This is a genomic window from Agaribacter flavus (genome assembly GCF_042646125.1).
Lineage (GTDB): Bacteria > Pseudomonadota > Gammaproteobacteria > Enterobacterales > Alteromonadaceae > Glaciecola > Glaciecola flavus.
The window spans coordinates 278,920-336,590 of the sequence record NZ_JBHRSW010000014.1 but is presented as its reverse complement, the minus strand read 5'-3'; the positions used below and the strand labels follow the sequence as shown (position 1 = coordinate 336,590).

The 57,671-nt window shown below is 41.9% G+C and carries 58 protein-coding genes (2 of these 58 only partly in view); 24 read left to right on the top strand and 34 right to left on the bottom strand.

All coding sequences use genetic code 11. The annotated features are described in order from the left end of the window. Positions 1–1,144, top strand: partial view of a bifunctional diguanylate cyclase/phosphodiesterase gene (locus ACFOHL_RS09335; protein WP_376919953.1) — the 3' portion only. It extends 689 nt beyond the left edge of the window; the window shows 1,144 of its 1,833 coding nt (coding positions 690–1,833); its start codon lies off the left edge, out of view; it ends in the stop codon at positions 1,142–1,144. Positions 1,145–1,178: 34 nt separating this feature from the next. Here the strand turns inward: ACFOHL_RS09335 and ACFOHL_RS09330 are convergent, their stop codons facing one another. After that, the gene (locus ACFOHL_RS09330) at positions 1,179–2,786 is read right to left on the bottom strand and encodes a sulfatase-like hydrolase/transferase (protein WP_376919952.1); all 1,608 of its coding nucleotides are present in this window, start codon (positions 2,784–2,786) and stop codon (positions 1,179–1,181) included. Further along, positions 2,783–4,183: a sulfatase gene (locus ACFOHL_RS09325; protein WP_376919951.1), complete on the bottom strand. Its 1,401-nt coding sequence runs from the start codon at positions 4,181–4,183 to the stop codon at positions 2,783–2,785. Before ACFOHL_RS09325 ends, ACFOHL_RS09330 begins: the two co-directional genes overlap by 4 nt. Positions 4,184–4,413: 230 nt before the next feature. Between ACFOHL_RS09325 and ACFOHL_RS09320 the strand changes: the two genes are divergently transcribed. Continuing rightward, positions 4,414–5,145 carry an SIMPL domain-containing protein gene (locus ACFOHL_RS09320; protein WP_376919950.1) on the top strand — a complete coding sequence of 244 codons (732 nt, stop codon included), beginning with the start codon at positions 4,414–4,416 and terminating at the stop codon, positions 5,143–5,145. A 25-nt stretch (positions 5,146–5,170) separates the two neighbouring features. On the opposite strand, the gene ACFOHL_RS09315 is transcribed toward ACFOHL_RS09320, so the two are convergent. From ACFOHL_RS09315 to ACFOHL_RS09285, 7 genes are all read right to left on the bottom strand, one after another. Then, on the bottom strand, positions 5,171–5,665 hold the full coding sequence (locus tag ACFOHL_RS09315; protein ID WP_376919949.1) for a hypothetical protein: 495 nt from the start codon (positions 5,663–5,665) through the stop codon (positions 5,171–5,173). A gap of 16 nt (positions 5,666–5,681) precedes the next feature. After that, a complete protein-coding gene (locus ACFOHL_RS09310; protein ID WP_376919948.1) occupies positions 5,682–6,005 on the bottom strand; it encodes a DUF3392 family protein in 324 nt (107 codons plus the stop codon). A gap of 170 nt (positions 6,006–6,175) precedes the next feature. Continuing rightward, positions 6,176–6,808, bottom strand: a complete 633-nt coding sequence (locus ACFOHL_RS09305) for a protein-methionine-sulfoxide reductase heme-binding subunit MsrQ (protein WP_376919978.1) — start codon at positions 6,806–6,808, stop codon at positions 6,176–6,178. Continuing rightward, positions 6,808–7,809, bottom strand: coding sequence for a protein-methionine-sulfoxide reductase catalytic subunit MsrP (gene msrP, locus ACFOHL_RS09300; protein WP_376919947.1), 1,002 nt, complete (start codon positions 7,807–7,809; stop codon positions 6,808–6,810). The genes ACFOHL_RS09305 and msrP overlap by 1 nt, the downstream gene beginning before the upstream one ends. Before the next feature lie 82 nt (positions 7,810–7,891). Further along, complete coding sequence (locus ACFOHL_RS09295; protein ID WP_376919946.1) at positions 7,892–9,208, bottom strand: anti-phage deoxyguanosine triphosphatase; 1,317 nt, start codon at positions 9,206–9,208, stop codon at positions 7,892–7,894. A 77-nt stretch (positions 9,209–9,285) separates the two neighbouring features. Further along, the gene (gene yfbR / locus ACFOHL_RS09290; protein ID WP_376919945.1) at positions 9,286–9,885 is read right to left on the bottom strand and encodes a 5'-deoxynucleotidase; all 600 of its coding nucleotides are present in this window, start codon (positions 9,883–9,885) and stop codon (positions 9,286–9,288) included. Between the two features lie 49 nt (positions 9,886–9,934). Further along, positions 9,935–11,167, bottom strand: a complete 1,233-nt coding sequence (locus ACFOHL_RS09285; RefSeq protein ID WP_376919944.1) for a pyridoxal phosphate-dependent aminotransferase — start codon at positions 11,165–11,167, stop codon at positions 9,935–9,937. A 153-nt stretch (positions 11,168–11,320) separates the two neighbouring features. Between ACFOHL_RS09285 and ACFOHL_RS09280 the strand changes: the two genes are divergently transcribed. Next, the gene (locus tag ACFOHL_RS09280; RefSeq protein ID WP_376919943.1) at positions 11,321–11,848 is read left to right on the top strand and encodes a hypothetical protein; all 528 of its coding nucleotides are present in this window, start codon (positions 11,321–11,323) and stop codon (positions 11,846–11,848) included. Here ACFOHL_RS09280 and ACFOHL_RS09275 read toward each other — a convergent pair. Beyond that, positions 11,834–11,983 carry a ribbon-helix-helix domain-containing protein gene (locus ACFOHL_RS09275; RefSeq protein ID WP_376919942.1) on the bottom strand — a complete coding sequence of 50 codons (150 nt, stop codon included), beginning with the start codon at positions 11,981–11,983 and terminating at the stop codon, positions 11,834–11,836. The genes ACFOHL_RS09280 and ACFOHL_RS09275 overlap by 15 nt on opposite strands. 133 nt (positions 11,984–12,116) lie before the next feature. Between ACFOHL_RS09275 and ACFOHL_RS09270 the strand changes: the two genes are divergently transcribed. Then, positions 12,117–12,287, top strand: coding sequence for a hypothetical protein (locus ACFOHL_RS09270; RefSeq protein ID WP_376919941.1), 171 nt, complete (start codon positions 12,117–12,119; stop codon positions 12,285–12,287). Positions 12,288–12,502: 215 nt separating this feature from the next. Here ACFOHL_RS09270 and ACFOHL_RS09265 read toward each other — a convergent pair whose 3' ends face one another. The 3 genes from ACFOHL_RS09265 to ACFOHL_RS09255 form a co-directional block, all read right to left on the bottom strand. Beyond that, positions 12,503–12,982, bottom strand: a complete 480-nt coding sequence (locus tag ACFOHL_RS09265) for a YceI family protein (protein WP_376919940.1) — start codon at positions 12,980–12,982, stop codon at positions 12,503–12,505. Positions 12,983–13,071: 89 nt separating this feature from the next. After that, a complete protein-coding gene (locus tag ACFOHL_RS09260; RefSeq protein WP_376919939.1) occupies positions 13,072–13,629 on the bottom strand; it encodes a cytochrome b in 558 nt (185 codons plus the stop codon). 6 nt (positions 13,630–13,635) lie between these two features. Beyond that, a complete protein-coding gene (locus tag ACFOHL_RS09255; RefSeq protein ID WP_376919938.1) occupies positions 13,636–14,181 on the bottom strand; it encodes a YceI family protein in 546 nt (181 codons plus the stop codon). Between the two features lie 260 nt (positions 14,182–14,441). Between ACFOHL_RS09255 and ACFOHL_RS09250 the strand changes: the two genes are divergently transcribed. From ACFOHL_RS09250 to ACFOHL_RS09225, 6 genes are all read left to right on the top strand, one after another. After that, positions 14,442–15,128: a tellurite resistance TerB family protein gene (locus ACFOHL_RS09250; RefSeq protein ID WP_376919937.1), complete on the top strand. Its 687-nt coding sequence runs from the start codon at positions 14,442–14,444 to the stop codon at positions 15,126–15,128. A 382-nt stretch (positions 15,129–15,510) separates the two neighbouring features. Continuing rightward, positions 15,511–15,837 (top strand): hypothetical protein, encoded by a 327-nt coding sequence (locus ACFOHL_RS09245; protein ID WP_376919936.1) that lies wholly within the window; start codon positions 15,511–15,513, stop codon positions 15,835–15,837. 18 nt (positions 15,838–15,855) lie between these two features. Continuing rightward, positions 15,856–16,140, top strand: a complete 285-nt coding sequence (locus ACFOHL_RS09240) for a hypothetical protein (RefSeq protein ID WP_376919935.1) — start codon at positions 15,856–15,858, stop codon at positions 16,138–16,140. 561 nt (positions 16,141–16,701) lie between these two features. Further along, positions 16,702–17,514, top strand: coding sequence for an AraC family transcriptional regulator (locus ACFOHL_RS09235; RefSeq protein WP_376919934.1), 813 nt, complete (start codon positions 16,702–16,704; stop codon positions 17,512–17,514). A gap of 40 nt (positions 17,515–17,554) precedes the next feature. Next, entirely contained in the window at positions 17,555–18,064 is a 510-nt protein-coding gene (gene fabA, locus ACFOHL_RS09230; protein ID WP_449188909.1) for a bifunctional 3-hydroxydecanoyl-ACP dehydratase/trans-2-decenoyl-ACP isomerase, read from the top strand. 150 nt (positions 18,065–18,214) lie between these two features. Next, complete coding sequence (locus tag ACFOHL_RS09225) at positions 18,215–19,009, top strand: DUF2189 domain-containing protein (RefSeq protein WP_376919932.1); 795 nt, start codon at positions 18,215–18,217, stop codon at positions 19,007–19,009. A 46-nt stretch (positions 19,010–19,055) separates the two neighbouring features. Here the strand turns inward: ACFOHL_RS09225 and ACFOHL_RS09220 are convergent, their stop codons facing one another. The 6 genes from ACFOHL_RS09220 to cmoA form a co-directional block, all read right to left on the bottom strand. Next, complete coding sequence (locus ACFOHL_RS09220) at positions 19,056–20,840, bottom strand: sugar phosphorylase (RefSeq protein ID WP_376919931.1); 1,785 nt, start codon at positions 20,838–20,840, stop codon at positions 19,056–19,058. Between the two features lie 5 nt (positions 20,841–20,845). Further along, positions 20,846–22,072 (bottom strand): glycosyl transferase, encoded by a 1,227-nt coding sequence (locus tag ACFOHL_RS09215; RefSeq protein ID WP_376919930.1) that lies wholly within the window; start codon positions 22,070–22,072, stop codon positions 20,846–20,848. Next, complete coding sequence (locus ACFOHL_RS09210; protein WP_376919929.1) at positions 22,073–22,924, bottom strand: HAD-IIB family hydrolase; 852 nt, start codon at positions 22,922–22,924, stop codon at positions 22,073–22,075. Further along, positions 22,921–23,850 (bottom strand): kinase, encoded by a 930-nt coding sequence (locus ACFOHL_RS09205; RefSeq protein WP_376919928.1) that lies wholly within the window; start codon positions 23,848–23,850, stop codon positions 22,921–22,923. The genes ACFOHL_RS09210 and ACFOHL_RS09205 overlap by 4 nt, the downstream gene beginning before the upstream one ends. Before the next feature lie 98 nt (positions 23,851–23,948). Further along, positions 23,949–24,923, bottom strand: a complete 975-nt coding sequence (gene cmoB / locus ACFOHL_RS09200; protein ID WP_376919927.1) for a tRNA 5-methoxyuridine(34)/uridine 5-oxyacetic acid(34) synthase CmoB — start codon at positions 24,921–24,923, stop codon at positions 23,949–23,951. A gap of 10 nt (positions 24,924–24,933) precedes the next feature. Then, the gene (gene cmoA / locus ACFOHL_RS09195) at positions 24,934–25,680 is read right to left on the bottom strand and encodes a carboxy-S-adenosyl-L-methionine synthase CmoA (RefSeq protein ID WP_376919926.1); all 747 of its coding nucleotides are present in this window, start codon (positions 25,678–25,680) and stop codon (positions 24,934–24,936) included. Between the two features lie 260 nt (positions 25,681–25,940). Here cmoA and ACFOHL_RS09190 point away from each other — a divergent pair, with 260 nt between their 5' ends. Both ACFOHL_RS09190 and add read left to right on the top strand, forming a co-directional pair. After that, positions 25,941–26,576 carry a LuxR C-terminal-related transcriptional regulator gene (locus ACFOHL_RS09190; protein ID WP_376919925.1) on the top strand — a complete coding sequence of 212 codons (636 nt, stop codon included), beginning with the start codon at positions 25,941–25,943 and terminating at the stop codon, positions 26,574–26,576. A 4-nt stretch (positions 26,577–26,580) separates the two neighbouring features. Then, complete coding sequence (gene add / locus ACFOHL_RS09185; protein WP_376919924.1) at positions 26,581–27,561, top strand: adenosine deaminase; 981 nt, start codon at positions 26,581–26,583, stop codon at positions 27,559–27,561. A 20-nt stretch (positions 27,562–27,581) separates the two neighbouring features. On the opposite strand, the gene fadE is transcribed toward add, so the two are convergent. From fadE to purM, 5 genes are all read right to left on the bottom strand, one after another. Next, entirely contained in the window at positions 27,582–30,038 is a 2,457-nt protein-coding gene (gene fadE / locus ACFOHL_RS09180; RefSeq protein WP_376919923.1) for an acyl-CoA dehydrogenase FadE, read from the bottom strand. A 144-nt stretch (positions 30,039–30,182) separates the two neighbouring features. Next, positions 30,183–30,608, bottom strand: a complete 426-nt coding sequence (locus ACFOHL_RS09175) for a DUF2177 family protein (RefSeq protein WP_376919922.1) — start codon at positions 30,606–30,608, stop codon at positions 30,183–30,185. A gap of 26 nt (positions 30,609–30,634) precedes the next feature. Beyond that, complete coding sequence (locus ACFOHL_RS09170) at positions 30,635–31,348, bottom strand: DUF3108 domain-containing protein (protein WP_376919921.1); 714 nt, start codon at positions 31,346–31,348, stop codon at positions 30,635–30,637. Next, the gene (gene purN, locus ACFOHL_RS09165; protein ID WP_376919920.1) at positions 31,332–31,988 is read right to left on the bottom strand and encodes a phosphoribosylglycinamide formyltransferase; all 657 of its coding nucleotides are present in this window, start codon (positions 31,986–31,988) and stop codon (positions 31,332–31,334) included. The genes ACFOHL_RS09170 and purN overlap by 17 nt, the downstream gene beginning before the upstream one ends. Beyond that, positions 31,988–33,025 (bottom strand): phosphoribosylformylglycinamidine cyclo-ligase, encoded by a 1,038-nt coding sequence (gene purM / locus ACFOHL_RS09160; RefSeq protein ID WP_376919919.1) that lies wholly within the window; start codon positions 33,023–33,025, stop codon positions 31,988–31,990. The genes purN and purM overlap by 1 nt, the downstream gene beginning before the upstream one ends. A 108-nt stretch (positions 33,026–33,133) precedes the next feature. On the opposite strand from purM, the gene ACFOHL_RS09155 reads away from it, so the two are divergent. Together ACFOHL_RS09155 and hda are read left to right on the top strand one after the other, a co-directional pair. After that, positions 33,134–34,441, top strand: a complete 1,308-nt coding sequence (locus ACFOHL_RS09155) for a DUF2066 domain-containing protein (RefSeq protein ID WP_376919918.1) — start codon at positions 33,134–33,136, stop codon at positions 34,439–34,441. Beyond that, the gene (hda, locus tag ACFOHL_RS09150; RefSeq protein WP_376919917.1) at positions 34,441–35,142 is read left to right on the top strand and encodes a DnaA regulatory inactivator Hda; all 702 of its coding nucleotides are present in this window, start codon (positions 34,441–34,443) and stop codon (positions 35,140–35,142) included. Before ACFOHL_RS09155 ends, hda begins: the two co-directional genes overlap by 1 nt. A 36-nt stretch (positions 35,143–35,178) precedes the next feature. Here hda and ACFOHL_RS09145 read toward each other — a convergent pair whose 3' ends face one another. The 4 genes from ACFOHL_RS09145 to arsC are packed head-to-tail and all read right to left on the bottom strand — an operon-like array spanning position 35,179 to position 38,498. Beyond that, positions 35,179–37,104 (bottom strand): hypothetical protein, encoded by a 1,926-nt coding sequence (locus tag ACFOHL_RS09145; RefSeq protein WP_376919916.1) that lies wholly within the window; start codon positions 37,102–37,104, stop codon positions 35,179–35,181. 1 nt (position 37,105) lies between these two features. Next, the gene (locus ACFOHL_RS09140; protein WP_376919915.1) at positions 37,106–37,528 is read right to left on the bottom strand and encodes a DUF2069 domain-containing protein; all 423 of its coding nucleotides are present in this window, start codon (positions 37,526–37,528) and stop codon (positions 37,106–37,108) included. Between the two features lie 5 nt (positions 37,529–37,533). Then, positions 37,534–38,148: an NAD(P)H:quinone oxidoreductase gene (gene wrbA, locus ACFOHL_RS09135; RefSeq protein ID WP_376919914.1), complete on the bottom strand. Its 615-nt coding sequence runs from the start codon at positions 38,146–38,148 to the stop codon at positions 37,534–37,536. Further along, a complete protein-coding gene (arsC, locus tag ACFOHL_RS09130) occupies positions 38,145–38,498 on the bottom strand; it encodes an arsenate reductase (glutaredoxin) (protein ID WP_376919913.1) in 354 nt (117 codons plus the stop codon). Before arsC ends, wrbA begins: the two co-directional genes overlap by 4 nt. Before the next feature lie 135 nt (positions 38,499–38,633). Here arsC and ACFOHL_RS09125 point away from each other — a divergent pair, with 135 nt between their 5' ends. Beyond that, positions 38,634–39,116 (top strand): TlpA family protein disulfide reductase, encoded by a 483-nt coding sequence (locus ACFOHL_RS09125; RefSeq protein ID WP_376919912.1) that lies wholly within the window; start codon positions 38,634–38,636, stop codon positions 39,114–39,116. 15 nt (positions 39,117–39,131) lie between these two features. Here ACFOHL_RS09125 and bepA read toward each other — a convergent pair whose 3' ends face one another. Further along, complete coding sequence (gene bepA, locus ACFOHL_RS09120) at positions 39,132–40,586, bottom strand: beta-barrel assembly-enhancing protease (RefSeq protein WP_376919911.1); 1,455 nt, start codon at positions 40,584–40,586, stop codon at positions 39,132–39,134. Positions 40,587–40,996: 410 nt separating this feature from the next. Here bepA and ACFOHL_RS09115 point away from each other — a divergent pair, with 410 nt between their 5' ends. Then, positions 40,997–42,067 carry an AI-2E family transporter gene (locus ACFOHL_RS09115; RefSeq protein WP_376919910.1) on the top strand — a complete coding sequence of 357 codons (1,071 nt, stop codon included), beginning with the start codon at positions 40,997–40,999 and terminating at the stop codon, positions 42,065–42,067. A 120-nt stretch (positions 42,068–42,187) separates the two neighbouring features. Here the strand turns inward: ACFOHL_RS09115 and bcp are convergent, their stop codons facing one another. Continuing rightward, on the bottom strand, positions 42,188–42,646 hold the full coding sequence (gene bcp, locus ACFOHL_RS09110; protein WP_376919909.1) for a thioredoxin-dependent thiol peroxidase: 459 nt from the start codon (positions 42,644–42,646) through the stop codon (positions 42,188–42,190). A 310-nt stretch (positions 42,647–42,956) separates the two neighbouring features. On the opposite strand from bcp, the gene dapA reads away from it, so the two are divergent. Genes dapA through purC form a run of 3 tightly spaced genes read left to right on the top strand, consistent with a single transcriptional unit; the run spans position 42,957 to position 45,679 of the window. Continuing rightward, a complete protein-coding gene (gene dapA / locus ACFOHL_RS09105) occupies positions 42,957–43,835 on the top strand; it encodes a 4-hydroxy-tetrahydrodipicolinate synthase (protein WP_376919908.1) in 879 nt (292 codons plus the stop codon). A 4-nt stretch (positions 43,836–43,839) separates the two neighbouring features. After that, positions 43,840–44,940, top strand: a complete 1,101-nt coding sequence (bamC, locus tag ACFOHL_RS09100; RefSeq protein WP_376919907.1) for an outer membrane protein assembly factor BamC — start codon at positions 43,840–43,842, stop codon at positions 44,938–44,940. Between the two features lie 25 nt (positions 44,941–44,965). Next, positions 44,966–45,679 carry a phosphoribosylaminoimidazolesuccinocarboxamide synthase gene (gene purC / locus ACFOHL_RS09095; protein ID WP_376919977.1) on the top strand — a complete coding sequence of 238 codons (714 nt, stop codon included), beginning with the start codon at positions 44,966–44,968 and terminating at the stop codon, positions 45,677–45,679. A 62-nt stretch (positions 45,680–45,741) separates the two neighbouring features. Here the strand turns inward: purC and yfaE are convergent, their stop codons facing one another. The 4 genes from yfaE to ubiG form a co-directional block, all read right to left on the bottom strand. Next, positions 45,742–46,011 (bottom strand): class I ribonucleotide reductase maintenance protein YfaE, encoded by a 270-nt coding sequence (gene yfaE / locus ACFOHL_RS09090; protein WP_376919906.1) that lies wholly within the window; start codon positions 46,009–46,011, stop codon positions 45,742–45,744. Positions 46,012–46,031: 20 nt separating this feature from the next. Next, entirely contained in the window at positions 46,032–47,162 is a 1,131-nt protein-coding gene (nrdB, locus tag ACFOHL_RS09085) for a class Ia ribonucleoside-diphosphate reductase subunit beta (protein WP_376919905.1), read from the bottom strand. A 21-nt stretch (positions 47,163–47,183) separates the two neighbouring features. Continuing rightward, entirely contained in the window at positions 47,184–49,505 is a 2,322-nt protein-coding gene (gene nrdA / locus ACFOHL_RS09080) for a class 1a ribonucleoside-diphosphate reductase subunit alpha (RefSeq protein WP_376919904.1), read from the bottom strand. 318 nt (positions 49,506–49,823) lie between these two features. Further along, positions 49,824–50,582 (bottom strand): bifunctional 2-polyprenyl-6-hydroxyphenol methylase/3-demethylubiquinol 3-O-methyltransferase UbiG, encoded by a 759-nt coding sequence (gene ubiG, locus ACFOHL_RS09075; protein WP_376919903.1) that lies wholly within the window; start codon positions 50,580–50,582, stop codon positions 49,824–49,826. A 304-nt stretch (positions 50,583–50,886) separates the two neighbouring features. Between ubiG and gyrA the strand changes: the two genes are divergently transcribed. The 5 genes from gyrA to rpsA all read left to right on the top strand — a co-directional run. Continuing rightward, the gene (gyrA, locus tag ACFOHL_RS09070; protein WP_376919902.1) at positions 50,887–53,517 is read left to right on the top strand and encodes a DNA topoisomerase (ATP-hydrolyzing) subunit A; all 2,631 of its coding nucleotides are present in this window, start codon (positions 50,887–50,889) and stop codon (positions 53,515–53,517) included. 180 nt (positions 53,518–53,697) lie between these two features. Further along, a complete protein-coding gene (gene serC / locus ACFOHL_RS09065) occupies positions 53,698–54,783 on the top strand; it encodes a 3-phosphoserine/phosphohydroxythreonine transaminase (protein WP_376919901.1) in 1,086 nt (361 codons plus the stop codon). Further along, a complete protein-coding gene (aroA, locus tag ACFOHL_RS09060; RefSeq protein ID WP_376919900.1) occupies positions 54,783–56,066 on the top strand; it encodes a 3-phosphoshikimate 1-carboxyvinyltransferase in 1,284 nt (427 codons plus the stop codon). The genes serC and aroA overlap by 1 nt, the downstream gene beginning before the upstream one ends. A gap of 129 nt (positions 56,067–56,195) precedes the next feature. Continuing rightward, positions 56,196–56,873 (top strand): (d)CMP kinase, encoded by a 678-nt coding sequence (gene cmk, locus ACFOHL_RS09055; RefSeq protein ID WP_376919899.1) that lies wholly within the window; start codon positions 56,196–56,198, stop codon positions 56,871–56,873. A 105-nt stretch (positions 56,874–56,978) separates the two neighbouring features. Next, positions 56,979–57,671 carry the start of a 30S ribosomal protein S1 gene (rpsA, locus tag ACFOHL_RS09050; RefSeq protein WP_376919898.1) on the top strand. The gene runs 975 nt beyond the window's last position, so the window shows 693 of its 1,668 coding nt (coding positions 1–693); the start codon lies at positions 56,979–56,981; its stop codon lies beyond the right edge, outside the window.

The following is a 57,671-nucleotide window of genomic DNA, read 5'->3' as shown; positions in this document are numbered from 1 at the left end:
AATTAACAATTACGACGACATTGTGGCTACGCAAGGCGAGACAGTCGCGGTTGAGTTTATTCTTAAACTATCTAAAGAAATACAAACGCATACCGAGTATTGCGCTTTTCACACGTCGAAAAAAGAGCTTACGGTTGTTGTCACACTGACTGAAAGTGAAATCCTAGAAGCCGAATTACTTGCGATTAAACGCATTATTTCTCAGACCTTTGAAATGCATTCTGGGCAAATTTCACTAAAATTTCAAGCGGGTGTATCCCAATATCCCTTTGATGGCGGCACTTACAAGGAAATCAGGAAAAAAGCAGTGATTGCTATGAACACCGAAGAAGCGCGTCAAAATTTTGCGAGCTTTCGAGCGGATATGGAAGCAAAGCTTGTTGATACTATTCGTATTAGTGAAGCCTTAAAACAAGCCATTAGCAAGGTCGCGTTTGAGCTGTATTATCAACCTAAAGTGGATCTGCAGAGCGAGCAAATTGTCGGATACGAAGCGCTTATCCGCTGGCAGCATGAAGGTAATTTTGTATCACCTGAATATTTTATTGGGGTTGCCGAAGCGAATGGATTGATCAGCGATATCGGTGCATGGGTTATTGAGCAAGCGTGCGAAGATTGTCAACGTTGGAACAAAACCCTTTCTAAGGCGCTACCCGTAGCGGTTAATGTGTCACCGCAACAGTTTAAACAAGGCGATTTGGCAAGGATTATCTCTAGCAGTTTACATAAAAACCGTTTGTCCCCAAGTTTACTAGAGCTTGAGTTAACGGAGTCTATTGAATTTGATGACAAATACAATGTTGAGCAACAAATTGATGTTATTAAGAGTTTGGGAGTTATCTTATCCATTGATGACTTTGGTTCAGGGTACTCAAACCTCGCTTACATCAGTCGTTTTCAAGCCGAGACACTTAAAATAGACAAGTCGTTTATATTCGATATCACCACCAATCGACAAAATTTGCACATCGTGGAAGCGATCATACAAATTGCGAAAGCTTTTGGTATCAAAGTGGTAGCTGAGGGCGTAGAGGATGCGCAAACAGCCACATTGCTCATTAATTCTGGTGTTGACATGGGGCAGGGCTACTATTGGGCAAAACCCATGCCTATGTCTCAACTATTAGATCTAAGCCTTCCTTAAGCCGGAGCACTTCGCGGGAGTACTCGCCCTGAACTCATAAACAAGCAAGACTCGGCAATAAGACTGTATCATCTTTGAGGGGGTACAGAGCATTCATACTGTCTAATTCGGCCTGCATAGCACGCATCATCTGTTTTAGTTCTTTGTGATGTGATTTACTCAAATCATATTTTTCGTAGGGGTCGTCTTTAAGATTAAACAACCTGCATTCACTATGCCCATGGTGTCGAAGAGGATCTAAGACCTTAAATGTTTCTTTCAACGGATAAAAATAAACAAGCTTCCAATCACCGTTCACATAGCTCGTAAAATAGCTGCTGCGGTGTACATGAGGAAAATGGTTTAAGAAGGTTTGGCGGCGTGAGTGGTTGAATTGACCGGCGAACTGTTTGCTTAACACGTCTCCGTCCACAGTTGTTTGAATAGAAAAATCTGGAGCGCTTATCGTTTGCAAGGTGGGAAGAATATCGAGAATACTGCCAATTTGCGTGATAGTTTTGCCTTGAGCAATAGGTAGTCTTTGCTGGTTTTTATTATCTGGAACCGGCTTTGCCCAACTTGCGATGAACGGCACTCGCATGCCTCCTTCATAGCTGGTGCCTTTCATGCCACGAAGCGGGGCGGAGCTAGCATGAGTATAGGGCTCAAATCGCAAGTCTTTATTTTCAGAAAGAGGGGCTGTACTGCCGTTGTCACCCAAAAAAATAACGAGGGTATCTTCTGCAATGTTTAATTGCTCTAGTTGCTCAAGCAATTGTCCCATGGAGTGATCAATCCCTTCCACCATTGAAGCGTAGGTCTTCGCAATCTCTGATTTGTGTGTATTGTCGTAATTGCTTATGAAGCGCGGATCAGAATAAAACGGTGTGTGCACCGCGTAATGAGACATGTACAAAAAAAATGGCGTATTTTTTTCAGCAGCGCGTGCAATGGCTTTATTTGCCTCTAATGTCAGCGCTTCTGTCAGGAAGGTATCTGTATTGTGATAAGCCTCTAAATGCGGCACGATGTTTTTGTTTTTCTTTTTACCATAAGCTTCTTCACCATAATAACTGCCGGGTGCACCATGGGCTGCCCCGCCGATGTTCTCATCAAAGCCTATATTTATAGGATTGGCACCCTCTGCTTGCGCCGGTGCAAAATGTCCTTTCCCTACGTGGATGGTTTGATACCCCGCTTCATTAAGCATAGTGAGGAGTGTGGCATTTTCTTTTGTTAAACCATTCCAATTCCAGTCTTTGGGTCCATAGTTCCCACTGTTATTGTGTAGTGGGTGGATCCATTGCGTTGTTTTATGTCGAGCTGAATTTTGACCGGTAAAAATGGACACGCGCGTAGGTGAGCAAACTGAATGCGCGTAAAACTGAGTAAAGCGAACACCGTTGTCAGCCAGCTTCTCTAAATTTGGCGTACGGTAAAAACTATTCAGTGGATGCGGTTTTGCCTCTCCATTTTTATCCACTAACATTGGCACGGACATATCCATCAGCCCCATATCATCAACTAAAAATAAAATGATATTCGGTCTAGTAAACTCGGGGGAAGATGCAGATAGGTCATTTGTTTGCGACCTTGGTTGCATATTTGGGTGTTGGCACGCGACAAATAAAATGATGCTTGCGACTACGGTAAGTACTCTCATTTGTCTAAGCCCGAATATGCTTCTACACCCATTTCTTTCTCCCAAACTTTTGCTTTTTTGACTAAGTTTTCGACAATGTCAGGGTATTTGCTGGCAAGGTTAATGGATTCTTGAATATCATTCGCAAGGTTGAACAGGCGTTTTTCACCACTTCTATAGGCGAGCAATTTCCAGTTGCCTTCTCTTACTGATAAGTAAAGGTCTTCATATGCGCGATAGCCGAACAATGGCGTTTTTCTGACGAGTTGACGGTTTTCTTTTAACACATCAATCAGGCTTACTCCATCAAGGGTATTGTTTGCTGCCTTAGGTTCACCTACGATATCCAAAATTGTCGGAAACAAATCAAGAGATTGTACTGGACTATCGTTTTTTACCCCCTTTTTCATGTGCTCAGGCCAATAGACGATAAACGGCACCCTTCCACCGCCTTCATAGAGCGTGTCGTATTTTTTGCCGCCGTGAAAGGGCTTATTTACAAATGCACCACCTTGGTCAGATAAAAAGATGATGATGGTATTTTTATCCATATTTTGTGCTTGCAGTGCATGCCTGACTCGACCAACAGAGTCGTCCATGGATTTTACCATTGCCGCATAATTGGCGTACGGGGGATCTAGGCCTTTGTCGAGATAGTGTTGTAGGTATGCCTGTTTACCGACAAAGGGGCCATGTACTGTGTAATACCAGAGATTTAATAAGAATGGCTGCTTGTCTTTGTACTGCTCAATAAACTCAACAGCATTGTCGGTTAATACCTCAGTAAGATAGTGGTCTTTTTTGTCTGCGAGTACTTCAGAGTGTTTAAAAAACGGTGAATAGTACGATTTTGGATGCCCCCAATTACTTGTGCCGTATTGAGAGTGAAAGCCTTGCTTTACTGGATGATAGCGCTCGTCACCGAGGTGCCATTTGCCAATAAAATGGTTGTAGTAACCATGTTTTTGCAACACTTCAGCGTAGGTTAAATAGTCGAGTTTTAACCAATTGACACTCGGGAATTTTGCTGGATCTGTTGGCCATAAATGGCTGGGTTCATCGCTTCGACCATAAATATCAAACCCAAACTTTGGGGAGTTGGGGATGTGTCGCGTCATTTTTAAACGCGCGGGGTGTTTCCCTGTCAGTAGTGCACTCCTGCTGGGACTGCATGTCGGCGTGGGTATGTAGGCGGAGGTAAAATCCATACCCTGTTGCGCGAGTTTATCAATATTTGGCGTGTCGAATGTGTTATTGCGGTATCCTAAATCCGACCAACCTAAATCATCGACAAAAAACAAGACAATATTTGGCTTGGTTTGGTAAGTCGATAGTGATGTTTGATTGGCCTCGCTTAAAGAAATAAATAAGGCATTGATAATGAGGTTTAAAACAACTACGCTTGATTTGATTTTCATGTTCAAAAGGACTGCCAGAGTCAGTAAATGTTTGTTCAACACTACGTGTATGAGATATTGGCGTTAGCCTCATACTCCGATGTCGGTCATACACAAAGTAGCGAATATTTCTGTGAAGTGACGCTAGCATTTAGTCTATTTTTGCGCAATGTAAATAGGAATTAACGTAAATGTGTTATCTGTTAACATTAGGGACAGCCCAATCACACAGGTAGATAGTGAGAGTTTTTATGTGCATTCGATATTTAGTCTTAACCACCGCTTTATTTTTACCTTTAGTCGCAGCCGCAGAGTCACCCTTGCCAGATAATCGTCATATTTCCGTAGTTGGGTCAGCACAATTAGAAGCTAAACCTGATATCGCACTGGTATCGTTTTCTGTGAAAAGTGAGCGGAGTACCAGTCTCGCGGCAAAAAATGATGTTGATCAGCGGGTGAATAGTTTTTTAGATGGCCTTGCGGCCTTTGAGGTGAGTAAAGACGACGTTTCCGCCTCAAGTCTATCGACGCAAGCAATTTATACTTATTCTAAAGGCAGTAAACGGGAAATTGATGGCTATTCCGCGATTCGTCAATTAAAGGTAACGCTAAAAGATTTAACTTACTTAAATGATTTATTGGACTTTGCCTTACGCGTCAAAATAAATTCAATTGGTAACATAAATCTCAAATCCTCCGAAGAAGATACCTTGATTGATGAGGTCAATGCTCTAGCAGTCGAAAATGCAAAATCCAAAGCGCAATCTTATGCGAAGGCATTTAACGCCAAATTGGGCAACATATACAGCATTAGCTTAACCAGCAATAATAACTTTGGACGTTTTGGCCGCAATGACGGCATTGAATCTATTGCATTGAGCAAAGCGGCTTTAAATGAACCAAGCACTGAAGGCCGTTATTTACAAGAGAATATTGTTTTTAGTGCCTCAATCAGTGCGGTGTTTGACCTAGAATTAGATTAGAGGCTCATTTACGCTTTCGACTACATTAATCAATAAATTCGACGTTTGGTAAGTGTTTCTTCACGTAGTTGTGCAAAGACAGGTAAAAACCATGATCAAAATAAAAAGTAGGGGGCTTGCCTCCTACGTGATTGTAAGGTAGAGAAAAAATCGTCACTTTAGGTAGCTTGGTAATGACGACTTTGTTTATTTTTTGCAACGGTATCGCATCTTTTCCAATGTAGAGGGTCTCTTCATCTAGTTTTAGATAGTCATATGGATCAGGACTGTATGGATGATCGAAATAAGGACTAACTCGGTAAAAAGTCACAAAGATAAACATAAACAACGCTGCGGTATGCAATGCCGCATAAATAGGATCTGGAATACTAACGATACCCAACAATTTGTTAGCCGTTAATGCTAAAAGCAGCGCTAGGCTAATTGTAATCAATGAATATTTTAGACGCTTATTATTGTCTAAGGCGCGTCGATAACGCTCATCCATCTCTTTGGTTTTTTCAATTATTGTTCGTAACATTTTTACTGCGACCCTTTTAAATATATCTTCGCCTTTCGGCGAGTATTCCCATAAACAGGAAAGCCAAAATATAAGCAAGTCCTTGGTATTGCCATGGCAAGAGCAAGAATAGCTGAGCAATAATTGGCGCACCATGCAAAGTCAACAAGCCATAGCCAAATGCACACAATGCCACAAACAAAGAAATTCTAATAATAAAATGGCAGGGTGCGAGCACACGTTTTATATGTTTGTTGATAAGGTCACCGTAAATGACCAACAAAGTCGCGGCCAGCATTAAGCTCATTTCTGAATAATAGGGGGCAAGCAAGCGGCTTATTTCAGCTGCATATTTGGGCATGTTGATTTTACTACTACCACTACAAATCTAGCTATTATACGGTGTTCATTCGCTTAAAAACACCTGAACTTTAGGTCTGTAGGATTACCTTTAAAACCAAAGCATAGAACTTTACTCAGGCAAACTGCCAATTTTGGCCTCGCACAGGAGGTGTTGTACATCACCTCCAATCACACATTGCCAGTTTTTCGCCTAGCAGGTATCAACTTTTTGTAACGTAGCGCCAGTAATAGCAATAAGCAAATTAAATAGACCAATGGCTCTGACCACTCAGATTTGAGTGACCACCAAAAATGAACGATCGCTAAAATACTGGCAGGATAAACCCAATTGTGCAGTTGTTGCCAGTGTTTCCCCATTTTACGTTTAACTGTTGATGGACTGGTGACGGCTAAAGCCAACAGTATGCTTAAGGTGATAAAGCCGACAGTAATGTAAGGGCGTTCTATAATTTCACTGAACACTAAGCCCCATTCAAATTGCAGTTCGTAGCTAATAAAAATATATAGGTGGAAAACTGCGTAGAGGGCGGCATACACGCCCGTTGTTCTTCTAAACTTTATCAGTTGAGCAAACTTAAATTGCTTTGCTAATGGGCTAATCACTAAACAAATAAGGAGTAAGTTGATAGCCCCTTTACCACTAAATTCAATCAAATATTGAACGGGGTCGCCGGGTAAATTTCCGTTTAATCCATCTAGGTAGACCAGCCCTAACCACAGTAAAGCAGTGAGATGAATCAATACTCTAAAAACAGTAATTACGTGCTTGTTTACGCGAATTGGCTTATTTAGTACTAACATCAATAATAAGTCGTTAAATCCATATTTTTGTATAAATGGGCTACTTCGGTGTAGCCATTAAAGGGCAGAGTGTCGATTCTTTCTTGCTCACGTAAGCCGGTACCAATGATTCGACGTTCCCTCGCTTGAGACCAACGCGGGTGATCAACGTTTGGGTTCACGTTTGCATAAAAGCCGTATTCACTGGGAGCGAGTATATTCCAAGTTGTTGGGGGTTGTTTATCGGTAAGTCGGATACGCACAATGGATTTAATACTCTTAAATCCGTATTTCCATGGTAAGGCCAAGCGAATAGGGGCACCATTTTGCGGTGGTAAAGTTTTCCCGTACATGCCCACTGTCATAAAGCTCAAATCATGCATGGCTTCGTCCATGCGTAAACCTTCCACGTAGGGGTAATCAATACCGCCTCCAACAAATCGACTGCGTTGTCCGGGCATTTGATTGGGGTCGTGTAAGGTCTCAAATGCCAAATATTTTGCACTTGATAAGGGCTTTGCCAGCTTGATTAAACTCGCTAAGGGAAAGCCTATCCATGGAATGACCATTGACCAAGCCTCTACACATCGGAGGCGATAAATACGTTCTTCGAGTGCAAATTTGTTGAACAAGTCGTCGTAATCTAGTGTTATTGGGTTCTCAACTAAACCATCAATTTGTAATGTCCATGGCTCAACACTGAAGCTTTGTGCATTTTTCGCAGGGTCTTCTTTACTTGTGCCAAATTCATAAAAATTGTTATAACGGGTAGCGACTGACTCTTTTGTCATTGTGGCACTTTGTTCTGTAGCGGGACGAGCATTAAGCTTTTTTTGGACAAACTGGCTTTCTTCGTCGTCGGAAAACCAATTTAAAGGGTTAGCTTTAGCAGAAGTTGATAGTATGGACATGGTACCGGCGTAGCCCAGCGCTTTGAGCACTGTTCTTCGGTTTTGCCAGACGCTTTCGTCGGTTATGTCGTGCTCTTTAATCGCCTGATACTTATTAAACTTCAATCGCATGAAAATCGCTCATCTTTGTATAGCTAGTCTCAAATCAGACCCTTGTATTCAGTGCTTAATTTCATTACAAATGTATCACAGCTCAGCGATCTGTAATTCGGTGTGATTTTGGTAAAAACAAATTGGCATAAACGCGATTGGCGTATTCATCTGTCATGCCTGATATATAATCAGCAATAATACGCATTTCCATGGCTGTGGAGGGGGCATCATGCCAGCGTCGGGCAGTATTTTCTGGCAATAGGCGCTGAGGTTCGTTAGCAAAAACTTCGAACATAGCCATGATCATTTGCTGGCCTTTATATTCCAAAATTTGAATTTCGGGTTTTCGGATAACATGCCTAAAAACAAATTGTTTTAAAGTATTTAGGGCGATAGCGTACTGGCTAGGTAAATAGGCGTTGATATCTAATAGCAATTCATCAAATTTGTTTAAGGCGTGCATGTCAATGGCAGTTATGAAGGCGTTGACTAAACCGCCTATCGCATTTTTTCTTGGGAAGGTTTTGCCACAAAAAAGCTGCTCCTCAATGCGCAGCGCGTTGTCTGATAGCCACGGAATGGCTAATTCACGCAATGGCATCGTCACTTCTTTGTGATAGGCCATTTGGTCAATGAGTGACATCACTACGGCGTCTTCTAAATCATGCACCGCGTAGGCAATATCATCGGCCAGTTCCATAATCGAACAATCCACAGATTTGTATTGTGTTTTTAACCGGTCACAATCGTGCGCAAGCACTGATGTGAACTTCTCCTTATCTTGTGCAGACAGTGGTGATAAAACCCAGTCAAACGTTGTTTTGTCACAATAAAACAAACCTTTTGGGGGGATCCAATGTGCTGTATTTACTGTGCTAAATTTTGTTTTTTTCTCTGGGTATTGGCGCTTTCTGTCGAGTACATCAATAAAATTTGGATATTTCAATATGCCCAAAAGTGATCGTCGAGCGAGATTCATACCATCAGATGCAGAATAAGACTCTAAGTTTGTAAGAATTCTGAATGTTTGACCGTTGCCCTCAAATCCGCCGAAGTCAGACATCATGTAATGCAGTGCAACCTCGCCACCATGACCAAAGGGAGGATGGCCAATATCATGGCCTAAACAGATAGTTTCAATCAGGTACTCGTCCAGACCCAGTTGAGCGGATAATTGTGCTTTGACAGACTTGAGATGGGCGACGATACCGGTGCCTATTTGCGCTGCTTCCAATGAATGAGTGAGTCTTGTGCGATAAAAATCACTGATACCCACGCCAACAACCTGTGTTTTTGCCTGTAGGCGCCTGAAAGACGCAGCATGCATAATACGCGCCTTGTCTCGCTGATAGGGAGTTCTAATATCTCCGTCGTGAAGCGATACGCGTTCTGATTTGCGTATATGCCATGGCGTCATTATTTATCCTTAGGCTCATAAAAGCAGTATTGCTTTTGTTTTTGGGTCGAACGCCACTTGTGTGGCGCATAAACAATTTATGGCTCTGCTGACAATTGATCAACATTAACAAGGCACTTGTCAGCAAACATACGCATAAAAATATCAATTTCTGGCATGTCTTGCTGATAGGTATTTATCATCTTTTCGAGTCGAGGTTTAACTTGCTCAAACTCTTTGTTCTGAAAATGCAGTTCATCACACGCTTTTAAATAGGCAGAAATAAGATCGGCGGCTTTCACAATCTTTTTGTATTCTGGATCGACATTTTTTTGCACCAATAAACCAGCAAATTGCGCTTGTAACTCTGGCGCTAAGGTCTCCAAACACTCTTTTTCTGCCATTTCTTCAATTTTTTTAAATTCGCGCGTCAGGTCGGGGTTGTGGTATTTGGTAACGTGGTTAATGTCCTGAAGCTTTGTTTCAGACACTTCGTGATATAGGGCAACCGTTGCGGCGCGCTCTGGGTTGAGGCTTCCGCCACAATAGGTATTTCTGATACACGCCAGTAGGTGAGCAATAACAGCGACTTGATGGCTGTGTTCTGCCACATTTTCACGTTTAACTGCGTGCATTAGCGCCCAGCGCTTGATCAATGGCATTCGCAGTATCCAAGCTAAAAAGGGACTGGATTTCATAACACTACTTCCTTTTTATACACACGCTGATAGTGAATATTGGCAAACGCTAAACAACAAGATCATGCTTAGCGGCATTGTGAAGAAAGAAGTCTTCTATTCTATCAAGCGCAGGCGCAAGGACATCCTTATGCGGAAGAAACACCAATCTAAAATAGCATCCTTCTCGCAAGTTAAATGCGCTACCATGGACAAGCAGTATTTTTTTATCCCTTAATATATCGAGTATGAGCTTTTCGTCACTGTCTATTTTGTACTTTTGGGTGTCGACTTTAGCAAAACAATACATGGCACCATTTGGTTTAACACAAGAGATACCTGGAATTTCATTTAAGCGTTGCCAAGCAATGTTTCGTTGCGCCAGCAATCGCCCCTCTCCACGAACCAAATCGTTAATGCTTTGGTATCCCCCCAATGCTGTTTGAATGGCATGCTGGCAAGGGACGTTGGAGCACATGCGCATCGAAGACATAAAGCTCAAGCCTTCGATGTAGTTTTGTGCAATCTTTTTATTCCCACTGACTAGCATCCAGCCGGCTCTAAAACCCGCTACACGGTAGTTTTTTGATAAACCGCTGAGCGTTACACAAAATAAATCGGGCGCCAGTGAAGCGATACTGATGTGGTTCACCTCATCGTAGAGAACCTTGTCGTATATTTCATCACTGAAAATCACCAAGCCAAATTCTCTGGCGACCTCACATATCTCTAAAAGCAGGCTTTTACTGTAAACAGCGCCGGTTGGATTATTGGGGTTAATGATGACTATGGCTTTTGTGCGATTGGTAATTTTTGAGCGTATATCTTGTATATCTGGAAACCAACCCGCCTGTTCGTCGCATTTATAGTGTACGGCATTGCCCGATGATAAGTTGACTGAAGCCGTCCAAAGTGGGTAGTCAGGACTAGGTATCAGGACTTCGTCACCGCTATCAAGCAAAGCTTGCATGGAGAGAGTAATCAATTCGCTGACACCATTGCCAAGATATACGTCGTCTATGGCAATATTACTGATGCCTTTTTGTTGATAATACTGCATGACTGCCACGCGCGCGCTGTAAATACCTTGCGCCTCTGAGTACCCTTGAGCCTTGGGCAACAGGCGAATCACATCTTTAAGGATGTCGTCAGGGGCTTCAAATCCGAATGGAGCTGGGTTGCCGATATTGAGTTTCAATATTCGTTCGCCGGCTTCCTCCATTTTGTTTGCCTGTTCGAGGATTGGCCCCCTAATGTCGTAATCCACGTTTTTAAGTTTAGTGGCTTGTTTTACTTCGCGCATGTATGTGGAACTATATGGTAAAAATTTCGCCTAAGAATAATGCATGTTTACAGTACTGTTAAGTTAAAAAACATGTTTTGATACAGTTTCTTAAACTAAAACATAATTTTAAGTAGTAAGCTTAGCTTTACCAAGTATACGGGAAGTAAAACAATGCCTGCACCCTTGTTGTGGTTAGGCGCTGCCGCTTTGGGTATATACGCAAGCGACAGGGCGAATACTGAGTACATGAAGCGAAAACAAATTGTTACCTCAATGCCAGGAGAGGGGACTTTTGCGGTTACTCCAGAGAATGGCGCTGTAGTGTGTTGTGGTGTTTATGGTGTATTAGATCACACTGGCATATGGGTCGATGGGAATATTTACGAGCTTAATGGCAATGGTTTGGTTCGCTGTATAAGCCCCGCGCGATTTATAGAAAACAGAAGTGGTGAGGCTATTTTTGTTGCTTGTGATAAAAGAGCGAATGTCATTGCTAACCCCGTCGCTGCGCAACGAGCGCAATCGCAACTCTATCAGCTTTATGATTGTCATCTATTCAAGCAAAACTGCCACCGTTTTGTAGCTGAGCAAATTTTAGGTACTTCAGCAGATATAACGAGTTTTAGTGCACTGAATGGTATATTGCATGAGCACTACGCGAAAACTATTGCTTGGAACCCTCTCCTAATGAATGAGTGAATGCCTATCACTCTCTTGATCACGTCGAACAAGGTCGCGCAAATATTCACTTTCGCTTGTATAGTCACCGCTAGCAATTCTGGCCTGGATAAATTCGTCCTGCTTGTCGGTAAAACTAATCGTTTTTCTAGGCATAAAATAACACACCCATTTGATTTAATGTGATAGCAAAGCGACTCCATGTCAACATCAATATGATGTCATGGCGCTGTTCTGTCAATTAAAAAGATGGAAAAATAAAGCGGTTTATTGTGTATTTACACCATAAATGAAAATAGATAGAAACCAGAACATACACGATGGGGCACTACCTTTAAGCAGACAAGCGCCCTTGCATCAAGACATGATGCAACAACTGAATATGGTCAGTTGGCGATTGTCTCTAGGTTTTCACTTCATGCTGGCGTGTTCGTTGATGCAGATGAACAAGATGAGCTAGAGCACTTGGCCCGCCGCCAAGACTCAACCTTATTCGCTTTTTTGGTGTCTTTGCGCACAACAGCCACCTAACTGTTAACCAAAATGTCACTTATGCAGGGTAGGGGGCTAATTCGAGACCTTGGGCTATGCGATGACTGGTAGTGTTAATGGATTTAGTATAAAAACTTGAATAGCGCTCGGTGTCTCCTTTGCAATTTGCCGTTTGTACGATCATCAATCAATAGTTAATGAGATTACTATCTCTCGACTCACCCACTCGGCCTCAGGGTCTGATTCTTTACCAATATCAAACGCCAAGCGGTCAATTGTAAAATCCGCTTTGTAGCCTTTGTTTAACTTTTCCAAAACAAAATTTACTTCATTTTCAATGTTGCGCAATGTAAGTGTACCCGTCACGAGATAACCGTTGTTTTTTAGTTCTATTGACGTACTAGTAAAATTCGCATTAGGAAATTTCTCAACAAAAAACCAATCTTCTTCTGGCAGGGTTTCGTCATAGGTTGAATCACCTGTGTGTGCAGAATTTACGCTAAAGCTTGCTTCAATTGAGGCATTTTCTGCGGGAGGGAGAGTGAGTGTAGCCGACCACTTTTTAAAAATACCTTCAAACTTCATCCCCGCGTGTTCACCCGAAAACCCCATACGGGCATTGCTTTCATCTATGCTCAGCTGAGCATAAACTTGGGTGGGCATAGAGATAACAACTAGCATCAAACATGAAAATTTTATCGTATGTGCAATGTAGAGCTTACATGCTATAAATCTGTTAAATATACTCAAAGCTATTTTCCTTTTGTGTTCAGCCACATCCGTTGAAACAAATTGATACGGTGTATTTTATAATGATAAATGGTTGCTGCCACATGTCCTGCGACAGCGAAAAACAAAAGGTATGCGAGTATGTAATGCACAGTGTTACTTATTGCTTCTACCGTATTGTTTTTCGAAGCAAAGCCAATATGAGGCCATTTTATCCAGTCAACAAAAACAAAGGTAGGCAAACCAAATGGACTGGCAGACACCATAAACCAGCCACTCAATGGTATGAGTATTAACAAGCTATACAGAGCGCCATGCCCGATTTGAGCTAAGGACTGGTTTTTACGAGAAAGAGAACTCGGTAAAGCAGGCCGTTTAGTTGATGTACGTACCACAAGGCGCAATACAATTAGCCACAACATCACAACGCCACCCGCTTTATGATATTGATAAAGTTTAAATTGCTCAGCTTTGGGCATATCAATATTTACCATATACAATCCCGTGCCAATCATTACCAAAACACTCACTGCCATCAACCAGTGAATCACAATGGCAACTGAATGATATCGCGTGCTCACTGGGGCTTACTCATCATCGGTTTTCATAAATTCGCCTTCAATCATTATTTGAACTTCGTCCCCGACATTTGGCACATATTTAGTTAATCCCCAATCAGAACGTTTGATTGTAGCGGTGGCAGAAAACCCAAGTGTCGGTTTACGTGTAAAGGGCTGGATGGGCATAGCGCCATTAAACACAACATCTAAGCTTACTGGTTTTGTTACGCCTAAAAAGCTAAGCTCACCCTGCATCACAGCGGTGGTGTCTGATGTCATAGCAATGCTTGTTGATGTAAAGTCAATACTCGGGAACATAGTACCGTTAAACCAAACTTTATCCGTACCCAATATTTTGTCGAAGTCTTTTTCTTCGGCGTTTGGATAGGCGGTTTGTACTGACAAAGGATTGATTGTTGCCGTTACTGACGACTTCTCAATGTTAGATGGTTTGTAGTCAATTATTGCATCAAAATCGGCAAATCTGCCAACATAGTTAGATAGGCCGAAATGAGAGACCTTCCAAATGATGCTCGCATGACTCAAGTCCAAACTATATTTACCTTCGGGCATTTCATTGAATGGTCCTTTTGCAAATACCCACGAAACACAACTCGACAAAATCAAGACTATTGTTATTAACCCTATTTTCTTTGTTATCACTTTAAAAACCCTTTAAATATATGAGCAATCTTTTTTCTGTGTTTTGCTGTAAAAATAAACTATCTGAAAGTCTCACAATAGGTGCTTATGCAAATCACACCGTTTTGCAGACTTGTTGCTGTGTATTACGAAATAAAAATCAAAATGGGTGCAAATTAAAAGGAAACCTTATGGATTTACAAAAATTAGTGGGTGGTTTGTCTAAGTCAGGTGCATTGAGCGGATTTTTAGGTGGCGTAGCGGGTGGCGGCCTCACCGGCATGATGAGCGGGAAAAAATCTAAAAAAGTAGGCAAATCTGCCCTCAAAGTTGGTGCACTAGCTGCGGTAGGTGGTATTGCTTGGAAAGCTTATCAACAATATTCAAACAAACAAAACCAAGGCCATGCTTCTCACCAACAAGCCTCAAGCTTTCCTCCACAAAACACCCAACAAAGCAGTGCGCGCTTTAACTTCACGCCAGCTACCATTCCACAGCAAGCCTTTGAGGAAGTAGTAGAAGACACAAACGTATCTGGGCAAATGCTCCTTATGCGAGCAATGATCACCGCAGCCTATGCTGATGGACACATAGACGATAACGAGCGCTCACGTATTTTCGCACAAGTTGAAACGATGGACTTAAGCATGGAAGAAAAAGCTATGTTATTTGACGAATTACGTAAACCGCTATCTGTAACTGAACTTGTCAATGCAGTGCCTGATTCTCAAACAGGTATAGAAGTGTATGCAGCCAGTGCAAGTGCGATTGATATTGAACAGCAGGCGTCGCAAACTTATTTAAATCAACTAGCAAGTCAGTTATGCATTCCTACCGAACTACAGGCTAATATTCATCAGCAACTTGCGGGGTCTTAGTAGTTGAAGCCATTACAACAGCGGATCGTTAATTAGCCCTAGCTGGCGTTTTCAGTCTGGAAGATGGTTTAAAACTAAAAACTCAAATCTTTCCCCAGAGACCGCCGCGCGCATGGGTAGTGTATAGGGTAAATTTATCTTATACTCAGGGTATCAAACACAGCTAAAAAAATACAATGTAACGGAGCAGTCGCAAATCGAAGAAGCACGACAAAGTCAGGTGAAGAAAATATTGAAGCCTATGTAGCACAACAGAGAACTTTCTGAGCGAAAAAGAAATGGCGGCAAGTTTGGGTGCAACTAATTCTATATTTTGTGTGCGTTAATTTATCGACACTTAAATCGTGTTCAATCAATTTTTAATTAAGGAAAAGGAAGTTAGATGATCCAAATCGCAGTAGCAGCATTTTTCGTTTGGTGTTTGTTTAAATTTTTAGACAAAGAGGGGTATGTTGATGGTTTTGTATCCGTCACATTTGTGCTCGTTCCGGCAGTTATTGTGTTTGTCGTTACCATTGGAGTATCAACCTTAGAATTTCCAATCTGGATTGCATATGTTTTTGAATTGTCATATTTCTTGGTACCCTTACTCATGTTGGAAAGTATGACCGAATTCAAGTGGTCGAAAATTGTTGGCTTTTCAGGTGCTGTCTTTGCAATCAATGTTATTACTCAGGCGGTATTTTTTGTCATATTTTCTGGAGCATAGAGTATTCGAAGGTGATTCTTGTCTTACAAGTTTAAACATTTCGCTCAACCCGTCAAAACAGACATCAAAAACTTCTATGAGATGGCGATATTAGAGTTTTTTGCAGGCATAATATGTACTGGTTTTGCAATTGCCAGCTATAAAGAAATTATTCAATTATTTGTAGCTTGCACAACAGTTGCAGTCGTTTGCTTTGTATTAACAATTTACAACATATTTGTGGTGATAAAACTTCGAAAAGAGCGGTTGCGTAAGGAAAAGGATGAAGTAAACTCAAAAACCTTACGAAAGGAATTGAAATGAGGCCGTCCGAAACGAGAAAAAATTTGGCAAAATAGCTCGGTGGTGGCATCACCGACACTCACGGTCGACTCACGATGGTAGTCAAATTAAGTGCTAGGTCAGGACTCGACGTTTCGCAAGAGATGTTCTAGTTAGCTTGTAGTAATCATCCTCAACATACGTTTTTACATCGAGACATTTATGAGTGCGAAACAGAAGATAAGTTTGATTTTATTTTTTGCTTGGGACAATCTTTTTCATCTTCTACTTTCAATGCAAAAAACGTTACTTCAAAACTTTGCAGCTTGTTCGATGAGGACGTAGTGTTGCAATACACCTTTGATAATGGGTAAGACGAGTACACTGTTTAATTTTACATCGATACCTTATACTACAGCTCTATTGATATCAACCGCAATATGAAGCTACACATCGTAAACAGCTACGTATACTCCGACTGACAAAACAGACTGCAAGTTAGCTCGTAAAAATTTTTATAAACGCTCATATTCTAGGGTATGCGTTTAATAAGAGTTTTTAAGCTTTCTTTAGTTACTCAGCTAAAACAGGCCATGAAATAAAATGACCGATTTATACGAGCCCTTTCAACCTCTACTAACCGATTCAGGTCTTCAGCGCTTCTCGTTTAAAATGAGGCAATATCCAGCGAGTGGGGAACTGAGGAGGATTGTCCACTCGTATCTACAGGTCAGTACCCTAGGGCCTTCCTATTACCCTGTAATTCCCGATGGAACGCAGGCGCTTTTTGTCAGTCGGCATGGAACTTTGATATCGGGTGGGGTGACTCAAGCGCTAAACCTTGAGTTGCCTGCTGCTGGCGAATACTTTGGTGTTCGTTTCTATCCTGGTGCCTTACGACATTTATTTAAGGTAAATATAAACGAAATTGGAAATTGTATAGTGGAGGGAAGCTTTCTCCCTTCGCCATTTATTGCACAGCTTCATGAAGTTATCTATCAATATTCAAATTTTAATTCTCGCGTTAAGGTTTGTGATCAGTGGTTAATGCGACAGTTAGAGTTGCAGTCCACTAATGTATTTGATCAGGCTCTTTCTGTTATCTATAAATCTCGGGGAAATATCAATATTACGCATGACTTGGCCACTGATGTTGGGGTAAGTAGTAGGCACTTAAATCGGCTTTTTCAGCAATATACAGGATTTAGTACTAAATCATTTTCACAAATCATTCGCTTCCAGCATGCATCTAGATACCTATCTGAACGACCAGAGAGTTCATTGCAAGTAGCACTAAAAACAGGGTATTTTGATCAATCTCACTTATTAAAAGATTTCAGGCTTAGGTTGAAAGGTAGCCTTGTGCCTTTTTTTGGTCGCTTTATGTCCGATTTTTACAATAGATATCCAATGTAAGTAAGTAAAATCTTCTCTGATAAATTCATGAATATGATAGGTGGAGGTTGACATGCAATATTCTAAGGCGCAAGTTTTAGAGATGGGCGAAGGCGGTTTTTTTGGAGAGGGCAATGCTCAGCTCCCCAATTCAAATATGTTAATGATTGATGAAATCTCTCATCTTTCAAAAACAGGTGGGGACTATGGCCGAGGGCAGCTAAAAGCTAGTTTAGAAATCCATCCAGACCAATGGTTTTTCTCCTGTCATTTTAAGAATGATCCAGTGATGCCTGGATGTTTAGGGCTTGATGCATTGTGGCAGTTGTTAGGTGTGTTTCTCGGGTGGTCGGGTTTATCTGGTAAGGGGCGTGCTTTAGGTGCTGGTCAAGTAAAGTTCAGTGGACAAGTCTTTCCCGATGCCGGTTCCATAGATTATTTGCTTCATGTTAAGCGTGTCATAACAAAACCTTTGGCAATGGGGATTGCCGATGGAAAGGTTATCCATAATGGAAAGGTTATTTACCAAGCAGATAATTTGAAAGTGGGTTTGATCCAAGGTAATGATTAGGGTCTGAGCTGCATGTTACAAATTTTTCGAGTGTTTTTTGACCTAATTGTATATTTTGCATAGTATTTATTACGTAAGACAAAAAGTGAAATGACTTTCTAGGGTCTGTTGACCTTTGGTGTACAACAATTAAAAAGCGAGGAGATTTTTATGTCTCAGAAGTTCGAAGAAATGAGCGACAACGCTATCACGCAAAGTGGTATAGCCCGCGTCATACCGTGCAGAGAACTGGATGTTTTTGATTCTTTCAAATGGATTTCTTTAGCAATTAACGATTTTATGAAAGCTAAGACTATTAGCTTGGTTTATGGTTTAATTTTTACCTTACTTCCTCTTTTTATTTTTTATCTTGTGGCAACCACGTCTTGGTATTTGGTTATTTTTCCAGCCATGGTTTGCTTTATGCTGATTGGCCCGTATCTCGCAGCGGGGCTTTATGATGTGTCTTGGCAGTTTGAGAAAAATCACAAACCTTCATTGCGACATTCACTAAAAGCCATGTCTCGGAATGCCGTTAACGAGTGGGGTTTTGGAATTATGCTGATGATACTGATGATCTTTTGGTTACGCGTGGCATCAATTATTCACGCTCTGTATCCAAGTTATTTAGATCCTAACCTCAGCAATTTGTGGCCTTTTTTGGCTATCGGTACAGTTGTAGGCATATTTTTTACTACCCTTGTATTTTTCCTGAGCGCATTCACCCAGCCTATTTTACTTGAAAGACGCGTTGATCTTGCAACGGCTGTGTTGACAAGCATGAATGCAGTATGGCGGAATAAGCTACCAATGTTTGTTTGGGCGTGTGTGATTGCACTGAGTGTCTTAATTGGCTTTATGACATTTTTTGTAGCCTTTTTAGTATTAATGCCAATTATTGGTTACGCGACCTGGCATGGCTACATCGATACGATTGATATCAAACGAGAAAGAACTTACGAGTAGAAGTGCTTTCAGCGAGCTTATATTAATAAGCTCGCTATCCAATGTCCTAGTCGCGATCAAACATATTTGAAATCCAAACTGTTTGGTATGGTTCCAAGTGTATAGTGCCTTGTTCCATCACAATATGTTGTTGACTGATTAAGTCTATCCATTCGTCGGTGCCAATTAAGTTAATATCAGACAAGTTGACTTCTATCACTTCGTTACAGATGTTTGATACACAGAAAATACTCTGTTGCCTGTTTAAACTCTGTCTCCAATACCCAAAGAGTTTGCGGCCAAGTTGCAAGGTAAACTGCGTAGCATTAGGGTGAAATGCTGGCTGTGCTCGTCTAATGTGCAATAGCTGCGTGAGTTTAGTGAGGACTTGATGATGCAGTGAGTGAACGTCATCTAGCTCTTCGACTAACTTGTCATATGACCAGCGATGTCGGTTAATTGAACGATTTTGTCCTGTATTGACAACTTTGTCATAGTCGTTGGTAGTACCTAGCAGGCTATGGATATATAGCCCTGGTACGCCTTCTAAACCAAACATAATCGCATGTGCACAAATGAAACGCTCTATTTGCCATTGATCAGGACCTTCGATTGTGCCTTGCAGAGCGTCAATCAAGGCTATGTTCATTTCGTAAGGTTTTTGTTTGCCATCCTCTGTGCTACGCCATGAAACCTTACCGCCAAAAGATTGAACGCAGTTGACTAAACTATCGATTTCCTCATCAGCAAGTAAGCCTTCAGCTGGTCGTAAACCGATGCCGTCATGAGAAGCAATGAAATTAAAGTAAAAAGTACCATTTTGTGCTGGCGGCATACTCATCATCCAAGATTTCAGATAAGTACAGTCACCAGTTAATAGCGTATTGACGAGTAGGGGAGGCAACGAAAAGTTATAAATCCCATGGGCTTCATTCGCATTACCAAAATAAGTCAGGTTCTGACGGTTTGGGATATTCGTTTCGGTAATGATAATGGCATTTGGATCAACATTTTCAATTAGTGTGCGAAAGAGCCTGACTGCCTCGTGTGTTTCTTCCAGATTAATACACGGTGAGTTTTTCTTTTTCCATAAAAAGGCAATAGCATCAAGACGGAAAATGCGCGTGCCTTTATCCAGATAAAGTCGAATGATTTCTGCAAAGGCAATAAGCACGTCTGGGTTTCTAAAGTCGAAATCCACTTGGTCATGGCTGAAGGTACACCATACGTGTTTTGTGCCGTCTGCTGTTTCTGTCTCTCTGAGCAATGGCGAGGTTCTTGGCCTAACAACCATACTGGTATCATCGTCCGGCGATGCGGTGTAAAAATATTTATTCCCCGGCGCTTGATCATTAATAAATTGTTGAAACCAAGCACTTCTGGACGAACAATGATTAATCACTAAGTCGGCCATCAATCCAAAGTTCTCAGTGATTTGCTGCACATGCTCCCAACTTCCCAATCCTTGATTGACCGTTGAATAGTCGATGACCGAAAAACCGTCGTCTGAGCTGTAAGGAAAAAAGGGTAAAATATGTACGTGATTGATCGCTTTAGCACAGTATTTATCTAAAAATACTTTTAATGTCGCCAGAGGCGGATTATTGCTTGAATCAACGACATCATCGGTAGTTTCGATAACGCTGTCACCGTAGGTGATAAGCACGATATCCTCTTCCGTCCATAGGTTGGTGTGAGGTGTGATATGCCCAACGTTAGAGGAGTTTAGGCGCATTGTCGCGAGTATCTCGTCGGCAAGTGTACCGTAATCCTTGGTAAGATCGATATCAGCGTAAATCGTCTGCAGGTGCAGGATCACTTTTTCACGTAGTTGTTCAAATACAGTTTGCATGTGGTTTAGCTTCCTGTGAATTCCTTAGTGTCTTCTTCTACCGCTTGTTTAAGTGCCTTAAATACGTCAGGCTTGGCACTAACTACACGGTTCCAGCTGGGTATGAAAGGGGTTTCCATCGGATTTTCCAAGAAACTCCTACCAGCTTTCATTATGTTCAAAGCAAACATTTCGACCGCCTTTTCTTCGGCATGAATATCCAGTTTTAAGCCATTCATTAAGGCATCATTATGATACGTTTCAATAAAGTCCAAGGCTATTCGGAAGTATGTTGCTTTTATTGTTCTGAACGTTTCAGTACTAAAGGTCGTGCCCTGTGTGGCAAGCTTGCGAAATAATGCCTTGGTAATGTCGATAGACATTTTAGACAAACCGCCTTGATCGTTGTTCAAAGACAGGTCTTGATGCTTGTGATCATAAGCATCGGCGATGTCTGCCTGACATAAGCGGTTGTGAGAGTAGTTGCGATGCATCTCAGACAATACGCCTATTTCTAAACCCCAGTCACTAGGGATACGAATATCATTTAAAACATCTCGTCTAAAGGAGAATTCACCAGCTAGGGGGTACCGAAAGCTATCCATAAAGTCTAAATAATCATTGTGACCCACGGCGTGTTGTAAGGCGCGAAGAAGTGGCGTAACAAGTAGGCGAGAGACGCGGCCATTAATTTTCCCTTCGGCGACACGCGCATAATAACCTTTACAGAATTCATAGTTAAACTGCGGATTTGCTACGGGATATATTAATTTCGCTAAAAGAGAACGGTCGTAAGTGACTATGTCGCAGTCATGTAAAGCGACACTTTCTACTTTGTTAGACGCTAAAATATAACCCATGCAATACCATACGTTTCGTCCCTTACCGAGTTCTTTGGGGGCGACGCCAAGCGATTGCAGTTCTTCGTCTAACGCTTTTAGTCTTGGCCCTTCGTTCCACAAAACGCGATGGGGTTGTTGCAGCTGACCAAAAAATTCAAGCGCATGCCGATATTGATCCTCGGTGGCACGATCCAAGCCAATGACAATTTCGTTGAGATACGGTACGTCTTTAATTTGATCAATGATTGCGGGTAGCGCGTCGCCTTCTAACTCAGAGTATAAAGACGGTAAGATCAGTCCCATTGGACGATGTTTAGAAAACTTTACCAATTCATTTTCTATATCACTCACATCACGGGAATTTAAGTTGTGAAGGGTGGTAATGATGCCATTTTGATAAAAATCAGCCATTTAGTTTTCCTTTATCGTGTTGTGTATAGGGGGCACGAGTTGATCTAATGCTTCTGTCCAACCAACAGGTCCGTACCCTTTTGTCGTTATTACACGTGTTTCACGTGTGAGTTGGGGAGGTTCATGTGCAGGTGACGCTATCCTTACCGCCGTGCCTGCTACTTCCAGCATTGCGATATCATTTTTACCGTCTCCCAATGCGATGCTTGAAATGGATATGCGTTGGTGTTGTCTTTTGTATTCATTGACCAACCACAACAGGGCTTTTCCTTTGTTTGTGTCGCCGCATAGATGGACAAAGCGGCCACCGATTAATGGGGATGCACCATATTTTTTTGCTTGTTGAATAAATGCTTCTTGCCGGTCTGCACTCGATTTCCATAACACCGGCTCACCGTACTGGCGTTGTGAAGCTAAACTAGCATCTTCTTTGGATAAGCCGGTAACTTCGCATATTCTTTCTATATCCATGTCAGAAAACGCTTCAAATTCACCGTTAAAATCAGCAGCAAGTTTGCTGAGTAAGCCTGTCCAATGACTTCGTCTAGGGGCAAAAGAGACTACCCAAAAGCCAGAAGCCCATTGTGCACCTCTGGGTTTTTCGGGTAAAAAATCCTTTGGTATAATGATGGCGGCACCATTTTCGATAATAAATGCACCGGCTAAACCGATTCTCTCATTTAATTCAATGACTTCTGCTTTGGTCTTGCTTGTATTAGGGACAATAATTGCACCCATTTTTTGCAAACGATCAATAGTTGGTAGAGCGGCATCAAAGGAATATGTGTAGTGATCGAGTAGCGTGCCGTCTAAATCGGTAAAAATAAGTACTTTTTGTTCGTCTGTCTTCATAGCGTGTCGCAATTAAAAATATTCCGTTGTTCATCTAGTTCGAAGACGTAGTCGCAAGCACTCGGGAGTTGCCGCAAGTTTTCTTCCGTTATTCGTTGATAGTATTGTATAAAATTGTGTATTTCTTCATCACTCATGCCAATTTTTGTTTGCGGCACCTGTTGCTCAGAACTAGAAGAAACTGCACTGATTATGCTGCTACGCATTTTATGTTCCTGCTCTAGCCGCCATTTGTAAACACAACTAAATGAAGGGGCTTTAAGCATAATTAACTTGTCTAATCTTGCAAATATGGGCGCATAGTGCTGGCTAAGCTGGGCATTCACATATTTTCGCCAAGAAAGGTCAGTATCTTTTGTTTGTTCCAAATTATTGGGGTTGTCATTTAACGTTTTATCATCAACTGCACGACTGCCAACACACCAACCTTCTAAGATTATAATTTTATACTCTTTGTCTACTACCTTTATCCAATTTGCAGTTGGGAACAAGTCGTCTATTGATTTATCAAAACGTGGGATGGTGCAATCTTTACCCGCTTTTAAATCTTCAAGCACTTTATCAAGCAAGTCCGTATCATGAGTACCCGGCACGCCTCTGGTTGCTAACAAGGGGTTAACGCTGGTCGCTAAGGCTTCTCTTTTTGACTTTGATAAATAAAAGTCGTCAATAGAAAAGCCGATGGTGGGGATGCCAGCGACATCGTTAAAAAACGCTACCATTAGTTCGGTTACTGTGGACTTGCCTGAACCTTGCGCACCATTTACTCCGATCAATATTGGGGCGTTTGTATCAATTTGGTGCGAAGCGAGTTGTTCAAACATGGGTATGAACCATTTTTGTGCAATTGACCAGTAAGAAGGGGGAAGTTTTTGTTGTGCTAGAAAGTGTTCCTTAAGCCTTATAAGGCTTGATTCATCAGTCATTTAATACCACTCAGTAAACAAAAAAGCTTCTACATAAAGGTTATACATTTCAGAATACGTGCCAAGGTTTTATAGTATTCTATTAAGACCAACAGGGTCTAGTTACGTGCAACAAATGTAGCTCGCTTTGGCGCGGGATAGCCTTCGACCGTCTTTGAATGATCCTGAGGGTCTAAAAAATCTTCTAGTGAATGGTTGGTCATCCAAGGTGTACTGCGTTGCTCCTCAAGGGATGTGACATTACTGTCTACGAGTTCAGCATCCTTAAAACCTACTTTTGCAAGCCATACCAACATTGCCTCGGCACTTGGGATAAAGAACACGTTACGCATTTGAGCGTAGCGCTCTCCCGGCACCAATACTTGGTTTTGATCGCCGTCTATCACGAGTGTTTCGAGTACTAATTGCCCGTCTTTTACTAATTGTTGCTTTAATTGTTTCAAAAACAAGAGTGGATCTAAGCGGTGATAAAGTACGCCCATAGAAAACACCGTGTCGAAGCTCTTGGTTTCGGGTAAATCTTCGATACCGAGTGGGAGATAGTGAAGATTTAAACTTGGAAGATATTGTTTAAAGCAATGGAATTGATAAAAAAACAAAGAAGTTGGATCGACCCCAATAACTTGCGAAGCTTTTTCGCTCATCATCCTAAATAAGTGATACCCGCTACCACACCCTACGTCTAAAACGAGTTTGTTTTCTAAACTCGATATATGAGGTAATACCCGTTGCCACTTCCAATCTGAACGCCATTCTGTGTCGATGTTTACGCCAAAAAGATCAAATGGCCCTTTGCGCCAAGGCATAAAATTTTGGAGGATTTTTTGTAAACGTATTTTTTCACCATCACTTAAGTCATCGTTTGCGCCAATCTTAATTGTGTCACCTAAAGAGAAATTACTTGGGTTAATATTGGGGAGTTGGGCGAGCTGCTTGTGCCACCTTTTTTGCTCAGCATGTTGTACTTTGTTTTCCCAGTTATTCAAACATTGAGCAAAGCTATCTAGATACTTGCATAGAGGTGTGTCGAGTATGGCGCGGTAAAAATCATTTTTCCAAGTGTTGATAGACATTATTTCACCGCTATTTGACTGCTAAAAATGAAGCAAAATTAAAGTGTTGATACCAAATGGCATGGTGTGCAAAGCCAGCTTCTGACAGCCGCTGCTTATGCTTAGGCTCGTTGTCAACTATCATGACACTCTCCAAGGCGCTGCGTTTTTGACTGATTTCTAATTCAGAGTAACCATTGTCCCGTTTAAAGTCATGATGTAGATCAACTAATAGGTCTTGAATTGTGCTGTCTGTGTTGGCAATTTTTTCTGAAAGGATCAGAACGCCTCCTGGCTTTAGCGCTTGGTATATTTGGGCAATGATGTCTTGGCGTTTTTCCGGTGATATAAATTGCAACGTAAAGTTCATGATAACTATCGAACAAGACTCAAATTCGAACTGGCTAATGTCACCTTGTTTGACCTCAATTTCAGAGGCATATTTATACGCATTAATGTTTTGTTTGCAACGCTCGACCATTTCACGGGAATAGTCAATCGCATTTATTTTAAGTGCGAGTTGCGGAAATGCTCTTGCGACACTCAAACTCGCGGCACCCAATGCACATCCCAAATCATAAACAACGGCATTTTCATGAATAAATCGGCGCAATATTTTGGGTATAGTTGATACAATGTCACTGTAACCCGGTACAGAGCGGTTGATCATGTCAGGAAATACATCAACAACAGCTTGATTAAAACTAAATGGCGCTACTTTTGATTGTGGCGCAGCAAACAAGGCATCTGCTGACTCATTATTTGGCGAGTTACTCATATATTTGACTTTATATTAACTTATAATTAACTGATTACATATTAATACAAATATAGTCTTTCATACTTGTAACAATATGACTACAATAAATAGATGGGAGAGTGGCGCTACTCTTTTTGATGTTGTTGTAATATAAGTGTAAATGACGGACTTAGTAACAACGAACAATAATAATAATACTAATAATACCGCTGAAATTTAAGATATTTTTTCAGATATCACGAAATTAAGCCGTAGTAGTTAGAGGAAGCCAATAACAAATGCTTAAATTTTTAATTGCGGACGACCATCCGCTTTATAGGGAAGCCCTAAAAGCCGCACTAAAAACTGAGTTTGACAGAGTCACCTATCTTGAGTCAGATTCGTTTAATTCCACAATAAATGTAATACGCAATAATAGGCGCCTTAATCTTTTGCTGTTAGATTTAAATATGCCGGGTTGTGATAATTTTTATGGCTTATTGAGGATCAAACAAACATACCCAGACTTACCTATTGCCGTAGTGTCGGCGACGGATTCAATTGACGTGATATCTCAAGTGCTTGAGTTTGGGGCAGATGCTTTTATTCCAAAAACTACGCCTACATCAGATTTAATCGTTGCGCTGAAAACAGTGCTAGATGGGGATAAGTGGTTACCTGCGCACATAGAAAAAGAGCTAGTAGAGGTCAACTCCGATACTTTAGAAATAGCACATCAGGTAAAAGAACTCACTCCAAAACAGTTCCAAGTACTCAGATTTATTAAACAAGGTTTGATGAATAAGCACATCGCGGATGAACTGAACGTGACCGAAGCAACGGTTAAAGCGCATATTAGTATGATATTTAAGCGTTTAAATGTTAAGTCTCGCACACAAATATTAGTCGCTATCGAAAAACTACAACTCGACTAAACCCATGTTGCCTTTGCTTGATTTACATAGGCACTTGGATGGCAATATTCGCCCTTCTACCATCTTAGATATTGCGAGCAAGAAAGGACTGCCGCTCGCACGGCATTCATTGCAGACCTTACAAGACCTTATCTTTATTAAAGATAAAACCTCAGATTTATTAGCGTTTTTGCAAAAACTCGATTACGGGGTGTCTATCCTTACTTCAGCAGAAGATTGCTATCGGGTGGCCTACGAAAACGTAGAAGATGCGTATAACGAAGGTTTGGCTTATGTTGAACTTCGTTTTTCGCCCTATTACATGGCGATCAGCCACCAACTAGCCATGCATGAGGTAATAGATGCCGTGATAAGCGGCGTTGCGGCAGGAGAGCGGGATTTTTCAATCAAAGCCAATTTAATTGGGATCTTGAGTCGTTCGTTTGGCGCTACAAACTGTATGAATGAGTTAGAGGCAATACTGTCCCGAAAAAACAATTTTGTTGCTGTAGATTTAGCCGGAGACGAAAAAGCGTTTCCAGCGAAGTTATTCGCGTCACATTTTGAACGAGTACGTGATGCTGGCCTAGCCGCCACTGTGCATGCTGGAGAAGCAGATGGTGCTCAAAGTATATGGGATGCGATTAAATATCTAGGGGCATCTCGAATTGGCCATGGTGTGGCAGCGATTGATGACGATGCTTTAATGGGCTATTTGGCAGAACATAAAATTGGTATCGAGGCATGCTTAACCTCAAACTATCAAACAGGTGCGTGGTCTGATTTACCGAGTCACCCACTTAGGACCTTTTTAGCAAAAGGTATTCCCGTCAGTTTGCATACGGATGATCCTGGGGTGTCGAACATTACACTGCGCGATGAATTTAAATTGGCTCAAAGTTTATTTAATCTAAGCTGCGCTGAAGTCGAACAGTTAAAATTAAACGCCATTGAACAAGCTTTTTTGTCAGATGGGGATAAACAAGACTTGCTCAAAGGAGTCTAGACTCTTAGCAACATTCATAATTAGTTTGACACTTTCTTTTTTCTCGCGCGTGTGGTCTTAGCTTTGGTGCTGGAAGCGGATACTAGTTCTTTAGGGTCAAAGTCATCCACATTTATGGTTCGCAATCTTCCAGCTTCCGCGTTTCTAAAAATTGTTGCTTCTTCTTCGCTTATCAAGTTCGCCGCTAGGGCTTTGTCAGCAAGTTGATCTAACTGCGTCATTTGACGTTTTTCACCCAAGCTTTTACATACTCGATCAAATATAGGCTCTGCAGCAATCATGTTTTTAAGCGTGTCTTCCAAATCACCAAACAAGTTACCCAAATATTGCCCGTAACCCAGCCTATCTCTTGCACTGGAGGGAGTTTGAAGAATACTTGCGACCTTGTGTTCAATGTCGTCAGAAGGCTTATCGAAGCGCTTCCCAAAGGGCATAACAACACAACGCAAATACAGGGCAATCGGTGTTGAAGGAAAGTTGCGAATAAAATCGTCTATCGCTACCTCAATTTTATGCAAGCTATCGCGTAGTGCCCAATGGACAAAGGGCAAGTCCTCATGCAGTCGTCCTTGCTCATCGTATTTTTTCAATGTGGCACTAGCTAAATATAAGTGACTTAACACATCTCCTAATCGTGCTGATAAACGCTCTTTGCGCTTTAAATTTCCGCCGAGTACGCCCATGGATATGTCAGTGAGTAATGCCAAGTTGGCAGAAAAACCTTGTAAGGCTTGATAATATCTGGCTGTGTCGTCTCTAAAAGGAGTTCGGCTAAAGTAGCCGCTAGTTAACGAGAACCACAGGGAACGTACGGTATTGCTGAAAGCAAAACCGATATGAGCAAACACAGCTTTGTCAAAGGCATCGAGTTGTTGGGCTTCATTACTGATGTTTGCCGCCTTCATTTCTTCCAAAACGAAAGGATGACAACGCATCGCACCTTGTCCAAAAATCATCATATTCCGTGTCAGTATATTTGCACCTTCAACAGTGATAGAAATAGGGGTGCCCTGATACGCACGGCCTAAGTAATTACTGGGGCCTAAACAGATGCCTTTTCCCCCATGCACATCCATTGCATCATTGACACACTCACGCATTTTCTCCGTAAGGTGGTACTTGCATATTGCGCTGATAACAGAAGGTTTTTCGCCTAGGTCAACGCCTGCGGTTGACAGCGCAGTGACCGCATCCATCATGTAGGCATTCCCACCGATACGAGCGAGCATTTCTTCCACACCTTCCATTTGTCCGATAGGTAGTCTAAATTGTCGCCTAATCCGCGCATAGGCACCAGTCGCAAGCGCGATTTGTTTCACACCGCCAGCAGCAGAGGAGGGAAGTGTGATGCATCGGCCAACGGACAAACATTCCATTAACATTCGCCAGCCTTTGCCTGCCATTTTTTCGCCGCCGATGATAAAGCTCAAAGGTACGAATATGTTTTCACCACGCAGTGGACCATTGTGAAAGGGGGTGTTCATCGGGAAATGTCGGCGACCAATTTCCAAGCCCTCTGTGTCTCTGGGGATCAGCGCACAAGTTATACCTAAATCAGATTGTTTCCCCAATAAACCATCGGGATCTAGAAGTTTAAAGGCCAAGCCAATTACCGTCGCAACCGGTGCGAGCGTAATATAGCGCTTATTAAAGGTCAGCGACATGCCGAGCACTTCTTTACCTTGATAGGTGCCTTTGCACACAATGCCTTGATCGGGTATGGCTCCCGCATCAGAGCCAGCTTCTGGACTCGTCAAGGCAAAACAGGGGATTTCTTCTCCTGCGGCAAGGCGAGGTAAGTAGTAGTCTTGTTGCTCTTTTGTACCATAATGTTGTAGCAGCTCGCCTGGTCCGAGCGAATTTGGCACACCGACGGTGCTAGAGAGTACTGCACTGGTTCCTGCCAATTTTTGTAATACGCATCGTTGTGCATAGGCGGAATACTGTAAGCCACCATATTTTTTGTCTATTATCATGGCAAAAAAGCGGTGTTCTTTGAGAAAAGCCCAAATCTCATCAGGCAAGTCGGCGTCTACATGGTTAATTTGCCATTCGTTCACCATTGCACAGACTTGCTCGCATGGACCATCCAAAAATGCTTGCTCATCTGCACTCAAGCGTGGTTTAGAAATGTTATGTAGCTTTTGCCAATCTGGTTTACCGCTGAAGAGTTCTCCATCCCACCAAACGGTGCCTGCGTCTATTGCCTCTTGCTCGGTGCTCGACATTTCTGGAGAGACGCGTTTATAAAACGCGAGAAGTTTTTTACTAAGTACATCTTTTCTAATTGGTTCGTACGCTAAGGGGACAGCGATGGCCAAAAACAAGAGCCATGAAAAAAAGCCCAAACTGCCAAAGACACTTGCAAAAAACAGGGTAATGCCAACAGTGGCAATGCCGCTTTGTAACGAAAACTGCTTGTAACTTACAACGCCGAGTGATGCTAAGACAAGTATGAACCAGATAGTATCGGACATAATTTCCTCAAAGGTCAGACCACATTACTAAGAGCCTAAGCTATATCCATTACTACAAAATTGCAAGTGATTTAAAAAATGTCAGCGGGATCTAGACACGTTTGTCGACAACTAACACTAGACTGCGTACAGCGGAGGGAATGGCTATTTGCGTAGCAGCTGGAAGCCAAACCATCCTGCACATGCTACGATACTGCTCAAGAAGATCCCCCAAGACCAATCAACAAGCATAATCGTAAGGGAAAACCCTTCAATAATACTGTATGCGGTCAAGTTGTAAGCGCCGTAACTGGCTGCGCCAAGTAGGGCACCGTCAATTGCGGCATAAAACCAAGGTTTTTCTCTATTAGGGACAATGCACAAAATGAATATGATGCAAGAATACATTAAATAGAATACGAGCCATGGCCACATTACGAACTGCTCACGCAGTAGGCTCTGCATTTCATCTTTGTATAAGTTTTTGGCTAAGTAGCCTAACCACACGGCATCGAATAATCCAAAGATCAAAAGTATACAAACTAGGGCAATTAAAATGTGAGTAAAAAAGGTTTGAATATTTTCAAGCATGTCTTATTAGGCTTTTTGTATACATATCATTGTTCGAAACTGGATAGCCTCATATCGCCTTGCTCTTTGTCTTCCTTAAATTGCTGTAAGCGCACTAATGCCCAGTTCAATGAGGGGGCATACCAAGCAAAGGTTTTTCGTTTGTTTGTTTCGCGGTTAATTTTAACTTTAAAGGCTTCAAGCTCACCATAGGGGAGAGATAAGGTTTCTTTTTTTAGCTTTTCGATAGTGTAACGACGTTTTTCACCTCTAGAGTTAATAAAGTCATAGGTAATAAGTGTTGAATCGTTGGCTAGTTTGTTTGACAAATCAATGCGAAACAGCTGATTGTCCAACTCATTATGCCAGCGATATTTTACTTCTTCGTTAACTTTAATTTGCCTTTCGTCATTTTTGAACTCAACAAACAAGTGTTTATTTCTACCTGTTCCTTTTCTTACGTATTCATATGTAATGGGAACAAAGCCTTGAGGAGTGATACTAAAAACGCTGGTTTCATAACGTTTGTCAGAAAGGAAAAACTTGGATACTTTGGAGTGGTAATTTAACTTAAAGGTATTGTCGGGTAAACGTTCGAGTTGTAACGAGGCTGAGCCGACTTCATCGTTATCATGATAGGCGGTAAACTCAGATGAAAAAGGCTTTAGCACATAATTTTGCGCGTCGGCAGAACTGATGATCCCCATCAGACAAATGAGGCTCGCGAGTCCTCGGTATAGCTGTTTAGACGAGATGCTCATTGTAGAGTATTCCATTTCTGCTAAGTGTCTTGCCATCCAAGATAAGCTTATCTTTGGCGGTAGTTAAACGACCATCACAATACCATGCAATTGCCAACGGGTATATCTCCCATTCTTTTTCAGCCACCTTGGTAGCCAAGGTATCGGGTGTATCGTCTTTAGCAATGTTAACTTGAGCTTGTATGACAACCGGTCCGCCGTCTAGTTCACCCGTCACAAAATGAACACTTGCGCCATGTATTGTGTCTTTGTTTTCTATTGCGCGTTTGTGTGTATTTAAGCCAGGGTAAAGAGGAAGCAATGAGGGATGAATATTCAGCATTTTCCCCTCATAATGCTTGACGAATTGACTGCTCAATATCCGCATAAACCCAGCCAATACAACTAAATCAGGCTGATACTCATCGATTTGTTTACGTAAAGTTTCATCAAACGCTTCTCTACTTTCAAACAACTCGTGGTCAATACATATAGCATCAATGTTGGCTGCTTTCGCACGGTTTAAGGCATATGCTGACGGTCTATTTGAAATGACAGCACATACTTTCGCGTTAATTTTGCTTTGATGACAACTTTCAATAATCGCTTGTGCATTTGTTCCGTTGCCTGATACCAAAATTACAATGTTTTTTGCGGGCATTAGGCAATAATTACCGATTCATCCGTGGTTTTTTCGTCTATTTCTCCGATGATCCACGCGTTTTCACTCAGCTCGTTTAGCAAGGCTACACAGGATTCTGCTTCATTGTCTTCAACCACCAATATTAGCCCAACACCGCAGTTGAAAGTACGATACATTTCATGTGTGCTCACGTTGCCGGCTTGTTGTAAAGTTGAAAATATTGCAGGCCATTGCCATGAATTTTCATTTATTTTTGCGCTCAAGTTACTAGGTAACACTCTAGGTATGTTTTCCCAGAAACCGCCACCCGTGATGTGAGATATCGCGTTGACTTTGTGTTTTTCTAGCAAGCTCAAGATGTTTTTAACGTATATTCGTGTTGGTTCTAGTAGGTGATCTTTAATAGCCTTGCCTTCTAGCAAGTCATCAGTATCTATATTACTCACTTCTAGTATTTTTCTTATTAACGAGTAACCATTCGAGTGCGGACCTGAAGATGCAAGTGCAATAATCTTGTTACCTGCACGTACTTTACTTCCATCGATGACATCATCGGCTTCTACTACACCAACGCAAAACCCAGCAACATCATAGTCATCATTGTGATACATACCGGGCATTTCTGCAGTTTCACCGCCGATTAAGGCGCAGCCCGATAACTCGCAACCTTTGCCGATGCCGCTGACGACTTCCACTGCCGTATCTACATTTAATTTGCCTGTTGCATAATAATCTAAAAAGAACAGTGGCTCTGCCCCTTGAACGATAAGGTCGTTCACGCACATGGCCACCAAATCTATACCAATGCCGCTGTGCTGTTTGAGATCCATAGCCAAGCGCAGTTTAGTGCCCACCCCGTCAGTACCTGAGACTAACAAGGGATTTTTATATTTAGTTGGCAAAGAACACAATGCGCCAAATCCACCTAAGCCGCCTTTTACTTCAGGGCGATGTGTGCGTTTGGTTACCGTTTTTATGCGTTCTACTAATTGATTCCCCGCGTCAATATCTACGCCTGCGTCTTTGTAACTTAATGACGGTTTATTTTCTGCCACTGAAACTTCCTCTGAAAAAAATGCGCGGGGATTTTAACAGTTAGCTGCTAAAAATTGTATTAAAACTTGTAGGGAGCTTGAATCTTTGCTGTATAATGCAGTCGAAAAATGAAAGAAATAAAGGTCGCTTTATCAGGTATGAAGTATGGATTGCTTTTACTCTTAACAATATTTATCGCCTGCATTGCAAAGGCGTCGGCAGAGCAGTCTGTCAATATTGGCCGTGTTACGGTACAAAATCAAACCGTAAATGCACAAAAGCAAGCCGGTAAACAAGCTTTATCACAGGTATTTGTGAAAACCAGTGGTGATCTAAGCATCACAGAAAACGAGGTGGTAAAACGCGCTATCACTAATTTCGAACAATATCTGGTGTCTAGTCGCTTTTATCAAAAAAATGAAAACCTAGTGTTTGAAGCGGTTTTTAATCATCAAAAAGTGATTAACTTACTCAAGGCTTCAGATTTGCCCGTGTGGGCGTCTATTCGGCCGAGTGCCATCATTTGGTTGGCAGAAAAAGAAAACATGCGGATTGACCAAATCGCACAAAATAATCATCCAGAAATAAATAAACACATCGATGATGTGGCTTATATGCGCGGTTTATCAATCATCACGCCCGTAGGTGATCTCACTGACAGTATGGCGGTATCAGCAGAGGATGTGTGGTACCAAAAAATTCTCAAATTACAATCGCATTCAATTCGCTATAACACGGATTATTTGATTAATGCGGCAATTAGTCCCTATTTGGACATAGATGCTGAATTGGATGCCATTGATCGTCTGCTTCAGCAAGACCAAGCACCTGAAGAATTAGATGCGACAACAGAACTTAACGCTGAAATAGGGGATGGTGCAGACTCAGCGGGTTCTTTTTCAGATAAACAAGATGGCTTAGCTGTAGATGGATTTTTGTCGGAAACAGAAGATCCTGTTGAAGAGTTTGTACCAGAACTTCTGCCAAAAATTACGCCAGAAATCGTACCGGAAGGCACTACACACAAACTGGATTTTATTATTGCCAAGGGTGATGACATGGATATAGGCAGGCTTTATGGGAAATCCTCAGAAGAGCTGGTCACGCAACTTATTCACTATTTTGCTGATAAATTGGCTCTACAGTTTGCCAGTCGTGACTTTAATCAAAACAGCATGAGCGAAGTTAATTTAGTGATTGATAATGTGTCAAGTATCGTCGACTACATGGCTATTACCCGTTTGTTAGAGAATTTACCGGTAACGGGAGGGGTAGTGTTACGCAAACAAAATAAAGGCGTCGCCACGTTTTCAGTTGATTTAAACACTACACCTTTGAAGCTAATTGAAATTCTTAAGTTTGATGGCAGATTAAAACAGGTGGCTGAAAACCCGCTAATAGAAGACGTACTCGAATTGCGTTGGGAAGCCAATTAGTGCAGCTAGTATTACCGGTCTCACAAGTCTCTGAAAAAAGCTTTGATAATCTAGTAATGGGTCAAAATGCATTGCTTGTTCATCAACTTCATCAAGCTGTAGATGCCTTGGTTGATTCAAAGCAAACGAAAATAATTTTTGTTCATGGTAATAGTGGCGTGGGTAAAACGCATTTAAGCTTGGCAATCAGTGAACTTTGTCATCAGCAGAATATAAGTGCCCGCTATTTGGATATGGATATGTTAGTGACTCTTCCCGTGGGCGTACTAGATGACGTCAGCGTCAATCAATGTATTTGTTTTGATAATATTCACAGCTTAAGCCAATCTGCTGATTGGCAGCGAATGGTATTCGATATTATTAATCAATGTATTGAAAAAGCACCGCGATGTTTAGTGTTTACCTCTAAGCACTCGGTAAATCAGCTGGATCTATCGCTACCAGACTTGGCGTCTAGGTTGACTTGGGGGCTCACGTTTAAGATGTTAGAACTCTCTGATGCGGACAAAGCCAAGGCAATGCAGAGTTTAGCCCGTGAAAAAGGAATGGAAGCCTCAGAAGAGGTGATTGAGTTTATTTTAAAGCGCAGCAATCGCAGTATGCATGAAATTGAGAAAACCATCGAATGTTTGGATAGAGCCTCTCTTTTGCATCAACGAAAGCTAACGATCCCTTTTGTTAAAGAGACCTTAGCTCTCTGATAGTTACAGCGCACTGTAAATAAGCAGCCCCTCAACTCAGTTCATGTGGTGAGGACGTCTTGTATCCAATTCCATCCGTCGATGCTTTTCGGCTTTAGACATTTTGTTTACCTCCTGTACGCTATTCCCAGTTTGGCTCAGATCAACGGCATCAAACCACGATACCCCAGAGGGCAGTGTTTGTTCCTCGGGGAGTTGCTGAATCAGTGCACGGACATTAACTAATTCTGGGTAAACACGAGATACCGCAAACTCTACTCTATCCGCGAGTGCAGGATCACTGACTCGATTTCTCTGTCCCCACGTAATTAAACGTTGGTCATTATCCACATCACTCAAAATCGCAACATCGGCCCCAGCACCTAATCTGTGTAACATGATAAATCGTTCAAATAAAGTCGCGTAATCTTCTCGTGTTGTGAAAAATGAATAATACGAGGGAGAAATATCGGGTTCGAAAAACGAGGCAACGTCTTCTGCCGTGTAGGCTTTTTGTGTTGCTGTTGCATCTTCTCCCCCAAAGCTAACTTGCGCTAAGGCGTGCATTTCATCCGATCGCAAAGGAAAATTATTATTTAGGACGTCTGAATTTGTGCCATTCCCTCGAAAATATGCAAGGGGGGTGGTATTGTCGTTAATGTTCTGCCATGCAGTGGGTGGGAAAAAATCATTCGCGTGCGCAAGTTCGTGATACATCAGCCATGATATTTCCGCTTCGACATCTTCGAAGCTTCTCGTTTGTCGCAAATCCTTGTTTCCGTAAAATGTCGCTGGGTAATAGTCGTTATTCTTAACATAGCGCCATGGAAATAAAAACTGTAGTTCATTCCCGAAATTACTTCGAAAATCTGGTTGATCATTTAAGGTGTCACGCTCAGAGGGTGTCATCCAAAAATTGTTTGCATCCAGATAAATAGCACCCGTCGCCGCCCAGTAAAATGACGGCCTAACTTCATATGAAATGACAATTGCGGTTACACCTCTCAGTAAGTTAAGCATGTCGGGACCCGCTACTGAGTCTTGCAAATATTGTCTAAAGCGATCACCCATCCATTGATGAGAAACCAGCGTTCGTTCAAGAATATCGTTTATATCTGGGTTAGGCGTAACCATACCAATAAGCGGTAATGTTGCAAATGAGCAGTTAGGTGGATTGGGGATTCGATTCCCATATACACAGCTTTCAATGGCGGTTTTGTAGGGACTAGATGGCAAATAAGCATGCATATCTTCGGTTATGACATCATCATTGTTTCCAAAAAATAATCCATCACGATTGATATCGACGTTCTGAACAAGTACGAATACCTCTTCACTGTACGTATTGCCTGTCTCAAGGGTGACTTGCGCACGGAGTTCGAGAAGCTCGTCTTTGCTTACCTCCGGTGCATTAAAAAATAAAAACTGCCCTTGTTCTGTCAATTCAGCAATTTCTACGCCTGCCGTTTGTTCCCAAGAGATCGCGCTCACATTGCGACCGCTACGATTATTTATGTGCAAGCTTACCTTAGCCATTTCTGCTGCGGTATGATCAAGCATGATAGATATTTCTGCACGCTCACTCACTGTAAAACTTGTTTCTATATTTTGACGCTCTCCGTTACTTTTGGTAATTGTCGCACCAATTGTGTAATTGCCGCTTGTGTCGGGCGTGATCCCGATACTCTGGGAGTTGGCTGCGAGTATCGGCAAAGGGGGACCGTCAATTTGTGTCCAACTCACGTCAAATGCTTCGTCATTTTCGTGGATCAAGGCAAAGCCAATCGTTTCACCTGCGCGTGCTTCAGTTTTACCGTAAAAGCGCATGTCATCTTGAATAAACAGGGGGGTTACATCATTTTGACTGACTGGAGGCGATGAAATGGGGGGATTAAGGTTCCCCGAATTTGATGAATCAGACGTCCCTCCGCCACAAGAAAAAAGTGAAAAAATAGATGCTATATAGATGAAGTGTTTATTCATATCAAATATCCTTGGTTTCGAATCGTTCCTTTTCTTCTTTCATGACGACACTGAGCTTTTTTAAGCCTGTACCCAACTCTTGTCCCCGCAATCGCGCAAACACACTGCAGCCAACAAACATACCTGTTGCTAATACTAATTCAAATGCTGCATGCCAGATAAATTGAGGTTCTGCATATATGACCGTGATTCCATGCAAAACATACAGTAGAATGATGAAACATGCCCAAGCATGGGTGTAAGGTTTAGCTGACAACATCCCTGGTAGTGGTAGAAGTAGGGGAGCAATGTATATAAGTATTTTAAAGACAAGGCTATATTGTTCTGTTGTGCCTAATAGTAGATACCAAATACTCATCCATGCAATGAGCAGTAGATGACAACTCAATGCGAGAATTCGATAGCGCTTTACTTTTGATGACATCGCCTTCAACTCAGTTCTCCTGCGTTTTTGTAGCAACTAGCCGCTAACCCTAAGCGTTTACCCATTGCCAGCGACAGCGAGTGTTCGTCTTCGCTAAGTGTTTGTTCTGGCTGATGCTTTTGTTCGACATGAGTTACGCCATAAGGCGTGCCACCGCTTTTTGTGTCATGCAAGCTGGGTTCACTGTAGGGTAAGCCCAACAGCATCATACCGTGGTGAAACAGGGGAAGCATCATTGACAGTAAGGTTGACTCTTGCCCTCCATGCAGTGACGAAGAGCTACAAAATACACATGCAGGTTTGTCTACCAAGCTTCCTTTTAACCACAGGTCACTGGTACTATCCCAAAAGTGCTTCATCGCGCCAGCCATGTTGCCAAAGTGGGTCGGACTGCCCACGGCTAAGCCATCGCAATTCAGCAAATCCTGCTTTGATACATAAGGATAACCGTGAGCAGGAATCGAAGATTGACCTTGTTCAAGGTTATTTGAAACTGGCGGTACAGTCCTGATCACGGCCTCCACACCTGCTTGCTCTGCACCTCGCGCGATTGTCTCTGCCAGCGATTGAGTAGCACCGTGTTTACTGTAATAAAGGACTAAAATACTTGTTTTATTCATTCTATTAAGGTCAACACTTCTTCTGGTGGTCGCCCGATTACTGCTTTATCATTGACCAATAGTATCGGTCTTTCTAGCAATTTTGGATAAGCGACAATTGCGGCTAAGACATCTTGTGTGCTGGATGTGTTGCTCAAACCCGCTTGTTTAAATTCAGGCTCTTTCGGGCGAATCATTTTATACACATCATCGATTGATAGCGCCTCAAACAGCGATACAAGTTCTGTTTTCGTAAGCGGTGTCTTTAAATATTCTATTACGTTTATTTCAAGCCCGCGATCATGCAGAATCTGCAAAGCTTGACGGCTTTTAGAGCATCTAGGGTTGTGAAATAAAGTATGATTAGGCATTATTTTCTCCAAGTTCATATTTGAACACGCGGTGCTAAAGCTGGCATCATCGGCAAACGAATCGTTTTGTTAACATGTAGCCCTCTAGCGCACCATTTAAAAAGTAATATGGTCTCTTAACTAGGTATCAGCATTTTGTATAGCGATAAACTTTTCAATACGCTCCGGTTTAAGGCTTTGTATATTGTTGCCGCTATTGCGTCGATATTGTTTGGTGCGTATTTTTACAAAACAAACCAGTACGATTTTAAAACGCTGGACGACCAAAAATTTTCGCTCGCTAGTCTAAAAGGTGACTATGTGCTTATCAACTACTTTGCTGAGTGGTGTGCCCCATGTTTGAGGGAAATACCTGAGTTATCGGCTTTTAATCGCATTAAGGGCGACAATGTAAAATTGTTTGCTATGAGTTATGACCAGCTTTCACGTGATAAGTTACAAGAATTAAAAAATAAATATGAAATGGACTTCCCCTTGATCACTGATATAAAAACAAGTTTGCCTTTTGAGGCTCCCAAATATTTACCTGCTACTTTTGTAATTAACCCAGATGGTTCCGTAGCTGGGCAACTACTGGGTGAACAAACAGTCGAGAGTCTTCTAGAGGTGACGCCTTAAGCGTTTGCTCTTTGCTTATAAACTCAGGCGCTGCATCATTTCTTGAGATTTCCGAATTTGCTCAATCCTGCCTTTGATTCGTTGTTTTTCAATATTGTCTGTTCCGGCAAAATTGTATGCAAATTGCAATTCGTCTATCGCCAAAGAGTAAGCTGAAATCAGCGCATAAATTTCGGCCTGTGTTTGATGCGCTTCTTTTTTGTTTTGCGTGCGCTGATAAGCATCTTGTAGTAGTTGATAAGACAATAAATCTTGATTATCGACGAGTAATAAATCTCGCAAGATTTGAATACTTGTCCCGTAATTTTCAGAAAACATATGTGCATTCGCAAGATTGAGTGCCAACACTCTGTTTTTGGGTTTTAATTGCCAAATAGGAGTAAGTAAGTTGATGGCACTGCTGTATTTTTCTTGTTTGATATACACATCCGTTAGTAAGTCTAAATAGAACAGGTTTTCTTTGTCGTCAAGGAGCAAGTCTAGGACAATCTTCTCGGCTTCTTGATAGTTTTCTTGCTCAAAATAAGCAATGGCGAGACCATACTTTGATGCACGATGAATCGCATCGTTACTTGAAACGGTACTCAAATGCGCCGCTCGAGTTTGTGATACCGCGCGTTGATAGTATTCGAATGCGCGTTGAGGAGTGAGCATGTATCTTGCGTTAATACGCGCCTGCGCCAAATGGAAACTAAGACTGGGGGGTAAACGACGTTCACCGTATGTACGCGCGCGAGTAATTGTTTCGGCAACACGCTCTTGAGGAAGAGGGTGGGTACGTAAAAATGCCAGTTGCGTAGATTGCCCTCGAGCTTGTTCAGCTAGACGAGAGAAAAACGCGGGTGCACCCGCAGGATCGAAGCCCGCTCGGTACAAGATATTTATCCCTATGTTATCCGCTTCTTGCTCATTATTTCGGGTAAAATTAATCTGTGCTTGCTGGTTGCCTGCAACACTCGCAGAAAGCGCCGCCAATCCAGCCTGTGGGTCGGCAAGCGCGACGAGTATACTGCCCAACATACTTGCCAATTGCAATGGACTGTTGCGCTGTTGCGCCTGAACACGACGAGCTAAGTGACGTTGGGTAACGTGAGCTATTTCGTGAGCAACTACCGAGGCTAGTTCACTCTCTGTTTGTGCCCGAGATATCAAACCAGAATGCATACCAACATGGCCACCGTAAAAGGCAAACGCGTTGAGGACAGGGTTGTTTATAATAAAAAACTTGAATGGGAATTTTGTATTGTCAGCATGAATAACAAGGCGATTTCCTAAGTCCTGAATGTATTCTTGCAAAACAGGATCATTCACTAATGGGGCTTGACCACGTAATTGCTTCATGATCGCATCGCCTAAAATTTTTTCTTTTTCTATCGTTAAAGCATCCGAGGCAACCACCCCAATTTCAGGTAATTGATTTCTATTTTCTGTGGGCGTTTGTGCGTTTATTGAGGCTGATACAAAAGCCAATACAAACCCTAAATATGTGTATTTTTTTATTGCAGTTCTCAAGATTTCAACTTTCAATTTGTGTATAGCTTATTTATTTTTTCGTTTAACTAATAGACCGCGGTTGTTCCGTGTTAGTTTCATATATATCATTAGCAAATACAAACCAATTTCTAGGAGTTGAGTTTTCGTGTCTAAACCACGGTTGGATTAAACTTAGATCTTTCCTTCCTCTTTTGTTGCAGAATTTCTTTTTCATGGATGAAAAATCTGCGCGTCTATGGACATACTCGCTGCAGATTGCGATAAAAGGGAAAGCTCAAGCTCAATCCCATCGTTGTATGGTTACATGTAAGCTATGTTCACTAGGAAATGGTCAACAGGTTCTCATATTTACCGCCAAGAATAATTTAAAACACAAAGGATGATTAATGCTCAAAGTCGTAGGTAATTGGTATCAACGAAAGTTTTCAGATCCAAATGCGTTAATGTTGTTACTCTTAATTATCATTTCTGCGCTTGTGTTATATGCACTGGGCGGTATTCTCATGCCTGTCTTGGTGGCAATAGTCATTGCGTACCTTCTCGATGTACCAGTAAGCAAGCTTGAAACGTATGGGGTAGGGCGAGGCTTAGCCACGTCTTTTGTACTAATTGTATTTTTCTTTATTTGCTTTATCGCAGCGGTGAGTTTACTACCGATTATATCTAAGCAAAGTGTGAACTTGATGAAAGAAGTGCCGAATATCTGGCAATCTGCACAGGATTGGCTTGCTGCACTGCCTGAGAAATATCCTAACACCATCGAGGTTTCTTATATTAAAAGTATGATGTCTGGTGTAAATGAAAAAATACTAGAGTTTGGTGAAACGGTCGTTTCTCTCTCTGTCAGTTCTTTGGGCACATTAGCGGCGATATTGATATATATGATACTTGTTCCATTAATGGTGTTTTTTATGATCAAGGACAAGAGTATTTTTGTTGCAAGTTTTAGCCTTATTTTACCGAGAGAACGCCGCTTGATCACACAAGTGGGAGAAGAAATGAACACGCAGATTGCCAATTATATAAGAGGAAAGGTGATCGAAATAATAATAGTCGGTGCTGTGAGCAGTATTGCCTTTAGCTTATTGCAACTTAAGTTTGCGATACTACTTGGTGTACTTGTTGGGTTTTCGGTATTGATACCCTACATTGGTGCGGCTGTGGTGACCATTCCAGTGGCTGTTGTTGGGCTTTTCCAGTTTGGTATGACAGCTGAGTTTGGCTGGTTAATGTTTGTCTATCTGGTTATTCAAGCCTTGGACGGGAACTTGTTAGTGCCGCTACTGTTTTCTGAAGCGGTGAGCTTACACCCCTTGTATATTATCGTTGCGGTATTACTGTTTGGGGGTTTGTGGGGTTTTTGGGGAGTATTCTTTGCTATCCCTTTGGCAACTTTGGTCAAAGCCTTGATTACTGCTTGGTCTCCCAACGTCGCACACAAAGTTTCAGAGGCGTAAAATATTACGTCCTCTTTCGGCTTATTGCTGAAAGAGGATATGCTTTGAAGTAGTATTCGTACTTTGTTGACACTTCATTAGCTTGTAACAGCTAAATGACCTGAACTCGGAATGGGCAAATTACAATGCATCTAAAACAACTTGGTGGTGATCTTTGGTTTTAAACTTGTCAAACACCTGCTCGATTTTTCCGTTCTCGTCAATTAAAAAGCTTATGCGGTGAATACCATCGTACTCTTTACCCATGAACTTTTTCAGTCCCCACACGCCAAAAGCGTCAGCGACAGCATGATCTTCGTCGGACAATAAATCAAAATTTAGGAATTCTTTTTCTACAAATTTTGTGAGCCTTTTAACAGGATCTGGACTCAAGCCCAATACAACGGTGTTTTTATCAGCTAAATCTTGCTGAATATCCCGTAAACCTTTTGCTTGAACCGTGCACCCCGGTGTCATTGCTTTTGGGTAAAAGTATAGCAGTACTTTTTTACCCAAAAAATCAGATAAGCTTAGCGTTTGATTGTCTTGGTTTTGTAGGGAAAACTCGGGTGCTTTATCACCTATTTTTAGTGTGTTCATCACTGTCCTTCTTGAGAATTTCATTATTTTTAGTTTTGACGTATTGCTCTTTGTTTAAAAGGTTAACAGACCCTAATAACTCTAATATTTAGACCAACACATCACTGATACAATGGGTATGGAATAAGTGCATAACAAGATCAATTTTCATCGCCTGTTTTCAAGCCCGAACAAAACTTGCACAATAGAATCAATAATTGTCGAAATAGCCATTAGATATTTCAATATGTTATCGCCAATATTGCGTGTTTGCGCTTGTTTTTGTGGATTGACATCACTACTATTGCCTCTTGAATTTTTGGGGGCTTGAATGTTTAAAGGAAGTTATGTCGCGTTAGTTACGCCGATGTTATCAGATGGCAGTGTAGACTACCCTAGTTTACAAAACTTGGTAGAAATGCACATTGAGAAGGGGACTCACGGCATCGTTGCAGTGGGTACGACCGGAGAATCGGCTACGTTGCCAACGCCTGAACACATCGAAGTGGTAAAACGTATAGTTGACTACGCCTCTGGCGCTATTCCCATTATTGCTGGCAATGGGGCAAACTCTACCGAAGAAGCGATCATTTTATCCGAAGGGACTAAAGACTTGGGCATTGCAGGCTTTTTGAGTGTTGTGCCATATTATAACAAACCCCAACCCAGAGGCATTGTTGCGCATTTCAACGCTATTGCTAGTGCGACTGACTTGCCTGTTTTGTTATACAACGTGCCGTCTAGAACAGTGACCGATATGGGGACGGCAACCGTTGCTGAGATAGCCAAACATCCAAATGTTGTTGGTCTCAAAGACGCAACCGGCGATATGTCTCGCCTTAAAGAGGCACGTGAGATATTGGATAAAGACTTCCTGATTTTGAGTGGTGATGACTCAACAGGTTGCGAATTTATGTGCCTAGGTGGAGATGGCGTTATTTCTGTGACGGCAAACATTGTACCTGATAAAATGGCGAAAATGTGTGAGGCCGCCCTGTCGGGGGACTATACAAGTGCACGTAAAATTGACGCGCCCCTGCAAGATTTACATGAGCAATTGTTCATTGAATCTAATCCGGTCATCCCTAAATGGGCCTTATACAAAATGGGACTTCTCAATAGCCCTGAACTCAGATTACCGATGGTTACACCTGAACTAAACAGTCAGAAAGTAATCCAAGAACGGTTGATTGAATTAAAATTAGTGTGAAAAGATGAAGACAATAAATCTCCTTGCTGTTTTAGTCGGAAGCCTCTGTATTGGTGCTTGCAGTAATATAGATGAACGGACAACCGCGTCGGGTAGTGTAGACTATTTAGAGCACAAAACAGTGCCACCTCTCAAGGTTCCTGCAGATTTAACTGCACCTCCCACAAACAATCGTTATGCTATTCCTAGTCTTGGTTCAAATGACGCCCCGCAATTAGTCGGAAAGGCTTTGTCTGTTGCGTCGCCAAGATTGGTGATTCCTTTAGTCAGTGGCTCACATGTTGAAGAAGGTTCAAAACAAGCAAAAGTGCTTTTTGATCAAATCAATGACAATGAACCACTAGAAAAAACGATTTGGGATACAGTACTTGCATATCTCGAGCTAAATAACATTGGTGTCGATTCGTTTGATAAAGAAAATAATGAGTTGATCACAGATTGGGTGATTGATAGGCAAGAAGTCGACAATGGTTGGCTGGACTTTAGCAGCGATTATATTGAAAGAGCGCGCAAGTTTAAATTGAGTTTAGAGCTTGCACCTCATGGCCGCACAGCCGCATTGCACTCTTCAATGATAAAATACATCGACGAAAATCGCGAAGATTTGATCGATTCAATTAACCCTATCGCCAAGCGCACGGACGAAGTCAATTTTATTAACTATATTATTGCAGAGTACGACTTTGGTATTCGACTAGAGCGCAGTGAGCGCATTGCAAAAATTCGTGAAGGCTTTTCATCAGAAATGGGATTTAATCCCGATGGCGAGGCGGCGTTTTTGGTTGACGCTGAATATGCAGATGCTTGGCCTAGACTACAACTTGTATTACGCAAAATGGGATTTGATGTAGTTGATTTAGACCAGTCTTCGGGCTTGCTCTTTGTGAAATACAATGGCCCAGAAGAATCGTGGTTTTCTGGCTGGTTTAGCAAAGACGAGTTATCGCTTGATGAAGATGATTACCGATTGATTGTGCAAAAAGTGGGTGATAAGACAAGTATTACCTTTAAAGACATTGAAAACGAGGCCTTTACTGCTCAACAGGTAACGGAAATATTTCCTACCTTTTCAGAATACATGGCTGCTAACGATTTAGATATTTAACTGGAGTTACTCACTGATGCAAGACGTGCAAAAAGGTGAAGAGTTATATCGTGGAAAAGCGAAAACGGTTTTTCATACAAGCGACGAAAACAAGCTGATACTTGAATTTAGAAATGATACCTCCGCATTTGACGGGGAAAAAATAGAGCAGCTTGCGCGGAAAGGTGAAGTGAATAACAAATTCAATCACTACATTATGCAACATTTAGAAGCAGCTGGAGTAAAAACACAAGTCGAAGCCTTATTATCTGATAACGAAAGTTTGGTAAAAAAGCTAGACATGATACCGGTTGAATGTGTTGTGAGAAACTACGCAGCAGGGTCTTTATGCAGAAGGTTGGGTGTTGAAGAAGGCACAGAGCTGAAGCCCCAAACCTTTGAGCTTTTTCTAAAAAATGATGCCTTGCACGACCCTATGGTTAACGAAACACACGCAATTGCATTTGGCTGGGCTTCGCAAGATCAACTAGAACAAATGAAAGCCTTAACATTTAAGGTAAATGATATTCTTGTACCCTTGTTTAAACAGGGCGGAATGCTACTGGTTGACTTTAAATTGGAGTTTGGCTTAGATACAAATGGCAATATCGTATTAGGAGATGAGTTTACGCCTGATGGTTGCCGTTTGTGGGATGCAGAAACAAAGAAAAAACTAGACAAAGATCGCTTTCGCCAAGGCTTAGGGTTGGTCGTTGAGTCGTATATTGAGGTGGCAGAAAGAATAGGCTTATCACTATAAGCCTTTTGGCTAAAGTTGCTCTTTTTCAACGAATTTTCAATGAAAAAAACCGACGAGCAACTTTAATAGGTCTGCAGCTCAATATTACCTTTTGGAATACAGCAACACACTAATATTTCGTCATCATCAATAAAGGCAAGGGGATCTATCACATAGTCCACTTGCCCTTTAACAATTTTAGTCCTACAAGCGCCGCAAAAACCTTCTCTGCAATGATAGTGAACATCTATATTTTGCTTTTCCATAGCAATCAATAAGTTGTCTTCACCCTCAAAAATAAACTTTTTTTCCTTGTTTACACATACTTGAACGTGTTTATTGTCAACTATCATTGAGCGCTTATGTTTTTGTACTACAGCTCAAATTCTTCAAAGTCATCGGCGCCGACTTCGCTGTCTATTTGTCCAACCAGATAACTACTGATTTCTGTTTCTTGGGGCGCCACTTGAACATTGTCAGAAGAGAGGTAGTTATTCATCCAAGGTAAAGGGTTGCTGCTTGTTTTATAAGGTTGGCCTAAACCGATCGCTGCCATCCTTTGATTAGCAATGTACTCGACATATTGTGAGAGTATCTCTTCGTTTAAGCCTAGCATTGATCCATCTTTAAACAAATATGTGGCCCACTGCTTTTCTTGCTCGACTGCCAACATAAAAATGTCTTTGGCCTCTTGTTCAAGCTCTTCAGCAATCTCAGCCATTTCAGGATCGTCTTTGCCTTTCGCCCAAAGGTTTAAAATATGCTGAGTGGAAGTAAGGTGAATGTTTTCATCTCTTGCGATTAAACGAATGATTTTCGAATTGCCTTCCATGAGCTCTCGCTCAGCAAAAGCAAAGGTACAAGCAAAAGACACATAAAAACGAATAGCTTCGAGCGCATTTACTGAGTTCATACACAAATAAAGCTTTTTCTTAAGCTCTCGTATATTGACACAATATGTATGCCCATCAATTTCAAAAACACCTTCCCCTTTAGTCTGATAAAGCTGGGTGTAAAAAATCAAATCGTCATAATACTTTGAAATGTCACTGGCACGTTTTTTAATCTCACTGTTTACCACAATATCATCGAACACTTCACTTGGATCGGGAAACAAGTTTCTCAATATATGTGTGTATGACCGAGAGTGGATCGTCTCGAAAAACGACCAAGTTTCAACCCAAGTTTCTAATTCAGGCAGAGAAATAATGGGTAAGAAAGCAATATTAGGACTTCTGCCCTGTACTGAGTCTAAAAGTGTTTGATACTTTAAGTTTGAAGTAAATATGTGCTTTTCAGCGTCAGTAAGCTTTAAAAAGTCAACCCGATCCTTACTCACATCTACTTCTTCAGGACGCCAGAAAAACGATATCTGCTTCTCAATAAGCTTTTCAAAAATAGGGTGCCTTTGCTGGTCATATCTTGCAACATTAACCGGCTTACCAAAAAACATGGGTTCGCGCATAGTATCAACAGCTTGTTGATTAAAAGTGGTGTATTTCATAACTTTACCTCAACTGATAACTTAAATTTTGCACGCGCCGCCAGCGCAACCGTCATCTTCTTCTACAATTTCTACCTGAGCTTCAGGCTGTTTTATGGCTGCTGCCAGTTCGGCATCAGATTTGTCAGATGCGCCATCTCTAGTGTTGTGATAATACAGCGTTTTTACCCCTAATTTATATGTGGTAAGTAAGTCTTTTAGTAGCAATTTCATCGGCACTTTATTGCCTTCATACTTACTTGGATCGTAACTTGTGTTCGCAGATATTGTTTGATCAATAAACTTCTGCATGATCGCTACCAGCTGCAAATACCCATCGTTTGAAGGTATGTCCCATAAAAGTTCGTAATTGTCTTTTAGGCGCTGGTACTCCGGTACGACTTGTTTAAGCACACCATCTTTACTGGCTTTTATACTGATGTGACCTCGTGGTGGCTCAATGCCGTTTGTGGCATTGGAGATTTGTGAGGAAGTCTCTGAGGGCATAAGCGCAGAAAGCGTACTGTTCCGCAAGCCATGCTCCAGAATCTCTTTACGCAGACTCTCCCAGTCATAGTGAAGTGGCTCATCACATATCTTGTCGATGTCTTTTTTATAAGTATCAACAGGTAGCAAGCCCTTTGCGTAAGTCGTTTCGTTAAATTTAGGACAAGCCCCTTTCTCTTTTGCAAGCTTGTTAGAGGCTTTTAATAAATAGTATTGCATAGCCTCAAAGGTTCTATGGATAAGGCCATTTGCACTGTGATCAGAATATTTAACGCCATTTTTAGCCAAGTAATAGGCAAAGTTGATCACACCTATGCCGAGCGTTCTTCTGCCCATTGTCGCGGATAACGCGGCAGGTACAGGGTAATCTTGATAATCGAGCAAGCTGTCTAACGCGCGTACAGATAATTCGGCGAGTTCTTCAAATTCGTCTAAGCTCTCAATTTTACCAAGGTTGAAAGCAGAAAGGGTACATAGGGCTATTTCGCCTTCTGCATCATCAACATTTTTGAGTGGCTTAGTGGGTAAAGCAATTTCCAAACATAAATTACTTTGTCTAACGGGTGCAACGCTCGCGTCAAAAGGACTATGCGTATTGCAATGATCGACATTTTGTAGATAAATGCGCCCGGTACTAGCTCGTTCTTGCATAAACAAACTAAAGAGTTCTATGGCTTTTATGCGCTTCTTGCGAATACTGTCATCGTTCTCGTATTGCACGTATAGTTGTTCAAACTTGTCTTGGTCTTGGAAAAATGCATCGTACAAGCCAGGCGTATCTGAAGGACTAAATAAAGTGATGTAATCATCTTTAATCATACGCGTGTACATCAGCTTATTGCACTGTACGCCATAATCAAGATGCCTTACGCGGTTTTCCTCAACACCACGGTTATTTTTCAATACCAGTAAGTTTTCTACTTCTAAGTGCCAAATAGGGTAGAATAAGGTTGCGGCTCCACCTCTTACGCCGCCCTGAGAACAGCTCTTAACCGCAGTTTGGAAATATTTATAAAAAGGTATGCACCCAGTGTGAAAAGCTTCGCCACCTCGAATGGGACTACCTAATGCGCGTATTCTTCCTGCATTTATACCAATACCAGCGCGTTGGCTAACATATTTCACGATTGCACTGGCTGTGGCATTGATTGAATCTAAGCTGTCACCTGTTTCAATAAGTACACATGAACTAAACTGGCGAGTCGGTGTTCTCACTCCAGCCATGATAGGCGTAGGTAAGGACAGTTTAAAACTCGATGCCGCATCGTAAAAACGGCGAATATAATCCATACGAGTATCGCTGGGGTATTTTGCGAATAAGCAAGCGGCTACCAATATATACAAAAACTGCGCACTTTCGTAAATTTCACCTGTTACTCTGTTTTGAACTAAATACTTGCCTTCAAGTTGCTTGACTGCAGCATAGCTAAAGTTCATGTCGCGCTGATGGTCAAGAAAACTCTCCATTTCAGCAAACTCTTCAGCTGTATAGTCAGTCAACAAATGTTCATCGTATTTTTTCTTTTCGACAAGCGACTTTACATGGTCATATAAAGCGGGGGGTTCGAATTGTCCATATGCCTTTTTGCGCAAGTGAAAAATGGCTAATCGCGCAGCCATATACTGATAGTCAGGTGTATCAGTTGATATTAAATCAGCGGCTGACTTTATTAGTGTCTCGTGAATTTCTTCCGTTTTTATCCCGTTGTAAAATTGAATCTGAGCTTTGATTTCTACTTGAGATACTGAGACATTTTCGAGGCCAGTAGTGGCCCAGGTCACCACTTTATGAATTTTGTCGAGGTCGATGGCTTCTTGACTACCATCTCTTTTGGTAACTAAAAGATCGTTATTCATTATTTTTATGCTCTTATTGTGAGGCCTTTCGCAAGCAGCAAAGTGACTCAGCAACTGATTTGTTATTAATTTTTAAGCGCGACACAAAACGCAAAGTAAACTAGCTCTTGTACGTAAGTGTTGAAGTAGTATGACACAAGATAATGAGTCTTTATCCGCTTTGCAACCACTATATATAGTGGTTGAGCCTCTAATACTGTTATCGCAATTTTTTGTTAGTAGCAGCTAACCTTAAACGGATGAATTGAATTGTAATACAATTGTTGCAAGTTATTTTTACGTCTTCTATTAAATTATTTTTATTTTTTTCGTTTATTGCTAAGGGTTGTTTACTGCACAATTAAGCATTGGTTTTCTACACACAACAAAATAATTGACATCTACATTGTTATTAGACAGAAAATACTGCTGGGTGATCGGATTGAAATGCAAGCCTGTCATATCACTGACGACTAGGTTTGCGTTTTCGATCATGGAGACCAATTCGTTGGGCTTTATAAATTTTTTGTGATCATGTGTACCTTTGGGAACCATCCCAAAGAGGTACTCAGCAGCCGCGATAGCCAGTAGCCAAGACTTTGGATTTCTATTCAAGGTCGAAAATACTAAAAGTCCGCCAGGCTTTGCTAGTTTGGCAGCTGCATCTACTATAGAAGCGGGCGAAGGGACATGTTCCAGCATTTCTAAACAACAGACAACATCGAATTGCCCAGCATTGTTATCGGCATAATTTTCAGCTGTGCTCAGTGCGTATTCGACGTCAACACCAGATTCTAAACGATGCAGTCTAGCCACGTCTAATGATGCCTCTACCATGTCTATTCCTACTACTTTGGCACCTTTTTGCGCTAATGCTTCACTCAAAATCCCGCCTCCACAGCCAATATCGATAAGCGACTTTCCGAATAGCCCGTCGGCTTGTTCTTCGATAAAGTCAACGCGAAGTGGGTTGATATCGTGAAGTGATTTAAACTCTCCATTAGGATCCCACCATTGACTGGCAAGTTCCGCAAACTTCGACAGTTCTTCAGCATCTACATTTGCTTCAGATTGATTGAAATTTGACAAATCGTTCACTTTTTACTCCGCTTCAGGCATAGATTCAAGGCCTTGGTATTGTTGCACTTTTTGATCCTGAATACGAATAGCAGATGGAAAATTTACATTTTTTTGTAAGTTTTGTGTTACTATCCGTATGTTAAAAAAGGTGATAATAACAAAGTAACAACTTGACTGGACAAAGTAAGGCCTAAATATTGTTAAAGCCTACTGTGAGCTGATGCCGTAAAGTATCAAATCACGCAAAATGAAAGCCAAAACCAAGAAAGCTTTTGTGTCATATTTAAAAAGGTTGATTACATAAACAAGGACCATGCAGTTTATGACTGACAATGCCAAAGATATTTCCCCCATTAATATCGAAGAAGAGTTAAAAAACAGTTACCTAGATTATGCGATGAGCGTAATCGTAGGGCGTGCACTTCCCGATGTTAGAGATGGTCTAAAGCCTGTCCATCGCCGTGTTTTGTTTGCGATGAATGAGCTAAAAAACGATTTCAACAAACCCTACAAAAAGTCAGCGCGTGTCGTCGGTGACGTTATTGGTAAATACCACCCGCACGGTGATTCAGCCGTTTACGATACAATCGTTCGTATGGCTCAACCTTTTTCATTGCGCTACATGCTTGTGGATGGGCAGGGTAATTTCGGTTCAGTGGATGGCGACTCTGCTGCAGCAATGCGATACACAGAAGTTCGCATGGCAAAAGTTGCCCACGAATTATTAGCCGATTTGGACAAAGAAACCGTTGATTTTGTGCCCAACTACGATGGCACTGAGCATATTCCAGATGTGTTGCCAACAAAAGTGCCCAATTTACTGGTGAATGGTTCATCTGGTATTGCTGTGGGTATGGCTACAAACATCCCTCCGCATAACCTAAGCGAAGTAATCAACGGTTGTATAGCCTTAATTGAAAACCCAGATATTAGTTTTGAAGAACTTATTGAGCATATCCCCGGACCAGATTTCCCTACTGCGGCGATTATCAGTGGAAGACAGGGTATTATCAATGCTTATAAAACGGGTCGAGGAAAGATTTATCTGCGTGCAAAAGCAGAAATTGAGCAAGAGGAAAATGGCAAAGAAACCATCATTGTTCATGAAATTCCTTATCAGGTAAACAAAGCAAGACTGATTGAGAAAATTGCCGAACTAGTCAAAGAAAAAAGAGTAGAAGGCGTAGCTGCATTGCGTGATGAGTCCGATAAAGACGGTATGCGCATTGTCATTGAAGTCAAACGCAACGAGTCTGCAGAAGTCTTGCTTAACCACTTATATGCTAACACCCAATTACAAACTGTTTTTGGCATTAACATGGTGGCCTTAGACAAAAACCAGCCTAAAGTGTTTAACCTCAAAGAAGTGCTGGAGTCATTTGTTCTGCATAGGCGAGAAGTCGTTACGCGAAGAACCGTTTTCGAATTGCGCAAGGCTCGCGACAGAGCACATATACTTGAAGGCTTAGCAATCGCGTTGGTGAATATTGATCCCGTGATTGAGCTAATCAAAAAATCTCCGAGTCCATCAGAAGCGAAAAAAGCACTTGTCGCAACTGGCTGGGCACTAGGCGATGTGGCTGAAATGCTGGCTAGAGCCGGAAATGACGCAGCACGTCCAGATTGGTTAGCGCCAGAATATGGCATACGGGACGGTGAATATTATTTAACGGAAGAACAGGCGCAAGCAATACTTGATCTGCGCTTAAACAAGTTGACAGGGCTTGAACACGATAAGATTTTAGAAGAATACCGCAATCTAATTGAGTTAATTTTTGAACTATTAAAAATACTCGGCAGTTCCGAACGTCTAATGGAAGTGATTACTGAAGAGCTAGTCGCTGTGCGTGACGAATTTGGTGATGAAAGGCGCACAGAGATCACTGCCGCGTCACATGACATTGATATCGAAGACTTAATCGAACGAGAAGAAGTTGTCGTTACTTTGTCTCGTGAAGGCTATGTGAAATACCAGAAGTTATCGGATTACGAAGCTCAACGCAGAGGTGGTAAAGGTAAGTCTGCTACTAAGATGAAAGACGAAGACTTTATTGAGCGATTATTGGTTGCGAATACACATGATCACATTCTGTGTTTCTCTACGCGTGGTCGTTTGTATTGGTTAAAAGTGTATCAATTGCCTTTGGCGAGCAGGAATGCAAGGGGTCGCCCAATCGTCAATATTTTACCTCTAGAAGAGGGTGAACGTATAACTGCTATCTTACCTATTCAAGAATTTGAAGAAGGTAAATACGTGTTTATGGCAACTGCCCAAGGCACGGTGAAGAAAACTGAATTAACGCAATATTCGCGTCCCAGAGCCAATGGCATCATTGCCGTTAATTTAACCGAAGGCAATGAACTTATCGGCGTGTCATTAACTGACGGCGAGAGCGAAATTATGTTGTTCTCAGACGCAGGTAAAGTTGTTCGATTCTCGGAAGACCAAGTTCGTCCAATGGGCAGAACCGCGACCGGTGTAAGAGGCATTAAATTAGAAGACGGCGAGCGTGTTGTCTCGTTAATTGTACCAGAAGAAGATGGCGATATCCTGACTGCTACGGAAAACGGCTTTGGTAAACGCACACCTATTACTGAATATCCCGCCAAGAGTCGAGCAACGAAAGGCGTGGTTTCTATCAAAGTATCTGAGCGAAATGGACTGGTTGTGGGTGCCGTTCAAGTGACCGAGGCGAATGAGATTATGCTTATCTCGGATCAAGCAACTTTGGTTAGAACGAGAGTGGCTGAAGTCTCGATTGTGGGCAGAAATACCCAAGGTGTTAGACTGATCCGCACGGCCGAAAATGAGCATCTAGTCGGGATACAACGTATCGATGAAGTGGCTGGAGAAGATGATGCTGATGAAAGTGATACAGCAGTCGCTGATTCACTTGAAGTGAGTAGTGAAAACGACGAAAATACGGCGAAAAATGATAAAGACGAAGACTAATTTAATGGCTTTAGCCTAGCAAAGAGTTAGTCAAACACCTGTAGACAGAAACGTGTCTTATTTAACAACAGAAGCGGCCTTTAGGGGTCGCTTTTTGTATTCAAATAAGCGTAGACAATTCAGTATAATAAGATCCCTTTACATCAATTTTGTCGCGTAAAGGATAAGCTAGAGACAATTATGCAAGACATCTTTAATTTCAGTGCAGGGCCTGCAAAGCTGCCTCGCCAAGTGTTAGAAAAAGCACAAGCAGAACTACTCAATTGGAATGGCTTGGGCACATCAGTGATGGAAGTGAGTCATAGGGGTAAGCCGTTTATCGCTTGTGCAGAAAAAGCAGAAGCCGATTTACGTTCATTGATGCAGATACCTGAAAACTACAAAGTGTTGTTTTTACAAGGCGGAGGCCGAGGGCAATTTTTCTCTGTACCGATGAATTTGGCTGGACGCGGAAATTTAACTCAACACCTAGTCACAGGGCAATGGTCACAAATTGCGGTGGCAGAAGCTGAAAAATACATGTCCGTTGAAGTATTAGCAAAAACCAAAACCGTTGACGGATATTTATCCGTGCCCACTCAAGAAGAGTGGCAAATCAACCCCAAAGCAGCTTATTTTCATTACTGCACAAACGAGACTGTGGATGGGATAGAGATAGACTGGATCCCAGAAGGCGGTGATGTACCGGTAGTAGCCGATATGTCTTCTAACATTTTGAGCAAGCAGCTTGATGTATCAAAGTTCGGGATAATTTACGCTGGTGCACAAAAGAATATTGGCCCCTCAGGCTTAACGCTTGTGATCGTGCGCGAGGATCTTCTAGCGTACGCTCGCAAAGATACGCCAGCCATTTTCAATTATCAGCAACAAGTCAATAACGACAGCATGTACAATACACCTCCAACCTTTAGCTGGTATCTAGCTGGCTTGGTGTTTGAATGGTTGCTTGAACAAGGTGGTGTCGCCGCTATCGAAAAAATCAATAAGGAAAAAGCACGTCTACTATACAGTGCGATTGATAACTCAGACTTTTATCGCAATCAAGTGGCAATCGATAATCGTTCAAAAATGAACGTCACGTTTCATTTGGCGAATAGCCATTTAGATAGTTTGTTTTTAGAACAATCCTTTGCGCAAGGTTTACATGCATTAAAAGGGCATCGCTTTGTGGGTGGAATGCGTGCAAGTATATATAATGCAATGCCCTTGGAGGGAGTAAAAGCCTTAGTAGACTTCATGCAAGAATTTGAGAGAGTAAACGGATAATGGAACAGTTAGTATTATCACCCATCAAAAAAGTAAATGGAGAAATTAGATTACCTGGCTCAAAAAGCCTAAGCAATCGTGCGCTCTTGCTCGCAGCCTTATCTAGCGGCACCACTCGCTTGGTTAACTTACTAGACAGTGACGATATTCGGCATATGTTGACTGCTTTGCAGAAACTCGGCGTGGTTTACATGCTGAGTGATGATAAAACGGAATGCACGGTTACCGGCATTGGAGGAAAATTTGTCTCCAGCGAAACCCTAGAGTTGTATTTAGGTAATGCGGGTACCGCCATGCGACCTCTGTGTGCGGCTCTTGCATTCAGTGATGTTGACGTTACCTTAACGGGCGAGCCTAGAATGGAAGAACGTCCAATTGGTGATTTGGCTGATGAGCTGATTGCAGCAGGCGCAAATATTCGTTATTTAAAAAATGCAGGCTACCCTCCACTTCAAATACAAAAAGCCAATATTAACACACATCATTTTAGTATTGATGGCAGTGTTTCTAGCCAGTTTTTAACGGCACTATTAATGGCTGCTCCATTATTAAAGCAAGCCGTGCAGATCGATATCAAAGGTACCTTAGTTTCTAAACCCTATATCGATATCACTTTAGATAGTATGGCAAAGTTTGGTGTTGAAGTAATTAATGATAGTTACGCATCTTTTGTCATTCCAGCTGGACAAGCATACAAGGCACCCGAAACCTTTATGGTGGAAGGCGATGCTTCCTCGGCATCTTATTTCTTGGCAGCGGCGGCCATTAAAGGTGGAACGGTTAAGGTAACAGGTGTTGGTCGTGAATCTATTCAAGGCGACAAACATTTTGCAGATGTGCTCGAAAAAATGGGGGCAACCGTGACATGGGATGATCACGCCATTTCAGTAAGTGCAGGGCAACTGCAAGGGATAGATATGGACATGAATCACATTCCCGATGCTGCTATGACCATAGCCACTGCCGCCCTATTTGCAAAAGGGGATACCTGCTTACGCAACATATACAACTGGCGAGTAAAAGAAACTGACCGCTTAGCCGCGATGGCCACTGAGTTAAGAAAAGTGGGCGCCACAGTAGAGGAAGGTGAAGATTACATTCGTATCACACCGCCTATAGAAATCAAGCACGCCGCGATTGACACCTATAATGATCATCGTATGGCAATGTGTTTTTCTTTGGTGGCACTCGATAACAATTGTGGCGTAACGATTAACGATCCCGCCTGTACAGCTAAAACATTCCCAGACTATTTTTCTGTCTTTGCCTCGATCTGTGATTGAGGCCATACATGAAAGTTTTGTGAAAGTAGAGTGCTTTACAAGCAAATTCACACTTTCATCATTGCGCAGATTATTTTGCCCAGTATAATTGCGCGCAATTTTTGTTGGGCGATGTAGAAGAAGATTTATATGGATAATGTGCCTATTATTACCGTAGATGGCCCGAGTGGCGCAGGGAAGGGAACCCTAAGTGCGAGTCTAGCACGTACATACGGTTGGCATTTTCTCGACAGCGGTGCGATTTATCGTGTACTTGCTGTAGCTGCGCTGCATCATGGTATTGAATTGAGTGATCAAGCTGGTTTGTCGCCCTTAGCGTCTGGTTTAGATGTGACCTTTCAATCAGATGCCGAAAAAATACGCATTGTGCTTGAAGGCGAAGATGTGACAGATGATATTCGCAACGAAGTCGTCGGCAATGCTGCCTCCAAAGTCGCTGCTATTCCGCTGGTAAGAGAAGCTTTACTCCGTCGCCAAAGGAGTTTTGCTGAAAGCCCAGGCTTAGTGGCAGACGGTCGAGATATGGGAACGGTCGTCTTCCCCAACGCCATGGCAAAAATATACTTGACTGCAAGTCCTGAATCACGTGCAGAACGACGTTACAAAGAGTTGAAAGCGAAGGGGCATGATGTTAAAATCTCGCGCCTTTTGGAAGATATAAAGGTTCGGGATGCAAGAGACGCAGGCAGAGTGACCGCGCCATTGCGCCCCGCCGAAGACGCATATGAACTTGATTCGACAGGTTTAAGTATTGCTCAAGTTTTTGAAAAAGCTAAAGAATTTATTGATAACAAATTATTTAGTTAGCGCCTTAAAACATAACTGATTAGTACAGGAAGATACTGATTTTATTCACAACCCCGTCACTTAGGATTGAGTGCGCGGACTTACTTTTATGAAATTTAATTAAATATGACTGAAAATTTTGCACAACTTTTTGAAGAAAGCCTCCAACAACTAGAAACTCGTCCAGGTGCTATTGTTAAAGGTACAGTAGTTTCCATCGAAAAAGACATTGTATTAGTTGACGCAGGTCTTAAATCAGAAAGTGCTATCCCAGCCGAGCAATTTAAAGCTGCAGACGGCACACTTGAAATTGCTGTTGGTGATTCTGTAGACGTAGCACTAGATGCGGTAGAAGACGGTTTCGGTGAAACTATTCTATCTCGTGAAAAAGCGAAGCGTCACGAAGCATGGCTTGAGCTTGAAACTGCTTACGAAGAAAAAGCAACCATCAAAGGTATTATCAACGGGAAAGTTAAAGGCGGCTTTACTGTTGAAGTAAACACAGTTCGCGCGTTCTTACCTGGCTCTTTAGTAGATGTACGCCCAGTTCGTGAAACGACTCACCTTGAAGGTAAAGAATTAGAGTTTAAAGTAATTAAACTTGATGCCAAGCGCAACAACGTTGTTGTTTCTCGCCGTGCTGTTATTGAAGCAGAGAATAGTGCAGAGCGCGACCAACTACTTTCTAACCTTGAAGAAGGTGATGAAGTTAAAGGTATCGTTAAGAACCTTACTGACTACGGTGCATTCGTAGACTTGGGTGGCGTTGATGGCCTACTTCATATTACTGATATGGCTTGGAAACGCGTTAAGCACCCA

Bases quoted from the DNA above. Each gene is read 5' to 3' on its own strand.
- ACFOHL_RS09330 (WP_376919952.1), bottom strand. From the start codon at position 2,786: ATGAGAGTACTTACCGTAGTCGCAAGCATCATTTTATTTGTCGCGTGC.
- ACFOHL_RS09325 (WP_376919951.1), bottom strand. From the start codon at position 4,183: ATGAAAATCAAATCAAGCGTAGTTGTTTTAAACCTCATTATCAATGCC.
- ACFOHL_RS09320 (WP_376919950.1), top strand. From the start codon at position 4,414: ATGTGCATTCGATATTTAGTCTTAACCACCGCTTTATTTTTACCTTTA.
- ACFOHL_RS09315 (WP_376919949.1), bottom strand. From the start codon at position 5,665: ATGTTACGAACAATAATTGAAAAAACCAAAGAGATGGATGAGCGTTAT.
- ACFOHL_RS09310 (WP_376919948.1), bottom strand. From the start codon at position 6,005: ATGCCCAAATATGCAGCTGAAATAAGCCGCTTGCTTGCCCCCTATTAT.
- ACFOHL_RS09305 (WP_376919978.1), bottom strand. From the start codon at position 6,808: ATGTTAGTACTAAATAAGCCAATTCGCGTAAACAAGCACGTAATTACT.
- msrP (WP_376919947.1), bottom strand. From the start codon at position 7,809: ATGCGATTGAAGTTTAATAAGTATCAGGCGATTAAAGAGCACGACATA.
- ACFOHL_RS09295 (WP_376919946.1), bottom strand. From the start codon at position 9,208: ATGACGCCATGGCATATACGCAAATCAGAACGCGTATCGCTTCACGAC.
- yfbR (WP_376919945.1), bottom strand. From the start codon at position 9,885: ATGAAATCCAGTCCCTTTTTAGCTTGGATACTGCGAATGCCATTGATC.
- ACFOHL_RS09285 (WP_376919944.1), bottom strand. From the start codon at position 11,167: ATGCGCGAAGTAAAACAAGCCACTAAACTTAAAAACGTGGATTACGAC.
- ACFOHL_RS09280 (WP_376919943.1), top strand. From the start codon at position 11,321: ATGCCTGCACCCTTGTTGTGGTTAGGCGCTGCCGCTTTGGGTATATAC.
- ACFOHL_RS09275 (WP_376919942.1), bottom strand. From the start codon at position 11,983: ATGCCTAGAAAAACGATTAGTTTTACCGACAAGCAGGACGAATTTATC.
- ACFOHL_RS09270 (WP_376919941.1), top strand. From the start codon at position 12,117: ATGAAAATAGATAGAAACCAGAACATACACGATGGGGCACTACCTTTA.
- ACFOHL_RS09265 (WP_376919940.1), bottom strand. From the start codon at position 12,982: ATGCCCACCCAAGTTTATGCTCAGCTGAGCATAGATGAAAGCAATGCC.
- ACFOHL_RS09255 (WP_376919938.1), bottom strand. From the start codon at position 14,181: ATGCCCGAAGGTAAATATAGTTTGGACTTGAGTCATGCGAGCATCATT.
- ACFOHL_RS09250 (WP_376919937.1), top strand. From the start codon at position 14,442: ATGGATTTACAAAAATTAGTGGGTGGTTTGTCTAAGTCAGGTGCATTG.
- ACFOHL_RS09245 (WP_376919936.1), top strand. From the start codon at position 15,511: ATGATCCAAATCGCAGTAGCAGCATTTTTCGTTTGGTGTTTGTTTAAA.
- ACFOHL_RS09235 (WP_376919934.1), top strand. From the start codon at position 16,702: ATGACCGATTTATACGAGCCCTTTCAACCTCTACTAACCGATTCAGGT.
- ACFOHL_RS09225 (WP_376919932.1), top strand. From the start codon at position 18,215: ATGTCTCAGAAGTTCGAAGAAATGAGCGACAACGCTATCACGCAAAGT.
- ACFOHL_RS09220 (WP_376919931.1), bottom strand. From the start codon at position 20,840: ATGCAAACTGTATTTGAACAACTACGTGAAAAAGTGATCCTGCACCTG.
- ACFOHL_RS09215 (WP_376919930.1), bottom strand. From the start codon at position 22,072: ATGGCTGATTTTTATCAAAATGGCATCATTACCACCCTTCACAACTTA.
- ACFOHL_RS09210 (WP_376919929.1), bottom strand. From the start codon at position 22,924: ATGAAGACAGACGAACAAAAAGTACTTATTTTTACCGATTTAGACGGC.
- ACFOHL_RS09205 (WP_376919928.1), bottom strand. From the start codon at position 23,850: ATGACTGATGAATCAAGCCTTATAAGGCTTAAGGAACACTTTCTAGCA.
- cmoB (WP_376919927.1), bottom strand. From the start codon at position 24,923: ATGTCTATCAACACTTGGAAAAATGATTTTTACCGCGCCATACTCGAC.
- cmoA (WP_376919926.1), bottom strand. From the start codon at position 25,680: ATGAGTAACTCGCCAAATAATGAGTCAGCAGATGCCTTGTTTGCTGCG.
- ACFOHL_RS09190 (WP_376919925.1), top strand. From the start codon at position 25,941: ATGCTTAAATTTTTAATTGCGGACGACCATCCGCTTTATAGGGAAGCC.
- add (WP_376919924.1), top strand. From the start codon at position 26,581: ATGTTGCCTTTGCTTGATTTACATAGGCACTTGGATGGCAATATTCGC.
- fadE (WP_376919923.1), bottom strand. From the start codon at position 30,038: ATGTCCGATACTATCTGGTTCATACTTGTCTTAGCATCACTCGGCGTT.
- ACFOHL_RS09175 (WP_376919922.1), bottom strand. From the start codon at position 30,608: ATGCTTGAAAATATTCAAACCTTTTTTACTCACATTTTAATTGCCCTA.
- ACFOHL_RS09170 (WP_376919921.1), bottom strand. From the start codon at position 31,348: ATGAGCATCTCGTCTAAACAGCTATACCGAGGACTCGCGAGCCTCATT.
- purN (WP_376919920.1), bottom strand. From the start codon at position 31,988: ATGCCCGCAAAAAACATTGTAATTTTGGTATCAGGCAACGGAACAAAT.
- ACFOHL_RS09155 (WP_376919918.1), top strand. From the start codon at position 33,134: ATGAAAGAAATAAAGGTCGCTTTATCAGGTATGAAGTATGGATTGCTT.
- ACFOHL_RS09145 (WP_376919916.1), bottom strand. From the start codon at position 37,104: ATGAATAAACACTTCATCTATATAGCATCTATTTTTTCACTTTTTTCT.
- ACFOHL_RS09140 (WP_376919915.1), bottom strand. From the start codon at position 37,528: ATGTCATCAAAAGTAAAGCGCTATCGAATTCTCGCATTGAGTTGTCAT.
- wrbA (WP_376919914.1), bottom strand. From the start codon at position 38,148: ATGAATAAAACAAGTATTTTAGTCCTTTATTACAGTAAACACGGTGCT.
- arsC (WP_376919913.1), bottom strand. From the start codon at position 38,498: ATGCCTAATCATACTTTATTTCACAACCCTAGATGCTCTAAAAGCCGT.
- ACFOHL_RS09115 (WP_376919910.1), top strand. From the start codon at position 40,997: ATGCTCAAAGTCGTAGGTAATTGGTATCAACGAAAGTTTTCAGATCCA.
- bcp (WP_376919909.1), bottom strand. From the start codon at position 42,646: ATGAACACACTAAAAATAGGTGATAAAGCACCCGAGTTTTCCCTACAA.
- dapA (WP_376919908.1), top strand. From the start codon at position 42,957: ATGTTTAAAGGAAGTTATGTCGCGTTAGTTACGCCGATGTTATCAGAT.
- bamC (WP_376919907.1), top strand. From the start codon at position 43,840: ATGAAGACAATAAATCTCCTTGCTGTTTTAGTCGGAAGCCTCTGTATT.
- yfaE (WP_376919906.1), bottom strand. From the start codon at position 46,011: ATGATAGTTGACAATAAACACGTTCAAGTATGTGTAAACAAGGAAAAA.
- nrdB (WP_376919905.1), bottom strand. From the start codon at position 47,162: ATGAAATACACCACTTTTAATCAACAAGCTGTTGATACTATGCGCGAA.
- nrdA (WP_376919904.1), bottom strand. From the start codon at position 49,505: ATGAATAACGATCTTTTAGTTACCAAAAGAGATGGTAGTCAAGAAGCC.
- gyrA (WP_376919902.1), top strand. From the start codon at position 50,887: ATGACTGACAATGCCAAAGATATTTCCCCCATTAATATCGAAGAAGAG.
- serC (WP_376919901.1), top strand. From the start codon at position 53,698: ATGCAAGACATCTTTAATTTCAGTGCAGGGCCTGCAAAGCTGCCTCGC.
- aroA (WP_376919900.1), top strand. From the start codon at position 54,783: ATGGAACAGTTAGTATTATCACCCATCAAAAAAGTAAATGGAGAAATT.
- cmk (WP_376919899.1), top strand. From the start codon at position 56,196: ATGGATAATGTGCCTATTATTACCGTAGATGGCCCGAGTGGCGCAGGG.